The sequence below is a fragment of the Bacillus sp. UNC437CL72CviS29 genome (assembly GCF_000482345.1).
Taxonomy (GTDB): domain Bacteria; phylum Bacillota; class Bacilli; order Bacillales; family Bacillaceae_G; genus Bacillus_A; species Bacillus_A arachidis.
This window is the reverse complement of the sequence record NZ_AXVB01000009.1, coordinates 1-57,671: the sequence shown is the minus strand read 5'-3', so window position 1 is coordinate 57,671 and position 57,671 is coordinate 1. Positions and strand designations below refer to the sequence as shown.

The 57,671-nt window shown below is 34.4% G+C and carries 48 protein-coding genes and 10 pseudogenes (1 of these 58 running past the window's edge); 37 read left to right on the top strand and 21 right to left on the bottom strand.

Going from position 1 to position 57,671, the window contains the following annotated elements; translation table 11 throughout:
- Positions 1 to 32, top strand: partial view of a VOC family protein gene (locus tag M014_RS0109635; protein ID WP_026591533.1) — the 3' end only. The gene continues 427 nt to the left of window position 1, outside the view; only the last 32 of its 459 coding nucleotides appear in the window; its start codon lies beyond the left edge, outside the window; the stop codon is at positions 30 to 32.
- Between the two features lie 123 nt (positions 33 to 155).
- Here the strand turns inward: M014_RS0109635 and M014_RS0109630 are convergent, their stop codons facing one another.
- Positions 156 to 536, bottom strand: a complete 381-nt coding sequence (locus M014_RS0109630) for a BA_1872 family lipoprotein (RefSeq protein WP_026591532.1) — start codon at positions 534 to 536, stop codon at positions 156 to 158.
- Between the two features lie 195 nt (positions 537 to 731).
- On the opposite strand from M014_RS0109630, the gene M014_RS0109625 reads away from it, so the two are divergent.
- The 4 genes from M014_RS0109625 (at position 732) to M014_RS0109610 (ending at position 5,153) form a co-directional block, all read left to right on the top strand.
- Entirely contained in the window at positions 732 to 1,955 is a 1,224-nt protein-coding gene (locus M014_RS0109625; protein WP_026591531.1) for a PucR family transcriptional regulator, read from the top strand.
- 133 nt (positions 1,956 to 2,088) lie between these two features.
- A complete protein-coding gene (gene ald / locus M014_RS0109620) occupies positions 2,089 to 3,222 on the top strand; it encodes an alanine dehydrogenase (RefSeq protein WP_026591530.1) in 1,134 nt (377 codons plus the stop codon).
- An 857-nt stretch (positions 3,223 to 4,079) separates the two neighbouring features.
- A complete protein-coding gene (locus tag M014_RS0109615) occupies positions 4,080 to 4,745 on the top strand; it encodes a YkyA family protein (RefSeq protein ID WP_026591529.1) in 666 nt (221 codons plus the stop codon).
- Between the two features lie 81 nt (positions 4,746 to 4,826).
- Positions 4,827 to 5,153, top strand: a complete 327-nt coding sequence (locus M014_RS0109610; protein WP_026591528.1) for a hypothetical protein — start codon at positions 4,827 to 4,829, stop codon at positions 5,151 to 5,153.
- 295 nt (positions 5,154 to 5,448) lie between these two features.
- Here the strand turns inward: M014_RS0109610 and M014_RS30610 are convergent.
- Positions 5,449 to 5,586, bottom strand: a pseudogene (locus M014_RS30610) (Tn3 family transposase); the annotation flags it as partial.
- 287 nt (positions 5,587 to 5,873) lie between these two features.
- On the opposite strand from M014_RS30610, the gene M014_RS0109605 reads away from it, so the two are divergent.
- Both M014_RS0109605 and M014_RS29135 read left to right on the top strand, forming a co-directional pair.
- Positions 5,874 to 8,261 carry an immune inhibitor A domain-containing protein gene (locus M014_RS0109605; protein ID WP_026591527.1) on the top strand — a complete coding sequence of 796 codons (2,388 nt, stop codon included), beginning with the start codon at positions 5,874 to 5,876 and terminating at the stop codon, positions 8,259 to 8,261.
- Positions 8,262 to 9,271: 1,010 nt separating this feature from the next.
- Positions 9,272 to 9,442, top strand: a pseudogene (locus M014_RS29135) (phenolic acid decarboxylase); the annotation flags it as partial.
- Between the two features lie 49 nt (positions 9,443 to 9,491).
- Here M014_RS29135 and M014_RS0109595 read toward each other — a convergent pair.
- Positions 9,492 to 10,274, bottom strand: coding sequence for an IclR family transcriptional regulator (locus tag M014_RS0109595; protein WP_026591526.1), 783 nt, complete (start codon positions 10,272 to 10,274; stop codon positions 9,492 to 9,494).
- Positions 10,255 to 11,043 (bottom strand): IclR family transcriptional regulator, encoded by a 789-nt coding sequence (locus M014_RS0109590; RefSeq protein WP_026591525.1) that lies wholly within the window; start codon positions 11,041 to 11,043, stop codon positions 10,255 to 10,257. The genes M014_RS0109595 and M014_RS0109590 overlap by 20 nt, the downstream gene beginning before the upstream one ends.
- A gap of 235 nt (positions 11,044 to 11,278) precedes the next feature.
- On the opposite strand from M014_RS0109590, the gene M014_RS0109585 reads away from it, so the two are divergent.
- The 8 genes and pseudogenes from M014_RS0109585 to M014_RS30040 all read left to right on the top strand — a co-directional run.
- A complete protein-coding gene (locus M014_RS0109585) occupies positions 11,279 to 12,544 on the top strand; it encodes a phenylacetate--CoA ligase family protein (RefSeq protein WP_026591524.1) in 1,266 nt (421 codons plus the stop codon).
- A 182-nt stretch (positions 12,545 to 12,726) separates the two neighbouring features.
- Entirely contained in the window at positions 12,727 to 13,683 is a 957-nt protein-coding gene (locus tag M014_RS0109580; RefSeq protein WP_026591523.1) for a fumarylacetoacetate hydrolase family protein, read from the top strand.
- A 2-nt stretch (positions 13,684 to 13,685) separates the two neighbouring features.
- Positions 13,686 to 14,183, top strand: coding sequence for a DinB family protein (locus M014_RS0109575; RefSeq protein WP_026591522.1), 498 nt, complete (start codon positions 13,686 to 13,688; stop codon positions 14,181 to 14,183).
- Positions 14,184 to 14,202: 19 nt separating this feature from the next.
- A complete protein-coding gene (locus tag M014_RS0109570) occupies positions 14,203 to 15,318 on the top strand; it encodes a cupin domain-containing protein (RefSeq protein ID WP_026591521.1) in 1,116 nt (371 codons plus the stop codon).
- 50 nt (positions 15,319 to 15,368) lie between these two features.
- Positions 15,369 to 15,764, top strand: a complete 396-nt coding sequence (locus tag M014_RS0109565) for an acyl-CoA thioesterase (RefSeq protein ID WP_026591520.1) — start codon at positions 15,369 to 15,371, stop codon at positions 15,762 to 15,764.
- Positions 15,765 to 15,770: 6 nt separating this feature from the next.
- Entirely contained in the window at positions 15,771 to 16,982 is a 1,212-nt protein-coding gene (locus tag M014_RS0109560) for an FAD-dependent monooxygenase (protein WP_026591519.1), read from the top strand.
- Between the two features lie 383 nt (positions 16,983 to 17,365).
- Positions 17,366 to 18,247 (top strand): XylR N-terminal domain-containing protein, encoded by an 882-nt coding sequence (locus M014_RS0109555; protein ID WP_026591518.1) that lies wholly within the window; start codon positions 17,366 to 17,368, stop codon positions 18,245 to 18,247.
- 80 nt (positions 18,248 to 18,327) lie between these two features.
- Positions 18,328 to 18,570: pseudogene (locus M014_RS30040) on the top strand (TetR/AcrR family transcriptional regulator); the annotation flags it as partial.
- An 84-nt stretch (positions 18,571 to 18,654) separates the two neighbouring features.
- Here M014_RS30040 and M014_RS0109550 read toward each other — a convergent pair.
- A complete protein-coding gene (locus tag M014_RS0109550) occupies positions 18,655 to 19,887 on the bottom strand; it encodes a cytochrome P450 (RefSeq protein ID WP_026591517.1) in 1,233 nt (410 codons plus the stop codon).
- 222 nt (positions 19,888 to 20,109) lie between these two features.
- Here M014_RS0109550 and M014_RS0109545 point away from each other — a divergent pair, with 222 nt between their 5' ends.
- The 3 genes from M014_RS0109545 (at position 20,110) to M014_RS0109535 (ending at position 22,345) form a co-directional block, all read left to right on the top strand.
- On the top strand, positions 20,110 to 20,685 hold the full coding sequence (locus M014_RS0109545) for a TetR/AcrR family transcriptional regulator (protein ID WP_026591516.1): 576 nt from the start codon (positions 20,110 to 20,112) through the stop codon (positions 20,683 to 20,685).
- A 111-nt stretch (positions 20,686 to 20,796) separates the two neighbouring features.
- Positions 20,797 to 21,336, top strand: coding sequence for an STM3941 family protein (locus M014_RS0109540; protein WP_026591515.1), 540 nt, complete (start codon positions 20,797 to 20,799; stop codon positions 21,334 to 21,336).
- A 541-nt stretch (positions 21,337 to 21,877) separates the two neighbouring features.
- Positions 21,878 to 22,345: a DUF6985 domain-containing protein gene (locus M014_RS0109535; RefSeq protein ID WP_026591514.1), complete on the top strand. Its 468-nt coding sequence runs from the start codon at positions 21,878 to 21,880 to the stop codon at positions 22,343 to 22,345.
- Positions 22,346 to 22,641: 296 nt separating this feature from the next.
- On the opposite strand, the gene M014_RS28160 is transcribed toward M014_RS0109535, so the two are convergent.
- A complete protein-coding gene (locus M014_RS28160) occupies positions 22,642 to 22,983 on the bottom strand; it encodes an ATP-binding protein (protein ID WP_269321434.1) in 342 nt (113 codons plus the stop codon).
- Positions 22,984 to 23,009: 26 nt separating this feature from the next.
- Here M014_RS28160 and M014_RS29620 point away from each other — a divergent pair.
- Positions 23,010 to 23,228 (top strand): annotated as a pseudogene (locus tag M014_RS29620) (IS1595 family transposase); the annotation flags it as partial.
- A 173-nt stretch (positions 23,229 to 23,401) separates the two neighbouring features.
- Here M014_RS29620 and M014_RS26730 read toward each other — a convergent pair.
- Positions 23,402 to 23,809, bottom strand: coding sequence for a hypothetical protein (locus M014_RS26730; RefSeq protein WP_035414835.1), 408 nt, complete (start codon positions 23,807 to 23,809; stop codon positions 23,402 to 23,404).
- Positions 23,810 to 24,231: 422 nt separating this feature from the next.
- Here M014_RS26730 and M014_RS0109525 point away from each other — a divergent pair, with 422 nt between their 5' ends.
- Together M014_RS0109525 and M014_RS0109520 are read left to right on the top strand one after the other, a co-directional pair.
- The gene (locus tag M014_RS0109525; protein ID WP_026591513.1) at positions 24,232 to 25,050 is read left to right on the top strand and encodes an alpha/beta fold hydrolase; all 819 of its coding nucleotides are present in this window, start codon (positions 24,232 to 24,234) and stop codon (positions 25,048 to 25,050) included.
- Positions 25,051 to 25,954: 904 nt separating this feature from the next.
- Complete coding sequence (locus M014_RS0109520; RefSeq protein WP_026591512.1) at positions 25,955 to 26,713, top strand: SDR family NAD(P)-dependent oxidoreductase; 759 nt, start codon at positions 25,955 to 25,957, stop codon at positions 26,711 to 26,713.
- Positions 26,714 to 27,138: 425 nt separating this feature from the next.
- Here the strand turns inward: M014_RS0109520 and M014_RS0109515 are convergent, their stop codons facing one another.
- The gene (locus M014_RS0109515) at positions 27,139 to 28,170 is read right to left on the bottom strand and encodes a DUF4179 domain-containing protein (protein WP_026591511.1); all 1,032 of its coding nucleotides are present in this window, start codon (positions 28,168 to 28,170) and stop codon (positions 27,139 to 27,141) included.
- Complete coding sequence (locus tag M014_RS0109510) at positions 28,163 to 28,693, bottom strand: sigma-70 family RNA polymerase sigma factor (protein ID WP_026591510.1); 531 nt, start codon at positions 28,691 to 28,693, stop codon at positions 28,163 to 28,165. Before M014_RS0109510 ends, M014_RS0109515 begins: the two co-directional genes overlap by 8 nt.
- Before the next feature lie 428 nt (positions 28,694 to 29,121).
- Between M014_RS0109510 and M014_RS0109505 the strand changes: the two genes are divergently transcribed.
- From M014_RS0109505 to M014_RS30035, 3 genes and pseudogenes are all read left to right on the top strand, one after another.
- Complete coding sequence (locus M014_RS0109505) at positions 29,122 to 29,967, top strand: MBL fold metallo-hydrolase (RefSeq protein WP_442852735.1); 846 nt, start codon at positions 29,122 to 29,124, stop codon at positions 29,965 to 29,967.
- 263 nt (positions 29,968 to 30,230) lie between these two features.
- The gene (locus M014_RS0109500; RefSeq protein WP_026591508.1) at positions 30,231 to 31,364 is read left to right on the top strand and encodes a zinc-dependent alcohol dehydrogenase; all 1,134 of its coding nucleotides are present in this window, start codon (positions 30,231 to 30,233) and stop codon (positions 31,362 to 31,364) included.
- A 140-nt stretch (positions 31,365 to 31,504) separates the two neighbouring features.
- A pseudogene (locus M014_RS30035) lies at positions 31,505 to 31,893 on the top strand (IS200/IS605 family element RNA-guided endonuclease TnpB); the annotation flags it as partial.
- A 101-nt stretch (positions 31,894 to 31,994) separates the two neighbouring features.
- Here M014_RS30035 and M014_RS0109490 read toward each other — a convergent pair.
- From M014_RS0109490 to M014_RS28150, 3 genes and pseudogenes are all read right to left on the bottom strand, one after another.
- Positions 31,995 to 33,668 carry a ribonuclease J gene (locus tag M014_RS0109490; protein WP_026591506.1) on the bottom strand — a complete coding sequence of 558 codons (1,674 nt, stop codon included), beginning with the start codon at positions 33,666 to 33,668 and terminating at the stop codon, positions 31,995 to 31,997.
- Between the two features lie 108 nt (positions 33,669 to 33,776).
- Positions 33,777 to 34,632: pseudogene (locus M014_RS26725) on the bottom strand (manganese catalase family protein).
- 215 nt (positions 34,633 to 34,847) lie between these two features.
- The gene (locus M014_RS28150; protein ID WP_231503926.1) at positions 34,848 to 35,045 is read right to left on the bottom strand and encodes a spore coat protein; all 198 of its coding nucleotides are present in this window, start codon (positions 35,043 to 35,045) and stop codon (positions 34,848 to 34,850) included.
- A gap of 282 nt (positions 35,046 to 35,327) precedes the next feature.
- Here M014_RS28150 and M014_RS0109475 point away from each other — a divergent pair, with 282 nt between their 5' ends.
- Together M014_RS0109475 and M014_RS0109470 are read left to right on the top strand one after the other, a co-directional pair.
- Positions 35,328 to 35,540 (top strand): alpha/beta-type small acid-soluble spore protein, encoded by a 213-nt coding sequence (locus M014_RS0109475; protein ID WP_026591505.1) that lies wholly within the window; start codon positions 35,328 to 35,330, stop codon positions 35,538 to 35,540.
- A 350-nt stretch (positions 35,541 to 35,890) separates the two neighbouring features.
- Positions 35,891 to 36,406 carry a DUF3231 family protein gene (locus M014_RS0109470; RefSeq protein WP_026591504.1) on the top strand — a complete coding sequence of 172 codons (516 nt, stop codon included), beginning with the start codon at positions 35,891 to 35,893 and terminating at the stop codon, positions 36,404 to 36,406.
- 27 nt (positions 36,407 to 36,433) lie between these two features.
- Here M014_RS0109470 and M014_RS0109465 read toward each other — a convergent pair whose 3' ends face one another.
- Entirely contained in the window at positions 36,434 to 36,928 is a 495-nt protein-coding gene (locus tag M014_RS0109465; protein WP_026591503.1) for a YndM family protein, read from the bottom strand.
- Between the two features lie 289 nt (positions 36,929 to 37,217).
- On the opposite strand from M014_RS0109465, the gene M014_RS0109460 reads away from it, so the two are divergent.
- Positions 37,218 to 37,430: an alpha/beta-type small acid-soluble spore protein gene (locus M014_RS0109460; RefSeq protein ID WP_026591502.1), complete on the top strand. Its 213-nt coding sequence runs from the start codon at positions 37,218 to 37,220 to the stop codon at positions 37,428 to 37,430.
- 617 nt (positions 37,431 to 38,047) lie between these two features.
- On the opposite strand, the pseudogene M014_RS26720 reads toward M014_RS0109460, so the two are convergent.
- Positions 38,048 to 39,253: pseudogene (locus M014_RS26720) on the bottom strand (response regulator); the annotation flags it as partial.
- 39 nt (positions 39,254 to 39,292) lie between these two features.
- Here M014_RS26720 and M014_RS26715 point away from each other — a divergent pair.
- Positions 39,293 to 40,584: pseudogene (locus tag M014_RS26715) on the top strand (serine hydrolase domain-containing protein); the annotation flags it as partial.
- 333 nt (positions 40,585 to 40,917) lie between these two features.
- Here M014_RS26715 and blaI read toward each other — a convergent pair.
- A complete protein-coding gene (gene blaI / locus M014_RS0109440; protein ID WP_026591499.1) occupies positions 40,918 to 41,301 on the bottom strand; it encodes a penicillinase repressor BlaI in 384 nt (127 codons plus the stop codon).
- Positions 41,302 to 41,321: 20 nt separating this feature from the next.
- Positions 41,322 to 43,094, bottom strand: a complete 1,773-nt coding sequence (locus tag M014_RS0109435) for a BlaR1 family beta-lactam sensor/signal transducer (RefSeq protein WP_026591498.1) — start codon at positions 43,092 to 43,094, stop codon at positions 41,322 to 41,324.
- 347 nt (positions 43,095 to 43,441) lie between these two features.
- Here M014_RS0109435 and bla point away from each other — a divergent pair, with 347 nt between their 5' ends.
- Complete coding sequence (gene bla, locus M014_RS0109430) at positions 43,442 to 44,362, top strand: class A beta-lactamase (protein ID WP_442852734.1); 921 nt, start codon at positions 43,442 to 43,444, stop codon at positions 44,360 to 44,362.
- Between the two features lie 68 nt (positions 44,363 to 44,430).
- On the opposite strand, the gene M014_RS28145 is transcribed toward bla, so the two are convergent.
- Together M014_RS28145 and M014_RS0109420 are read right to left on the bottom strand one after the other, a co-directional pair.
- Entirely contained in the window at positions 44,431 to 44,610 is a 180-nt protein-coding gene (locus M014_RS28145) for a hypothetical protein (RefSeq protein ID WP_081811000.1), read from the bottom strand.
- 68 nt (positions 44,611 to 44,678) lie between these two features.
- On the bottom strand, positions 44,679 to 45,932 hold the full coding sequence (locus M014_RS0109420; protein WP_026591496.1) for an MDR family MFS transporter: 1,254 nt from the start codon (positions 45,930 to 45,932) through the stop codon (positions 44,679 to 44,681).
- Positions 45,933 to 46,034: 102 nt separating this feature from the next.
- On the opposite strand from M014_RS0109420, the gene M014_RS0109415 reads away from it, so the two are divergent.
- The 5 genes and pseudogenes from M014_RS0109415 (at position 46,035) to M014_RS0109395 (ending at position 52,311) form a co-directional block, all read left to right on the top strand.
- Positions 46,035 to 47,681, top strand: a complete 1,647-nt coding sequence (locus tag M014_RS0109415; protein WP_026591495.1) for an ABC transporter substrate-binding protein — start codon at positions 46,035 to 46,037, stop codon at positions 47,679 to 47,681.
- Between the two features lie 371 nt (positions 47,682 to 48,052).
- A complete protein-coding gene (locus M014_RS0109410; protein WP_026591494.1) occupies positions 48,053 to 49,555 on the top strand; it encodes a serine hydrolase domain-containing protein in 1,503 nt (500 codons plus the stop codon).
- A gap of 383 nt (positions 49,556 to 49,938) precedes the next feature.
- Positions 49,939 to 50,937: a S66 family peptidase gene (locus M014_RS0109405; RefSeq protein ID WP_026591493.1), complete on the top strand. Its 999-nt coding sequence runs from the start codon at positions 49,939 to 49,941 to the stop codon at positions 50,935 to 50,937.
- 482 nt (positions 50,938 to 51,419) lie between these two features.
- Positions 51,420 to 52,055 (top strand): annotated as a pseudogene (locus M014_RS26705) (recombinase family protein).
- 22 nt (positions 52,056 to 52,077) lie between these two features.
- Complete coding sequence (locus M014_RS0109395; protein ID WP_026591492.1) at positions 52,078 to 52,311, top strand: DUF2187 family protein; 234 nt, start codon at positions 52,078 to 52,080, stop codon at positions 52,309 to 52,311.
- A gap of 870 nt (positions 52,312 to 53,181) precedes the next feature.
- Here M014_RS0109395 and M014_RS0109390 read toward each other — a convergent pair.
- Both M014_RS0109390 and M014_RS0109385 read right to left on the bottom strand, forming a co-directional pair.
- Positions 53,182 to 53,382 carry a helix-turn-helix transcriptional regulator gene (locus M014_RS0109390; protein WP_026591491.1) on the bottom strand — a complete coding sequence of 67 codons (201 nt, stop codon included), beginning with the start codon at positions 53,380 to 53,382 and terminating at the stop codon, positions 53,182 to 53,184.
- A complete protein-coding gene (locus tag M014_RS0109385) occupies positions 53,372 to 53,731 on the bottom strand; it encodes a DUF3796 domain-containing protein (RefSeq protein ID WP_026591490.1) in 360 nt (119 codons plus the stop codon). Before M014_RS0109385 ends, M014_RS0109390 begins: the two co-directional genes overlap by 11 nt.
- Before the next feature lie 545 nt (positions 53,732 to 54,276).
- Here M014_RS0109385 and M014_RS0109380 point away from each other — a divergent pair.
- The gene (locus M014_RS0109380) at positions 54,277 to 54,642 is read left to right on the top strand and encodes a hypothetical protein (RefSeq protein WP_081810999.1); all 366 of its coding nucleotides are present in this window, start codon (positions 54,277 to 54,279) and stop codon (positions 54,640 to 54,642) included.
- Positions 54,643 to 54,740: 98 nt separating this feature from the next.
- Here M014_RS0109380 and M014_RS0109375 read toward each other — a convergent pair whose 3' ends face one another.
- Entirely contained in the window at positions 54,741 to 55,676 is a 936-nt protein-coding gene (locus M014_RS0109375) for a phosphotransferase enzyme family protein (RefSeq protein ID WP_026591488.1), read from the bottom strand.
- Between the two features lie 250 nt (positions 55,677 to 55,926).
- Here M014_RS0109375 and M014_RS0109370 point away from each other — a divergent pair, with 250 nt between their 5' ends.
- Together M014_RS0109370 and M014_RS28140 are read left to right on the top strand one after the other, a co-directional pair.
- Positions 55,927 to 56,760, top strand: coding sequence for a CPBP family intramembrane glutamic endopeptidase (locus M014_RS0109370; RefSeq protein ID WP_026591487.1), 834 nt, complete (start codon positions 55,927 to 55,929; stop codon positions 56,758 to 56,760).
- Positions 56,761 to 57,226: 466 nt separating this feature from the next.
- A pseudogene (locus tag M014_RS28140) lies at positions 57,227 to 57,671 on the top strand (transposase); the annotation flags it as partial.

The following is a 57,671-nucleotide window of genomic DNA, read 5'->3' as shown; positions in this document are numbered from 1 at the left end:
GTGAATGGGATGCGGAACACCAAGAAAAATAAACGAGATTGTATCTATAAAACGGAAAAAACGTTGATTTTATCACTCTAAGAGATAGTACCGATCTCAAAAACGTTGGTATTTAAATTGAAACGGCAAGCGGTTACACTCCGCTTGCCGATTTTTCATAGCTTCGTATGTATTTGAATTCCTTTTGCTTTTTCTTCTTTACCCTTCACACGTACAATTAAATCATATGATCCGGATTTTGGTGCTTCAAAAGAAAGTAAACCTTCTTTTTGGGAAGTGACTTCTTCTTCATAAATGACCTTGTCGTCTTTTGTGACTTGCAATAAAATCGTACCTTCTTCAACGGCCGCCTCAAAAGGAATTTCCACATTCCCTTTTTCAATTTTAATTGTTTGCACATCATGATACCCTTGCAGGGACCCAATTTTTAAAGTCGTTTCGCCGTTTTCTTGCACCTTTGTGACGTTTGTTGCTGTATTGCATGCGCTTAATAATACAACAAGAGTTAGAATGAGAAATGAACGTAGCAATTTCATAGAGATTCTCCTTTCTTTTTTATCATTATAAAATTTTTTCTTATAAAAAATAAAGCTTTAGCTTTTGTGAAAATCTATTTATTTCATAGAATAGAAGGTATTATGGTATTATTTTGTTAATTTACACAAAATATATTTTCATCTAGAGTAAATACGAAAATATATTTTAAATAGGAAGGATGAATTTTGCCATTTATGAAAAACGATCTTTTTAGAGTAAGCTTCGATAGTTTAGAAGAGTTTGCTGATGTAATCAGTGAGATTCTGCAATGCCCAATTACGATTGAAGATGTGAATCACCGCCTTCTCGCATATAGTACCCATGATGAAAGAACAGACTCCGCCAGAATTGCGACTATTATGGGGCGCCGCGTACCTGAAAAAATAATCAATAACTTGTGGAAAGAGGGCATTATTCCCGCTCTTCTAAAAAATTCTGAACCTATTCGTGTAAAAAAGATAGATGATATTGGTCTCGGTGACAGGGTTGCGATTTCTATTTGGAACAAAGAGGACGTCTTAGGATTCATTTGGGCTTTGGAAATCGAGAAAACTTTCAGTGAGCAAGATTACGCATTGCTGAGAAAAGCTGCGGAATCCGTGAAAAGCAAGTTATTACAGCTTCAAATCCACAAAAACAAAAAAAATGAACGATCGCAAGAGTTTTTGTGGAAGTTGCTTACCAATCATATGCAGGTAAACGAAGAAATCATTGAAAATTTTCACCTGCTTCATATTTCTCCCGCTTCCTTATTTACCGTTGCCGTATTCCATTTTGACCAAGAAATTACAAGTGAAAAAGAAAAACAAATTTCTTATTTGTTAAAAACAAGTCAACATTTGAAAGTTTTACTTTCTACAATTGATCGTAACCAGTTGATTCTTCTTACCTCATTGGATAATGTAAATCGACCTTTCCATGAAATCAGCGCTTTCATCGAAAAATTTATATACAAAATGGAAAAGAGATTTGGTATAAAATCTATCAAGCCGGCATTCAGCAGTATTTATAGTGATTACCAAAAGATTAGTAAAGCTTACAAAGAAACACTAAAGGTTCTAGCTATAAAGGAAAAGTTCCCTTCTGACACAACTGATATCCACAGTTATCAAGACATGGGGATTTATCAATTAATCGATATTCTACTGGAACAAAGGAAGCATGAAGAGTATGAAAACCAGGCGTTGCAAAAGCTATATGAGTATGACCATAAGCATAATAGCGATCTTGTTGAAACATTGGAAACCTTTCTGAATAAAGATAGCAATGTTGGCGAAGTGGCCCAAGCTTTGAACATTCATGCAAATACACTGAGTTATAGATTGAAACGTATTTGTGAAATCAGTGAAATTGATTTAAAAGATCCAAATCAAAAAATGATTTTGTATTTGGATCTCAAGTTACAAAAATTTATGTAACAGCATCCTTTTGTGGAATTCCACAAAAGGATGCTGTATTTTTCTTTGTTCTCAACGATGAAAAAACATATGTAATCCCCTATACTCGAATTACAACAAAATAACGCAAAGATTAGTTAAGGGAGGCAATCTAATGATTATCGGAGTTCCAAAGGAAATAAAAAATAATGAAAATCGTGTCGCACTTACGCCTGCAGGAGTTATTCCATTTGTGACAGCTGGCCATAAGGTATTGGTTGAAACAAATGCAGGTGTTGGCAGTGGATTTAGAAATGCAGACTATGTACATGCTGGTGCCGAAATTATTGAAAGTGCTGCTGAAGTATGGAACCGATCAGAAATGATTATGAAGGTAAAAGAACCTCTTGCTAGCGAGTATATGCACTTCCGCCCGGGCCTAATTTTGTTTACATACTTACATTTGGCTGCTGAACCCGCTTTAGCTCAAGCTCTTAAAGATAAAAGCGTAACCGCAATTGCCTACGAAACAGTAGAAGTGAACCATACACTTCCTCTCCTTACACCAATGAGTGAGGTAGCTGGACGTATGGCTGTGCAAATCGGGGCCCAATTCCTACAGAAGTCGAATGGTGGCCAAGGCATTCTCCTTGCAGGGGTTCCTGGTGTAAGCCGAGGTAAAATTGCCATTATCGGCGGTGGTGTTGTAGGAACAAATGCTGCGAAAATGGCGATTGGTCTTGGTGCCGATGTTACGATTATTGACTTAAACGCTGATCGCTTACGCCAACTGGATGATATTTTCGGTACTCAAATCAAAACATTGATGTCCAATCCGTTCAATATCGCGGAAACGGTAAAACAAGCAGATCTTTTGATTAGTGCAGTATTAATTCCTGGCGCCAAAGCCCCTAAGCTTGTTACGGAAGAAATGGTAAAAACAATGAAGCCTGGATCTGTAATCGTGGATGTAGCGATTGACCAAGGAGGCGCTGTGGAAACGTGTGACCATGTAACTACTCATGATAATCCAACATTTGAAAAGTATGGAGTTCTGCACTACTCCGTTGCAAACATGCCAGGTGCTGTTCCGAGAACATCTACTATTGCTTTAACGAATGTAACAACTCCGTATGCATTGCAAATTGCCAACAAGGGCGTGCAAAAAGCTATTTTTGAAAACGATGCGTTAAAACTTGGCGTAAACATGCTCAACGGTGAAATCACATGTGCAGTAATTGCAAAAGAACTTGGATACACTAGTGTGTCTTTAGAAGAGGCTCTCGAAAAGGGGATTATATGTAATTAAGTTTCCTTTCAATAGATTCCTTCATAATGGACTGTTATCGTAGGACATGGGTAGCAGTTTTAATAGACAACGTTTAGTACAATCATTTATTACCTAAAGAACATATAAAGAAACAACAATCATGGTTGCTGCCTATGCGGAAGGTTACGAACATGAGATAGTTAAATGTACGAAGGTTCTAATATAAGTAGCTTTAAATAAAGCACTGGTATTGTGGAATACAGCCCCTGCTTGTTTCTCCTCCAATCACTTGATTCAAGCAGTTACTGGGGGAGAAATTACACTATCGTATCTTCTTAAGTAGATAAGGTAGTGTAATTATTATCAAATTCTTGTATGTATAGAAAATTTCAATCCATTTGATAGTCAATACAAACAAATGTGGAATCGTTACCATATCTATTATAGAAGATTGAGGATTATACCAAAAAGAAAACGTCTTTTCTTCTGGATACCTTGAAAGTATGATTTGTATATTTTACAAGTGTATATCTATACTTTCATGTAGTTTCCATACTGCTAAGAGATAATTTAGTCTTTAGAAATACACGATTTTCATGCATCAATCAAACATTGTAGGAACAGTAACAACGCCTCTATGGTGAATTGCCTCAATATTCATGAAAATATTGTACAAATCCCCACCGAATTATATACAAAAGGAAGACGTATTATTAATTTAATACAAGAGGTATGGTAAACAATAATCAATGTAGCCGATAAAGGAATTGAATTTGATATTTTGAAGAAAATGGTTGAGGTACATTGAAGTACGATATGTATCGTCGGTAGAGAAAGGATTGGTACATTTTTTATAAGATAAATGAACGTATATAACACCATAGGAGGAAATGACATTGATTTATAGAAAAGTGGCATTTATAGCAATCTTATTAATTGCGTTGCTAGTAGGATGTTTGGGTGCAAAACCAGAAGAAGAATTATATGTTGCTTTTGAAAATGCAGCAAATCAAGAAAAAACATTATTTGATAATGTGAAAATATTTGAGCAGTTAGAAACAAAAGCGCAAGAATTGTACAATCAAATTATACAAGAAGGAAAAGAACAAAACAAAGCGGTGATACAACAAATAGAACAGGCTGTTATAAATGTAAATGAACGTGAAAAATTGTTGAAAACTGAACAAGATGTACTAGAAAAAGCGCAAAAAGAAGTAAAATCAGTTCATAGTTATATAAATAAAATCGAGGATAAAAAATTACAAAAACAAGCAAAAAAGGTAGCAGAAGTTTATACAAATCGTTATGAAGCTTTTCGGAAAATGAATGAAAGTTACAAAAAATCACTAATACTCGAAAAAGAACTTTATGAAAAGTTAAAAGACAAAGAAACAAAACTAAAAGAGATTAGTGAGAAAGTTAAAGCTATCAATATATTGAATGAAGAAACACTAAAAGAAAAAGAAAAGTTCAATCAATATACTAAAGAGTATAATGAAGGAAAATTAGCATTCTACAAAGCAGCAAAAATTAAAATAAAAGAGAAAAAGCAAGAAAAATAAATATCAATTAAGTATCTTGCCACCTCATTCCTAAAGACAAATCAAAGCTCTAAATAGCTTTTCACTTGAAGGAGGTTTTTTATGGGCTATGATACGGTTGCATCTTTAAAACGCATGCAACGACTACAGCAAGGTGAAGTAGCAACAGGACAAAAAAATGTTTTAAAACGAGTAAATTCAAGCTTGGAGATTATAATGTTTATTCCAGGATTATTCTTAGCTTTCTCGACTTTCACATTAACTTTCTGGATATATTTCTTTTATTTTTTAATAAAGGAATATACTGCTAAAACATATCTAGTAAAAAACATGGATACTGGTGAAAAATTTCGAGTTGATAAACAAGAATTTAAACAATACAAAAAAGCGTTCAGATCGAAAGAGGTCGCAAAGGAATTGATTAGTTAGTAGCTTTAATAAGTAAAATTAATAATAGCAGGGTTTTAAATGTAAGAATATTAGGAAAATAACTCTTTTATTGTAGTTATTTCTTGACTTAATTTATGACAATACATTTTGCACATCATATCAAAAAGGAGTCTCTTATGAAATATTTCTCAATAAGTTTAGTAATTTTATTTCTAATTGTGATATATAGTTGTATTATTTTTGGTTCACGTGCAAATAGCTGAAAAAAAGGGTTCTGATGTTCAACATGGCTGGAATCGTTGTAAGCATTGTCTTGTCTCCTAAAAAGTATAAATTTATTTAATCCTCGTTGAATTTGCCGGCGCATAGGTTTATTTGAAAGATAATCTAAGATAAAGATAGTTTTTTCGATTCTTCCTATCTCTCTTAAAGCTTTTGCTACTATATTTTGACGTGTATAAGAACTTAATTTCCCAACAATATTTACAAGTGTTCTGTAAACTAATCTTGTTACATTCATCACCAAAAGTTAACGGAACTTTAATTCTGTTAACTAAAATAATGAGTGACCCCCAAAAGTAGTGATCGCTGCTGTACCCCTAATATATTCCAAAAACATCTATTGATCAGAATATATGCCAATCTAAAACAAAGGATATTTTCAAAAATATTACAAATAAAGACAATATCTTGCAAATCGATAGAATTTTCTTTATTATCAAAATATTACTATATATTTAAGATTGGGGAGGAATAAGGATGAAGAAAAGGCCTTTTAAAGTGCTGTCTACGCTTGCGGCGGCAGCTGTGCTTAGTTGCACATTTGGGTTTGGTAGTCAATCTGTTTATGCGGCAACGCCGTCTAATGTAGAATCTTTAAGTCCAATTGATGAAAATTTAATTCCGGAGGATCGTCTAGCAGACGCGTTGAAGCAGCGTGGTGTAATTAGTAAATCTGCGTCGAAAGAAGACACATTAAAAGCTGTTGAAAAATATGTAGAGAAGAAAAAAGGCAAGAATGCTGGAAAAGAACCAGCAGCGGGGGACAGTGTCTCGAGAGAAGCTTCTGACTTTTTGAAAAAAGTGAAAGATGCAAAAGCAGATATGAAAGAAAAAGCTGATCAACCTATTGGTAGTCCGGTAGCTGGGCAAGAGCAGGTTAAAGGTGGATTAAACGGAAAAGTACCAACTTCTTCAGCGAAGCAAAAACAATATAATGGTGATGTTCGCAAAGATAAAGTACTTGTATTGCTAGTAGAATATGCTGATTTTAAGCATAACAATATTGATCAAGTACCAGGTTATATGTATTCAAACGATTTTACGCCAGAACATTATCAAAACATGTTGTTTGGTGATAAGCCGTTTACGTTATTTGATGGTTCGAAAATCTCGACATTTAAGCAATATTATGAAGAGCAATCAGGCGGTAGCTATACAGTTGATGGAACAGTAACAAAGTGGTTAACAGTTCCAGGTAAAGCAGCGGATTATGGTGCAGATGCTGGCGATGGCGGTCATGATAATAAAGGACCAAAAGGACCTCGTGATCTTGTAAAAGAGTCATTAGATGCAGCTGTAGCAAGCGGTATGGATTTATCTGAATTTGACCAGTATGATCAATATGACTTTGATGGAGACGGAAATAAAAATGAACCAGATGGACTGGTTGATCACTTAATGGTCATTCATGCTGGAGTTGGTCAAGATGGAGGCGGCGGTAGATTAGGTGATGACGCAATTTGGTCACACCGCTGGAATCTTGGAAAGCCATATCCAATTGAAGGAACAAAAGCAAAAGTGGATAACTGGGGCGGTAAAATGGCAGCATACGATTACACAATTGAGCCAGAAGACGGAGCAGTTGGTGTATTCGCACATGAGTTTGGTCATGATTTAGGTCTTCCAGATGAGTATGATACGCAATACTCTGGATCAGGTGAGCCGATTAACTCTTGGTCTGTTATGAGCGGCGGCAGCTGGGCAGGTAAAATTGCAGGTTCAACGCCACCAAGTTTCTCTCCGCAAAACAAAGAGTTCTTTCAAAAGAACATTGGCGGAAACTGGGCGAATATTGTAGAGACTGACTATGATAAATTAAATCGCGGTATCGGTTTTGCGACATACTTAGATCAAAGTGTAACGAAATCAGCTCGTCCTGGTCTGATTCGTGTTAACTTACCAGATAAAGATGTAAAAGGTATTGAGCCTGCATTTGGTAAGAAATATTACTTTAGTACAAAAGGCGATGATCTTCATACGACACTAGAAACGCCAGTGTTTGATTTAACAAATGCAACAAATGCGAAGTTTGATTACAAATCATTGTATGAAATTGAAACTGGTTGGGACTTCCTTGAAGTACATGCAGTGACAGAAGATGGTACGAAAACGTTAGTGGATCGAATTGGTGAAAAGAATGTTAAAAATGGTCTAGACACAACAGAAGGAAAATGGATAGATAAATCATATGACTTAAGCAAATTTAAAGGTCAAAAAGTAAAATTAGTATTCGAATACATTACAGATGGTGCTACGGCACCAAGTGGTTTTACTCTTGATAATGCAACATTAACTGTCGATGGAAAAGTTGTGTTCTCTGATGATGCAGAAGGTGAATCACAATTTAAATTAAACGGTTTCGTTGTATCAGACGGCTTTTATAAGAAGAAACATAACTACTATTTAGAGTGGAGAAACTATGCTGGTGCTGATGAAGCGTTAAAATATAGCAGCGGTGTAGCGTACAATACGGGTCTTGTTGTATGGTATGCAGACTCTAGCTTTACAGATAACTGGGTTGGTATTCATCCGGGCGAAGGTTTCTTAGGAGTTGTTGACTCTCACCCAGAGGCAATTGTTGGAACGTTAAACGGTAAACCAACTGTTAAAAATAGTACACGATATCAAATTGCAGATGCTGCGTTCTCCTTTAACCAAACACCAGCGTGGAAAGTTGTATCTCCATCGCGCGGAACATTTGAGTATAACGGATTACCAGGTGTAACGAAGTTTGATGATTCGAAATCTTATATGAACAACTTAATCCCAGATGCAGGGCGTAAAGTACCGAAACTTGGATTAAAATTCGAAGTCGTTGGACAAGCAGATGATAATTCTGCGGGTGCAGTTCGTTTATATCGTTAATAATGGAGAAGCTGTTGAAGGGGATTCCTTTCAACAGCTTTTTTCATAGAAACATATATTTCAAGTTATTAATAAAATAATAGTAACTACTCAGCTATACATTTCATTTAGAAGTTTGGTAAAGGGTATTATTCCAATTAAATTACGCTTACACCGTATTGTTGAGGATGTAGTTTAGCATTTATAGATGGAAACTGTACCATAAATAAAGGCATTTTTTTGAGGGAAATGACAATATACCAATGTCTTTGGGATGGTGATAGAAACCAGGACTTTTTTCTCTGTTTTTATATTTAGGATTATATCAGACCCACTTATGGGGTACGGCAACAATTCTTTTTTTTGGGGAGCCACTTACAAACGTAAAGCAAAAGAGAAGGTTATATGAATTGTCCTCCTCTCATGCTTAGATTAACCAGCTGCTTCAATTGGAATCGGTGATACAGGTATATCAAATTCAATATCTGGAGGACGCCGATTAAAATCTAGTCTATATTTTCCAAATCGGTTTACATGAAATGTTAAATAAGGGATATCACCACATTGCTATCAAGTTAAGAAATTATTTGTTCCCCAAAACGAAAAAAATGAGCAGGGATATTATAAATAACTGTGGAAAGATAAAAATTTCGTTTTGGGGTAATTTCAAAATAATAGCTTGATAGGCATGGGGTATCGCCTCATACCCATCAACTTAAGAATTTTATAACATCTCCAAGAGAAAATGTACATTTTTTCGTTTTGGGGTATTCGCTTTTCTTAGCTTGATGGCGATGGGGTGTCAATAACGAAAAAGTTATATCCCAAGCTCCTTATGAGGGTATGACCAATGATATCCGTTCAGGAAAAATAACTTTTTAATCGGAACGCTTTATTTGTATTTATCCATGGAAGTCAATCTACTAAAAATAAATCAAAAGGCTATCTTTGCAAGAATAGTCTTTTGGTTTATGGAACATGTTGAGGTATCTGGATTATAAAAAAAGCAAGATTGTGAAGATATGTACTGAATGGAAGAGTCTCGCATAAAATATGAAACCTATCCAAAGCATGTTGTTCCTGAGTTTGCTGATATCACATATTTCAAAAATGAGAGAGTCAATAATGAAAAAGTCATATTTCAGGCACCTTATGAGGGTATGACTAATGATATTCGTTTATTGAACAGATTGATTGTTTAAAGAATGCAAGAAGTGAAGGAATACACTTAAACAAACGGGGAGAGGGGTACTATAATTGGTCATAGTATCCCAACTGCTCTGAGATTTTTTTAGCACTCCTTTGTAACTCTTTAATTATTTCGTCGTATTCATTTGTCATAACATTTTTTGATTCTCCAATAAGGGCGAGAGAAGAAACGACCTCACCTGTATAATCTCGAATTGGCACAGCTAAACTGATAAACCCGATTGCATACATATCCTTTGTGACAGCGTATTGGTTGGAGCGGATTTTTAAAATTCTTTGTTTCAAAAGAACCGGGTCAGTATCTGTGTATTTTGTGTACTTTTTTAAATCCTGTGTGAGGACATTGTTTATAATGTCTTTACTTTTGAACGCTAAAATTACGAGTCCTTCTGCTGTACAGTGTATGTCGTTGTGCCGCCCGCTTTTCGTAATTAATTTCACGGGTTGATTGCCCATTTCACGTATTAAGTAGACAACACGATTGTGTTCCACTACGCAAATATGTGCTAGTAACTGAAAACGATTCGCAAGTTTGGTAAGTATTGGTATCGCATCTGTGTACATTTCTTTGTTCAATTGGACAATACCGCCTAATGCTAAATTTGATAGGCCAAGGCGATAATAACCATTTGATTTATTTTGGACTAAAAATCCTTCGTGTACTAGTTCTTTCACATAACGATGCACTGTGCTTTTAGATAAATCAAGCTTTTTCGCCATTTCTGTTATTCCTAATTCATTTTGCTTCGGTGTAAAAAGTCTTAAAATGCGCATGGCATTTTTTACAGAGGCAACTAAATATTTTTCATTGAATAAATGTTTCAATGTCAACATCCTTTATGTGGGCTTGAACGTATTTTGTAATATTTTCACTTGTGAAGAGTACGTTTTCGACGATCTTTTGTAAGTTTGGTAGGATTCGTTTCTTTGGACCAGCAACACTAATTGCAGCGAATGCTTGATTCTTTTTATTGTAAATGGGAGCTCCGACTGACACGATATTTTCAATGAATTCACCGTTACTAATAGAATAGCCTTGCTTTCGAATAGTCGCTAATTTTTCTTTTAACATAGGTAAACTTACAATTGAATATTGGGTCGTTTGTTCTAAACCATGTTCGAATAGTTTTTCAATCGTTAGAGGATTAATAAATGCTAAAATTGCTTGACCAGACGCCGTACAGTGTGCAGGGTTACGGCGTCCAATATGTGACAGTAATTGAACGCGGTGCTGGCTATCTTCTTTTTTTAAATATATGACATTAGTGTTTTCTAAAATAGCAATGTGTGAGGATTCACCTGTTTGTATAGTTAATTGTTTTAAAAAATGTGTAGTTTCCTTTAAGTTGGCTATTTGATCGATAACAGTATTCGATAGTGCGAGTATGGAAGATCCTAAACGATACGAATTAAACTTTATATTTCGATAAACAAATCCTTCGCTTTCTAATGTTTGAAGAAGTCTACAAGCTGTGCTTTTGGAAACACCAATATGATCTGCAATTTCGTATAATTTGAATTCTGGATGGTCAATAGAAAAGTTCTTTAAAATGCGAAGTGCATTTGTTAATGAGCTGTTTGTCGTACGAGACATAAATAAATATTCCCCCTATAAATAAACCATAACTCCAAAGAACAAAAGTTTTCTTTTATATATGAATACTACTTCAACCATAAGTAAACCTTCACAATTTATAAAAAAATTTGTTCTCCTTGTTCCACATAGCGGTATAAAAGCATTTTCATAGTGTTAATCTTGTTTTATTATTTTTACAAGGTTTATTGAATTTTTGTAAATTTCAATAAAATGAAAGTGAGGTGGATGTTTGGTGGATCATCAAGTCTACGAGACAAAAGTTGATCTTAAATCTTACCAAATGCAAAAGTTAAATGAGCTATTAGTTTTTGTTAAAGGCTTTAATGAGTTTTATAAGGAAAAACTTAAAGGTATAAACTTACCTATTACTTCACTGAAAGATTTAAGTCATCTACCATTTACAACGAAAAGCGAATTAGCTGAAGATCAAACCATAAATCCTCCATACGGTCGAAATCATTCATATCCAGAAGATAGCTATATTCGCTATCACCAGACATCAGGAACGACAGGACGACCTTTAAAGGTACTCGACACGACGGAAAGTTGGAATTGGTGGTCAGATTGTTGGTTGGTAGTTTTAAAATCTGCAGGTGTAACGAATAATGATCGTGCATATTTAGCATTTTCATTTGGACCTTTTATCGGGTTTTGGGCAGCACATGAAGCTGTTCAAAAACTTGGCAGCATGGCCATTCCAGGTGGGAGCATGTCTTCGGAGGAACGTTTAAACAGTATACTTCAAAACAAAGCAACAGTTCTTTTTTGCACACCAAGCTATGCACTTCATTTAGCAGAGGTGGCGGAAAAGTTGGGGCTAAATATTAAAGACTCAACTATTGAAAAAATCGTTACAGCTGGAGAACCAGGAGGATCGGTTCCTTCTACACGTTCTCAAATTGAACGATTATGGGGAGCTAAGCTATTTGATCATGTTGGAATGACTGAAATGGGTGCATACGGCTATTCTTGCAAAAAACAAAGTGGATTACATGTGAATGAAACACAATTCATTGCTGAGGTTATAAATCCAGATACCTTAGACCATGTGGCACCTGGTGAACGTGGAGAGCTCGTATTAACAAATCTTGGACGTTTCGGTTATCCGATGATTCGCTATCGTACTGGGGATGCTGTTGTATATAAACCGGATGCTTGTACATGTGGAAATCCATTTTTATTTTTACCAGGCGGTTTGTTAGGGCGTACAGATGATATGGTTGTCATACGTGGAGTTAATATTTACCCTTCATCTCTTGAAGCAATTGTTCGTGAATTCGACTCCATTAAGGAATTCCGAATTATTTATTATACAGAACAGGAAATGAATCAAGTAAAAATTCAAATTGAAGGCCCTGAAAAAGTTGTTCCGGCTTTAGCGCAATCGTTAAGAAAACGTGTGGGTCTCAGAATTGATGTTGAGCGAATGGAAGACAATTCCTTAATACGTTTCACGATGAAGGCTCGTCGTGTTATCGACAATCGTACTGCAAAATAGGGAGTGCATACCAAAGTACATTAAGGAGACATTTTCCACTGAAGGAATTGTATTATATTCAAGTTTATATTTAGAAAAATAAATCCATTTTAGTAGAGTAAAAGATTCTTTCATTAAATTATAGCTTAGGATAATTGAAACTTTTATAACACTAAAAAATAAATTTACCTGGAGGAACACTCATGAAATTAATTACATTTAGCCGTGAAGGAATTTCACATCGTACCGGGGCTATTCTTAATGATCAAGTTATTGATCTTCATATTGCATATAAGTCTTTACTAACATCAGAAGGAAAAATTCGTGCTCAACAAATTACAGATGCATATGTTCCAGCAGATATGACAGGGTTTTTACAAGGTGGAAATGAAAGCGCTAAACTTGCTAAAAAAGCAATTGAATTTGCTTTAGAAAATAAAACAGTAAATGGTTATAGACTTATATACGATTTAAGTGAAGTAAAAGTTGAAGCTCCGGTTCCAGCACCAGGAAAAATCATTTGTGTCGGTCATAACTATCGTGAACATATTTTGGAAATGAAGCGTGAACTTCCGCCATATCCGGTTGTATTCGCTAAGTTTGCGAATACTGTCGTTGGACCACAGGATGATATTCCATTCTTTCCAATTTCAGAACAGCTTGATTATGAAGCAGAGTTTGCTTTTGTAATTGGGAAACGTGCAAGAAATGTGTCACAAGCCGAAGCGCTTGATTATGTGGCCGGTTATACCATCGTGAATGACGTGACATACCGCGACTTGCAGCGCCGCACACTTCAATGGCTTCAAGGGAAAACGGTTGAAGGCAGTGCACCGATGGGGCCATGGCTGATTACTTCAGATGAACTTACAAATCCATCTGGTTTAGAAGTAGTACTAACCGTTAATGGTGAAGAACGCCAACGGTCCAATACAGCTAATCTAGTATTCTCTGTTCAGTATTTAATTGAATTTTTATCCAACTTGATGACGCTTGAGCCGGGAGATGTAATTTTAACAGGAACACCAGGAGGAGTCGGTGTTGCCCGTAATCCGCAGGTTTTCTTAAAGGATGGAGATATCGTAAGAATTGAAATTGATCAAATTGGCGTATTGGAAAATAAGGTTACAACTGTTAAAGAACCAGCAGAGGTGAAATAATCATGACGAGTTTAACGATAAATGACTCTATTGAAACTGTTAAGCAGTCACTGGATCAAATTCTTCTGAAAGCGAAAAGACTTTCAGAAGAAGTCATTCGCTGGAATCCTACAGAAGAAGAATGGTCCATTATGCAAATTCTTTGCCATCTTGTGGAAGCTGTCCCTTATTGGTTGGATGAAATTGAACTTCTTTTAGAGACTCCTGGTAAGGAATGGGGACGCGGTCTACAGCAAGAAGATCGTTTGGAGGCAGTAAATAAAGAAAAGGTTGATAGCACTTCAGTATCGGATGTTTTGAAACAACTTGAGGAACTTAAGTATCGCGTTGAGCAGACGTTAGGAAAATTAGATGAGGAGAAATTATCGCTTGAAGCACCAAGCCGAAATCCTCGCTTTGGAACAAAACCGATTTCCTTTATCGTCGATCATTTACTCGTAGAACACACAAGTAAGCATTTTGGCCAAATTGAGCGTAATTTATCCAAAGTCAATCAGTAATATTCGGGGGGGATATAGAATGGCAGAGCAAAACGAGTTTTTCAAAAGTAAAATTGTCCAAGACTTTACAAAAGATATTCGGCAATACAATCTCGGACCGCTTTGGGAGGCGATTCCGGCCTTAATGCATCACCAGCCTGAGCCGCATGCACAAGCATACCTTTGGAAATGGGAGCTGCTTGAGAAGAAATTAATGGAAGCGGCGCAAATCTTTACGCCAGATCGCGGCGGTGAACGAAGAGCTATTTATTTGCAAAATCCAGGTTTGGACTATCGTCAGCCATGGGGATGGGCTTCGACATCACAAACCCTTTATGCTGCAGTACAACTTCTCCAGCCGGGTGAAGTAGCTCCATCGCATCGTCATACGCAAAATGCATTACGTTTTATTACAAAAGGTGAAGGCGCTTACTCTATTGTAGAAGGCGAACGAATTTTTATGGAAGAAGGGGATTTTGTCATCACTCCCAAGAATCTATGGCATGGACATGGCCATGAGGGCACAGAGCCTATGATTTGGATGGATGTTCTTGATATCCCAACAATCTATATGATGGGCGGAACTTTCTTTGAGCCATATCCTGAAAGAATTGAACAGCCGAAAGTTCCTGATAATTATACAGCACAGCGCTATGAGGGTGGTATGGTTCGACCGATTTCTGATCGCAATTCTAAGGTAGCACCACTGGGCAATTATAAATGGAATAAAACATTACAAGCAATTGAAGGATTATCTCGCTTTGAGCCAGATCCATATGATGGATATGCGGTGGAATATATTAATCCATCAAACGGTGAAACAGCCAATCCAAACATTGGAGCTTGGATGCAAAAGCTTCCAAAAGGGTTCCACTCAAAGGCTCACCGTCATACACATTCAGCGATTTATCAAGTATTTAAAGGTTCTGGTTACAGCATTATTAATGGTGTTCGATTTGATTGGGCAAAAGGGGATTATTTTATCATTCCGAACTGGGCTGTACACGAGCATGTGGCATTAGAGGATACTTTCTTCTTCTCTGTAAATGATTTACCAATCATGGAAAAATTCGATCTTGAACAAGAAAAACCATTTGAGAGTAACAATGGCTATCAAGAAGTAACGGGAGAATTTGAACCTGCTATTTTAGTGTAAAAGTTTTAAAATCAACTGCTGGGGTTACTGGAAAAGAAGGAGATAAATAAATGGATTACAAAGTAAAAGTGCATTGGGGAGACACAGACGCTGCGGGAATAGTATTTTATCCGAATTATTATAAATGGATGGATGAAGCAACACATGAAATTTTCTCCTCAATAGGACATCCGACGGATACTTTATTTAAAGAGAATATTGTTTTACCTTTGATTGAAACACATTGTAATTTTAAACAACCAGTTCTATACAATACAGAACTGATAGTACGTTCGAAAATTGAATTTCTAAAAGAAAAAGTATTTAAATTATCACATCATTTTTATTGTGAAGGTCAACTTGTAGCGGAAGGCTATGAAGTCCGGGCTTGGGCTTCAACAGCAGAAGAGCGTACGAAGGCAGTCGCCATTCCAGAACATGTGAAAAAGAGACTATTAGAGGAGTAGATTAAAATGGCAAACATACGTGAAGTATTGGTGGTTGGTGCAGGTCCAGTTGGTATGACTGCTGCCCTTGCATTACATAATCAAGGTATTCGGGCAACCATTATTGAAGCCGAACCAGAAGGACGCGAGCGTGCAGGCAGTCGCGCCATTTATCTTCATAGAGAGACTTTAAAACTATTAGAAAGTATATCCTCAGGCTTAGGTTTCGAATTAGCGGATATTGGTATTGTTTGGCCAGTAAAGAAAACATACTATCGGGGAGAATCGGTTTACAAACGTGTGTATGAGCCACCGGCTCCAAACACAATTCCAGCGTTCTCAAGTTTACATCAGCACGAAATTGAAAAAGCGTTGTTTAAAGCCTGTCAAGCTGCCAATATTGAATTTATATGGGGAGAACCAGTGAAAGATGTAGTCACTTCAAATGATGGCGTTACGATTGAAACTGAAAAAGATGTTTGGAAAGCAAAATATGTTCTCGCAGCAGATGGTGCACATTCTGCAGTAAGAAAGTCAGTCGGAATCAAATTCGAAGGGCCGCGTACGAGTGATGCGTTTGTGGTAGTTGATGTAAAAGAGGATGAAGAAAATCCACTTCCAATAGAACGTACTTTCCATTATCAACATCCTGATGCTGGGGGACGCAATGTGATGTATGTCCCGTTTGCTGGAGGATGGCGAATCGATTTACAGTTATTTGATGAAGATGATAGGGCATATTACGGTTCAGAAGAGGGTGTACGCGAATGGCTTCCAAAAGTACTGGATCCAAAGTATACAGAACGTATTACATGGATATCAACCTATACCTTCTATCAAGTTGTTGCAGAAACCTACACTGATGAAAATTGTCGCATTATTTTAGCTGGTGAAGCTGCCCATTTATTCGCTCCTTTCGGTGCGCGCGGATTAAATTCAGGGGTACCGGATGCAATAGTTGGTGTGAAAGGTATTGTATCAGCATTAAAGGCTGATACAATTGAGGAAGCTCGTTCGGCCATTAAAGCTGCAGCAAATGAGCGTTTAAACGCTGGTCTATATAATCGTGAGTGTTCAAACTTAGCTCTTGAACATATTCAAGGTACGAATGAAGAGATTAAATTAAAACGGGAAATCAGCGCTTTCTTAGCACCTCATATTCCGAAATTAGGAAAATGGCTTGACGAAGGCCCATTTGGACCACGTTCTGGTCCACCAGCATTATCAACAAAGTACTAATATAAGTGAATGACCCCTCCTTAACACTCTTACGAGTTGTTTGAAGAAGGGGACTTCTGTTGGAAATACTGTTAAATTTGTTGAAGTAAAAAGCGGATGTTTTTGTTAATCAACATATTGGAAAAAAACATTTCTTATTTTGAGGCCATGGCTGTCTTGGATGAGATATTGATGAAAAATCCATTTCAGGGAAATATAGGCGTTATTTAAGGGTGAAATCGTAATGGTTTCATCCATTTTTATTTGAATTAATAGATTGGATAGATTTGATACGATTAACTATTATAATTGTATTGAAGAAAGTTCAAAACAATCTGTAAACTAGTAATAAAAGCAAGCTAGAATCTAACGTAAATATATCCAATCATAATTGAGGTGGAACTATGCAAGCAGAGGATTTATCGGTAGCAGATTTGGTCGCAGATTCATTGCTTTTCCAAAAGGATGAAGGAAAGGTATTTTTCAAGGATCGTAGAACTATTTTTACGGGAGCAGATTCATATGGAACCTTACGAAAAGACCTTATTTCTGTTTTGGGTCATGAACGGGCAAAGGTTTTTTTGCTTCGATATGGGTGGAATTGTGGCGTAAATGATGCAAAATATATAAAAGAAATGCTTCCATGGGAAGAGGAACTGGAATGGCTCCTTGCTGCCCAAAAGATTCACTCCATTGAGGGAACTGTTCTAGTTGATTCAATAGAACTTCGAGCTAACAAAGAGAAGGGTGAATTCTATTCAGAAGGATATTGGTATCATTCCTATGAAGCAGAACAGCATATTAAACATTTTGGTCACCACCATGAGCCCGTATGCTCCACGCTGATAGGATATGCTGGGGGCTATGGAAGTTACTATTTAGGACGGAGGGTTGTTTTTAAAGAAGTTGAGTGTGTTGATAAGGGGGACCCTTATTGTAGATATATTGGAAAACCAATTGAAGACTGGGGTACTGAAATAAATGATATTCTGCCTCTTTATGAGGAAGAGAATCTATCAATAGAATTAGATAGGGCTTATCGGAGTATTGAAAAACAAAAAGAGGATTTAAAGAAGGCTCTAAACATTAATGAGAAGCTGTCGAATGTCCTGATACAAGGAGGTGGGTTAGCAGAAATTGTGAGAAAGTTAGGTGAAAGCCTAAAAACACCTGTTGCCTTTGACGATCAAAATTTTAATAGAATCGAATCGTTTGGTGATTATCGAGAACAAAATGGGATTCACTTTGTAGGATCTGATTATGTTATTTGTGAAATAAAATACTAAGTTTGATTTACCGCATCTCATACTGTTAATCCATTTAATTAAGATACCCTCACAATGGAAACAACGGCTTATCCAGCAATTTTTTTAGCCGTGTACATTATCAAAATCGTGAAACAAAGAAACTGGAGAATCAAGAGCTAAATCGACTTTGTAAAAATCATACGATACCAAATGAGTTAATTATCGACTTCAATTCGGGTGTCACTGCAACGTTAATTGCATGGTGGTTACAAAATAGAAAAAGTATTTCAGCAGAGGAAATGGATAGATACTTTCATCAAATGATCAATCAAGATGTTTTTGGATTTGAAATAGAAGATTAGGGATCATTTTCAAAACGAAGAAAGGGCGTCCCTCCGTCATTTTTGACGACTTTTGGGACACCCAAATTTATCGGATAACTTGGCTTAGCGGTGAACCTTCAGCGGTAAGCTGGATAAGGCCCGGCCAGCAGCTGAGGTCTGTAAACTTGTCTCCAAATTGAAGCCTGGAACCGATTCAATACGAGAAAATGTTTCCATAAAAATTTTGAACGCTTTGTTAGCTTCCAATCTCGCCAGTGGCGCACCGAGACAGAAGTGCGGCCCATTGCCAAACGTTTGATGTCTGTTGTTATTTTTTCGGTGAATATTCACAGTAAATGGATCTTCGAATACATCCTCATCAAAGTTTGCCGCGCTATTCCAAGTGATCACCAAATCACCTTTCTTCAACTCAACGCCTAGAACATTGTTATCTACTTTCACTTCACGGTCCAATGCGATAACGTGGAAACGGTAACGAAGCATCTCCTCAACAAAATTAGGTACGAGGTTTATATTGCTTCTTAATTCTTCGTAAAGTTTAGGAGCATCATATAGCAATGAGTAGAATGAATTAGCCAACAATAGACTTGTTGTTTCAACACCCGCCGCAAGAAGAAACATAGTCACACGAACAACTTCTTCATCCGTAAACTTTTCTCCTTCGCTTTCAACTTGAATTAAATCAGAAAGAATGTCGTCTGAAAGCTGCTTTCTTTTTTCCACAACGATTGGATACAGATAATTAAAGTAATCCATCGCTGCCTTCGCCTTTTGTTGAGCCACTTCCTCGGCATTTTCACTATTGAACGGCATGAACAAGATATCGACCCATTTCTTAAACAGTAGTTTGTCTTTATGCGGAACCCCAAGCAAATCGGCCATTACTATGATCGGAAGGGGGGTTGTAAAATCTTTGACAATGTCGATCTCCGACTTATCCCCCATTTCGGCAATCAAATCGTTAATAATCTGTTCAATACGCGGCTCCCAAACTTTGAGACTTCTAGGGGTGAAAGCAGCTGAAAGTAGAGAACGTGACTTGCGATGTTCTGGTGGATCCGTTTCATTAATCTTTAAGCGATCTGGGACGCTGCCTTCCTCTGTGTCTGCCCCAATCTGGGAAATGGAACGGTGGCGTTTACTTGAAAATAGTTCATAGTCTGTAAGAACTCGCTTAACGTCTTCATATTTGAAAACATTCCAAGTGTCCGTACCTGCATGATAGTAAATCGGATGCTCCGTCAGCATTTTTTTATACCAAGAAAATGGAGCAAATTCTTCGGATTTAGTTTTGAAACCCTTAATTTCAGAAGTTGAAAGAACTGTATTTTCCATACAAACCCTCCATGTCTAATTAGAGTACAATAGAACAAAATTTGACTACCTAATCCGTCTAGCCCAGAAATATACTCTCCTTAGATCACCTCCTGCATTGATTATTTTTAATACGTTTCTATACTAAGGAGTATGTGTAATATAATATACATATGTAGATTAAAAAGGGAGGGTCAAATTTCGAAAGTTGTATAATTAATCTACAGAAAAGGAGAAGTGTAGATGAAAAGTAATGAGGAACAGCTGGATTTACGTATTAGACGTACACATAAATTTTTATGGGAGTCTTTATTTGAATTAATGACACAATCAAAACAGAAATATAGTTCTATTACCATTAACCAAATCTGCGATCGTGCGATGGTGCATCGAACAACATTTTATAAACATTTTGAAGATAAAAACGCGTTATTGGTTTTTGGATTTAAGCAATATCTAGAGGGGAATTTTACCACAACACTTTTAGATCGATTAACTAAACCATTTCAAGTGATGGAACAATTTTTACATCATAAAGAAATTGGTAAAATATTAGAGTCACAAATGGATGATGAACAATTTATTAGCTTTATGCATTATCAAACTCGTGAAATGAAAAAGCAGGAGAATCAAGAATTAAATCGACTTTGTAAAAATCATACAGTACCAATTGAGTTAATTATCGAATTCCATTCTGGTGTAATTACAACATTAAGTGCATGGTGGTTACAAAATAGAAAAAGTGTTTCAGCAGAAGAAATGGACAGATACTTCCGTCAAATGATCAATCAAGATATTTTTCAATTTGAAAGGGAATGAATAAAGGCGTTTTTGGTGTAAGAAATTTATCGTTATATTGGATTTAGAAAAATTGCAGCGAACAAACAAGTTGAAAAATCAAAGTGGATTTATATTAATGGGGAGAATCGAATGGGGAAATATTATATTTATGAATCAAAGGTAAAAGTAATCGGATTATTGTTTTTGATTTTGGCAATTGAAGCGATGTTTCTTTTTATTGCTACGTATGCATTTTTATCTGAGGAGCCTAATTTTGTAATTGGGTTTTTATTTGGAGTTTTTGCGTTAGTTGTCCTAATTGCTCTTTGGAAAGTTATTCAAAAAATTATTGCAAAAAATCCAGCCGTCATTTTAGAGCCGAAATATATTACAATTATTAACACCCCAAAATATCCTGTGAAAATTGCTTTGGAGGATGTATACGGTTTGTTACCTTATACAATCGGAGGGCAAAGGTATTTAGGAATTGTGATGGAAGATGATATTGAAGAGCGCTATATCACCTCTATACCATCAAAAGGACAACGGCTGTATCAAGTTAATAAACGTTCTGGATTTACACCATTTTATATTCATTTGAATTTATTGAAAATCAATACAGATTCATTACTTGAAAAGTTAGGAGAGTATGATATAAGCTTTTTAATTTCTGAAGATGAAGCGAAATAATATAACAGATGAATTGATTTAGGTATTATGAAAAAACATCTCGATAAAAAGAGATGTTTTTTTATTTTGTCCTGACGCTCGCAATTCTTCCGTTTTCGCCCTTTTCACTTCTACGGATTTCTTAAATCGTATGGCACTTGTGAATTTGAAATAAAGTCACAATGTTTGTAAGAAAGATGCAAAGTTTTAAATAAATTCGTGAAGTTTCTAATAATAGATGAGATTTTTTGTCTCTTCAATCAAAGAATTCCAATTCTCTATCATCAGTTTACTGTTGGTTACCTTAATTCATGGTCTTGTAAATTTGAAATAAAGTTACTACGTTAAAAAAAAAAGATGCGATGTTTTGAACAAAGTCACGATGTTTCTAAAAAAGGTACGATGTTATTGTTAAATGACAATACAGTCTTTAAAAAAATAATAAAGTTGTTTATTTCTTATTGGACTGAAGGAGTAGTTATAGTTAATAACCTTAAAAAATAGGGACTACTTATGTGGTAAAATAATATAAAAATTCAATTTAAAGGAGGTATTAAAGGAAGTGGCTATTAAAAACCTTAAAACCAATGAATATTCCGAATTAGAAGGAGAGGCCTATTTCAAATTATTCGATCAAAATATTCTGGTATACATAGACCAAAATGCAGATATTGAATACGCAGAACTATGTATAACATACTTAAATGCTTTAAGTGAGGAACTGATAAATAAACTTTGTAAAGCATCTATTAGATACTGTAATGAATTTCTTGATGATATAGGTGAAGATATTATAGAATTTTCTAAACCGACAGATGTTCTACTTTATATTACACCAAATACTATATGTATCCCGAATCCTAAAAATAAATTTGAACCTGTCATTGATTTAGAATTAAATTGCACATGGGAAGAAGAACATGGTATGGAATGGGTCATTCGCAGTGGAAAAGTTATGTATGTCGGAGCATTTAATGGAATAAATCCATATGGGGATTGTGATATCGGAAAAGATTGGAATTATGTTTAATGTATGATTTCATAGAAATGTAATCAAAAAATATACTAATTTTCTTATTAAACTAAAAGATGTTTTTGTTTAATAAATTTAAACATCTTCAATATCTTTTAATGTTATTATATTCATATAGTTAAATGTATTATTTAAAAACTTTATTATTTCTACACAGTTTTTATTTGTTGTAGATTTGAAATAAAGTCGTACTGTTTATAAAAAAGATGTACCGTTTTGTTTTTTGCAATATCAAAGTGCAGACAAATGAAGAGAAACATACACAGGCTTGCCAACATTTATATTCAATTTTATTAAATAGTAGAAAGTGCGTTCTTTAAACGATAACTTTCTCCAGTAAAAGCTAATATGTGTGCGTGATGGACAAGTCTGTCTACTAAGGCTGCTGTTAATATATTGTCACCAAATACTTTATTCCACTGTCCGAACTTTAAATTCGAGGTCACAATTACACTTTTTTGTTCATAACAGTCTGCAATTATATGAAACAATAATTCTGAACCATCTTTTTGAAATGGTACATATCCTAATTCATCTAAAATTAATACATCACAGGTTTCAATGCTTCTTTTAATTTTTTGAAGTGTTCCTTTTTCAAATCCATTCTCTAAATGATAAAAAAGGGGAATCTCTATGAAATTGCTACGTTCATTTACTGAGTGTTAAGAAAGGGATATTCCATATACAACACGTTAATAACTTCCACAATCGCTTAAAAGGTTGGTTGTGGGAACTCAGTATTTGGACAACTTACCTCTATTGGTTCCGTTGGCTCGAATTAGGCAAGGATTTAGCATTTGATAAACGAGTAGAGAAAATGCTCATTTCAGCGTGTCAAAAATATAATCGTATAACAGTCGGTATGCTTAGAAGTGCATAATGGGTCCCACCACATGCTCATCAAGCTAATATTTTGAAGAATCCCCAAAACAAAATTTTTATCTCTCTAGTGAAAAAACCCGTATCTTTTAATAGAAAATTAAGGATGTTATTAACCACTGTAATAATTTAAAAAAGCCTATTATTCTCTCTTTCGTCATGTCCACTTATTTTTCAAGTTTCGAAATTATATTCTAACGTTTTAGTTGCATACTCAAATTTCATTAATATTGAAACTTCAGTATTACCTTTCCATGAAATTTTATAGCGATTTGGATGATTAGACTCTAAATAATTAGATATTCTTACCTTTTCTGTTTTTACTACCTTTCTTTTTTCCGTAAAGTAAATTTTCACTTCTGTATCACCTAAAATATGCCCGTGTGCAATCCCTCTAATGTCTAATTGATTTAATTGGTTTGGTGATGCACCCTTTAAAAGGGGTGTCTCAACTTCTTCAAAAAACACCCAATAAACAGCGTATATAATTGATGCAATAACAATGCCTATACTCAATAAGAATGTTAAGAAGCAACCGATACTATTCTTTTTTCTTTCATCATTAATTATCCATTGACTCATATTAATTTCACCACTTCAATTTAATATAATTAAATAGAAAGCTTAAAAATAGATAATAATAGTTTTTATTAAGTAATTTCATTTCTATTCGCATTTTTCAGTCTAATATTTTATTTTAATGAAGGCAAGCTTTAATAGTTCATAAATAAAAACAGATCAAAACAATCAAACTTTATTTCAAAGGTACAGTAGAATCATAGGAAAGGATGGCATATTTTTTTCATTTTAAGGGAATTTCATTTTGTTAGCTTGCTAACGATGGGGTGAGCTCCCGTTAACCAGTTTAATTTATTAAAGGGCAATTTTGTGGAATAAGGATTCCGTTCCAAATAACTGGAATCTTCAATTATCTTTTTGTATATTTAAATTTGGAGGCAATAAACGCTCCAATATTTGAAAATTTCAAGAAAGAAGGATTCAATATGCCATATTGCAAGGTTGGGCAAGCCGACATTTACTATGAAGATATAGGGAAAGGAAAACCAATTTTAATGATACATGGCTATACACCTGATCATCGATTAATGAGTGGTTGTATGGAACCTATATTTACTAAGAGAGAGGGATGGCGACGTATTTATATTGATCTACCTGGAATGGGAGTAACAAAAAACTATGACGAAATAAGTTGCTCTGATGAAATGTTGAATGCTGTTTTAGATTTTATTCAAGCAGTTCTCCCTGATCAAGAATACATAATTGCTGGCGAATCTTACGGCGGCTATATAGCTAGAGGACTTATCGAAAAACAAAAAGAGCGAATACTCGGAGCGGCATTTATATGTCCTGTTATTATTCCTCTGAACGAAAATAGAGCAGTTGAGAAACATAGAATCTTGAAAGCAGATGATAAATTTATTGAAAGTTTATCGAAAGAGGAATTAGAACATTTCAAAAGCAATCAAGTTGTACTTGATGAGTATAATTGGTTGCGTTACAAAAATGAAATTGTTGAAGGTTGTAAAATTGCAGATGAAAAGTTTTTAAATAGAGTAAGGAATAAATGTGAGTTTTCATTTAAAGTCGATCAGTCTAATTTTGATAAACCAAGTGTATTTCTTTTAGGAAGACAAGACTCTTCTGTTGGATATAAAGATGCACTTAACATTTTACATAAATATCCGAGAGGAACATTTGCCGTATTGGATACGGCTGGTCATAATTTACAAATAGAGCAACCACAACTTTTTAACAATCTAGTAAATGAATGGTTGGATAGAATTGAAGAATTTCAAAATTGATATTCTTTTATTTTAAAAGCTTTGTCATTTATTTCCTGATAATAAAGGGAATTATTCAATTAATTCCAATTTCTTATTTAAATTAGGGGTCTCGCCCTATCGCCATCAACTTAAGAAATTAATTGATCCCAAAAAAAGTGAGCCGAATTCTCATAAATAACTGTAAAATGGTAAATTTTTTGTTTTGGGGGTGATATAAAATTCTTAAGTTGATGGGTGTGTGGCGGTATCCCATATATAGATACAAGATCTTAAGTTTTATTTGTGGGCAATAATTTATTATTTGCCATCTGAAATTTAAACAACTTTATTAACCCTAATAATTGTAGAATGAAAGAATCTGTTAGTTTTTAAAACAATTTTAATAACCATCTATCTGTTATAAGATAGATGGTTACTATATTTCTAAGCAGAGAATTAAACAACTTTTTTAACTTTATACAACACCCAAAAACAAGGGAGAAACCACTAGTCAACATAAGCAATGTTTTCGGCAATGAAAGAGGATCTTTAGTTCATATAATTTGGGAAACGTGATATAAAGTCTTAAAAACATAGGACATAAAAATTTTTAATATTGTAGTCTTTTTTTTATAATTATTATTTCTTATAGTTAACGTTATAAAGTCTAAAAGTAGTATCTTTTTGTTAGTTAAAATCTCAAAAGAACAGCAAGTATCCTCTATTAAGGAAGAAATTTTGTCCTTGAAACGACCAATCAAATGTTGAATGTTTGTGAGAATGAAAGAAGATATATTTAACTCTCTTTTTTATTATGTCGCATTTCAAGTCATAAGGGACATACTATGTTTGGATTTAAAATGAACTTTGATCGTACCCTAAGATATGTCTATTAATTACGTTAGTAGCTTACATGGCCAATTAATATAAGGAGGAATGAAACATGGAATTAACAAATAAAGTTGCTGTTATTACTGGAGCAGGAAGTGGAATTGGACGGGCTAGCAGTATTAAATTGGCAAATAATGGTGCAAAAGTAGTTTTGGTTGATTTCAATAAAAAAACAGGGGAAGAAACTTTAAATCTGGTTAAACAACAAGGTGGAGAAGGAATTTTCATTCAAGCAGATGTATCGAAGAGTGTGGATGTACAAAACTATGTAAATACAGCTATTGAAGAGTATGGACGTATTGATATATTTTTTAACAATGCGGGTATTATTCAACAATTCGCTCCTTTCACCACGGTTGAAGAATCAGAATTTGATCGTATTATGTCCGTCAATGTGAAGGGGATATTCCTTGGAATGAAATATGTATTGAAAGTTATGGATGAGCAAGGATCCGGCTCCATTATAAATACTGCTTCTACTGCAGGAATTCGTGCAGAACATAGCGTAGCTGTATACTCTGCAAGTAAGCATGCGGTTATAGGTTTAACAAAGGGTGCTGCATTAGAATATACCAAAAAAGGAATACGGATTAATGCACTTTGCCCAGGGGGTGTACAGACACCTTTAACAGCTAGTGTTGCTGATCAGTTTAAAAAATCTGGTTATGTCCCAGAAGAGATACCAAATATGAGAATGGGCCGTTATGCTGCTCCGGAAGAACTTGCGGAAATGGTCGCTTATTTAGCATCAGAAAAAGCTAGTTACATGACTGGCTCAATTGTTGTTGTCGATGGTGGCTTAACCTTATAAATACCTGTTTATTGAAGGAGCTAGAGACAGTATATATAAATTAATGTTCAGTATAAAGAGGATCTTTGGTCAAATGAAGATCCTCACTTTGTAAATATGAAATGTCTTATCAGTTGAATTAGTTGTAACAAAATACTGTATCAGAAGAACAACGGTTAAAAAAAGAATTCATGAAGTCTATAGCACCCATCTATTTTTGATTAATTGATAGAGGGCATTTTCCTGTCTTTGTACAAAAATCCATTACAAACATATGGAAGTATTTACTTACTTTTCGTTAGTTCACATAATCTTTATTATCGGGATTCAATGTATTTAGAAGACTATTAAAAATCCTCCAGATTGTTTAACTGGGGGACTTTCGTGTTCACATAACTTCACTTATTGGCAGTCAATAGACATAGAAACCTAGCAAAATCCTTCAATTATTGTAGCAAAACGGTCATTTTTAAATCTTCAGCACCTCCATTTTTTAATGTATCATTTGGACCACTAAGATACGTAGGTTCAATTGTTAAGGATTTTGGAGGATTATCCATTGGTGGAAGAGCTAAAACAATATGGTGTCCGTAAAGTCCCGTGCTACCAACTTGCAAGCTGCCTCCTTCGTAGATTTTTCCTTTATCATCAGTCACAGTATAATCAAACGCTGGCCAACTGTCGTTAATTTTCATTTCTTTTGGGTAATCAAAGGTCAAATCAATCCTCGTTGAAAGTGAAGAAAACGTCACTTGGTCTACTGTTAATGCATACAGATTATCTTTCGTTAATGTTTTTATATTAGGAGTGAATTTACGAATCTCACCTTCAACTTTTGCAAGAGGAAATGCTACGTTCCATGTTCCTGTTTTTCCAAATAAATCTTTCCCATGGACAGCAACATCAATTTTATCACCAAATTCACCGTAATTAGCCAGAGTGAATTCATGCTGCTCAATAACAGTGTTTCGTCCTGTTGACTTCTGTGAAGTAGAACCAATTGCAGGTCTGACTTCTTCTTTCCCATTAATGGTTACATAACTAAATCCAGCTTTCTCTTCATTGCTATTGGAAGCAATATTTTCTCCTTTGTATTCCACCGTAACAACTAAACGTCCACCATCGTAAACAGCTTCTTTTACATTCATCGTTAAACCACTATGGTTATCTTGTCTCTCAATTGATGCAGCAAGCTCGTCCTTTTCAATTTTATCAGAAGCAATATCATTAAATTGTGCATAAATGGGGCCTATAACTGGAACACTGGATAATGTCTTTGCCATAGCAGGAGAAATGAATCCAAAACCTAAAAGCGAAACACATATTCCACAAGCAACAAGACTAGAATACTTGATTGTTTTTTTTCTACGGTATTGATTTTTCTTAGCTTGAAGCATGGCTGTTTTTTCTCTTTGAATTAACCGATCTTCTGGTATAGGAATATCATTGATATGGTGATTAAATTCTTCTTTATTCATAACTATATCCCTCCTTTAAAATGGGGCGTAAGGACTGCTTTGCTCGATGTAATTGAGATTTTACCGTTCCTTCTGGAGAATTAAGAACCTCAGCAATTTCTTTAATAGATAAATCGTGATAATACCTTAATAAAATAATAGTTTTGTAAGTAGGATCTAAGAAATTAAATGCCTCAGTTAAATCCAATGATTGTTCTAATTTATTCATGCTCTCTTCTGTACATAAATTGGCGAATATTTCATCATTTGCAACGAATTGTCTAGAGGATTTTCTTACAAAATCAATGGATTTAAAAACAAGAATTTTGGTAATCCAACTTTGAAATTTCTCCGGTTTTTTTAATTTTCTCAATGAAAGATATGCTTCATAAATTGTTTCTTGGTATATATCCAATGCATCTTGTTCATTTCTTACATACGAATAAGCTGTTCGATATAATTTTTGGCGAACAAAAGTAATAAGTTGTTCAAATGCTTGATCATTTCCTCTTTTTGCTTGTTTTACTAGATAGGCTATGTCCATTTTTATTTCTTCCTCCCTTTACTAATATAGTCGAATGAGAGAATAAAAAGGTTGCAAAAATAAGTGAATATATAAAAATCTCCTACAGCTTATTGCAATGATTAATATCCAGCATTAAAAACACCAGAAATCCAGATAGAAATAAGAGCCAAATATACAGCTTGTTCATACCCAATTTAAAGTAAAGAAGATCTCCCAAAACGAAAGAATGAGCTGATTTCTCAAACTGACTAACTGGGGAAAATTTTTTTCATTTAGGGGGTACATCAAGCTAAGATAAATCTGTATTCTTATAACGAAAAAAACGTTATTCTTTTTGTAGAAATACAGAGAAAGGATGATGTTGAGATTGAAGGTAATATTATTTCAGTAATTCTACATACTAAAGAGCATAATGGAAAAAGGAGTTTGCTCTTATGGATGAAAAATTGAATCAAGAATTGAGAAGTAATTTAGATGAAACAATTTTACCTTTAACTTCTCTTGGCAATGGAGAGAGCATCAAAGTTGCATCCAATATCTATTGTTTATGTATAAAAATTGTTAATGTATGCTTTGTTGGTGATTCTACAGAGCCAAACGAATGGGTTCTAATTGATACGGGAATGCCAAAATCGATGAATCTCATCATAGATTTTGCAGAAGAAAAATTTGGAAAACATAGTAAACCAAAAGCAATTATATTAACTCATGGTCATTTTGATCATGTTGGTTCTGTAATTGAATTAGTAAAAAAATGGGATGTTCCAGTTTATGCACACAAGTTAGAAATCCCCTATTTAAATGGTGAAAAAGACTATCCAGATCCAGATGGATCTGTGGAAGGTGGATTTGTAGCGAAAATTTCTCCTTTGTTTCCGAATAAGGGCATAAATTTAGGTAACTATATACATGAGTTGCCTCCGGATGGTAGTGTACCCCATATGCCTGGATGGAGCTGGATATATACTCCAGGGCATACTCCTGGACATATCTCTCTATTTCGAAATACGGACGATTTTTTAATCGCTGGAGATGCTTTTGTTACCGTAAGACAAGATTCATTGTATAAAGTATTGATTCAACAAAAAGAATTAAATGGTCCACCAAGATATCTTACTACCGATTGGAAGAACGCCTGGGAGTCTGTAAAAATACTTGAGAAGTTAAATCCTAAATTTGTAGTGACAGGGCACGGTTTACCTATGTTTGGTGAAGAATTAAGAAATGAATTGCGTCGTTTAGTAGAGAATTTTGATAAATTAGCTATTCCTGATTACGGAAAATATATTTAACAATACTCTTTATATGAAACATAAAAAGCCTAAATTTCTTACTTAATTTATAATAAAAATGTTTTATACATATTGATTTTCTTCTTAAAATATAGCTAGAAGACATAGGGAAAAGAAGGTAATATGAAAACTTCTCATAACAAGGTTATGGATTTCTCTGATTCAATTCAGGTCTATCTTTAATAACTAAAAGAATGACTTCTATATTATAAATAAATGCAAAAGATGTTTTGAGAAAATGTTAAAAAGGGAGGTATGTGAATATGAAAGCTGTAACCTATCAAGGGCCAAATCAAGTACAGGTTAAACAAGTTGATGATGCAAGATTAGAAAAAAAGGATGATATTCTTGTAAAAATTACTTCAACTGCTATTTGCGGATCCGATTTACATTTATACCAAGGTAATATGCCTTTACCCCCAGGATACATTATCGGTCATGAACCAATGGGGATTGTTGAAGAGGTGGGTCCTGATGTCACTAAAGTAAAAAAAGGAGATCGTGTTGTCATCCCTTTTAATGTTGCTTGCGGGCATTGTTTTTATTGCCAACATGAAATGGAAAGTCAATGTGACAACTCAAATCCTCATTATGATTCCGGGGGATACTTTGGTTATACAGAGAAATTCGGTAACCATCCAGGCGGTCAAGCTGAGTATTTAAAAGTTCCTTTTGGTAATTTCACTCCCTTTGTTATACCAGAATCATGCGAGCTTGAGGATGAATCATTACTTTTTTTATCTGATGTTTTACCGACGGCCTATTGGAGTGTAATAAATGCAGGTGTAAAATCAGGCGATACTGTTATCGTGCTTGGGTGTGGACCTGTTGGATTAATGACACAAAAATTTGCTTGGATGAAAGGTGCCAAGCGTGTAATTGCAGTTGATTATTTGGATTATCGAATGAATTTTGCAAAAAAAATTAACAATGTTGAGGTATTTGAGTTTACAAAATACCCGGATATGGGAGAACATCTAAAAGAAATTACGCAAGGTGGGGCGGATGTCGTCATCGATTGTGTAGGCATGGATGGAAAGAAATCTCCTTTGGAGTTTCTTGAACAAAAGTTAAAATTACAAGGGGGAACTCTCGGTCCTATACAAATTGCTACAAAAGCCGTACGAAAATATGGAACGGTCCAATTGACAGGTGTTTATGGTGGCAACTATAATGCATTTCCACTAGGTGCATTTTGGGTTAGGAATATTAACCTTAGAATGGGACAAGCCCCCGTCATTCATTTTATGCCCGAATTGTTTGAAAAAATAACAAAAAATGAATTTGATCCAAAGGAGATTATTACCCACAAACTCCCTCTTGGAGAGGCGAGTTATGGTTATCAAATTTTTAATAATCGTGAGGATAATTGTATAAAAGTTATTCTAAAACCTTAAAAATCCGTCCTTTCTCATTCATCCTTTTTAATTATTCTTTATGCTAAAGATAAGATCAAATTCCAAGATCTTATCTTTTTACTTTGAAAAATAAATACTGAATTCATTTTAAATATATATATATAGTTTAAATCAGTAATACATGTCCTACCAGGCTAGCTCAATTAAAGAAGCAACCGGATATAATTTACTTAAAAGAAGTCGATAGTATTGCTCTTCAATTAATATTGAAAAAACTTGCAGATGCTATTCCACGATTCAAGTCTAAAAAGAATAAAGTTTAATCCTACACAACCAAGAAAAAGAACGCAAATATTGCTATTATAGACAACAAAATGAAATTACTTAAACTTGTCTTGCTCCGCTTTGCCCAAAGTCGTGAAGTAAAAGGGCGTATTTGGCATGCAACGATTCGATGTAACCGAATGGTAAATATTTTGTATGTATCCTTATTGGAACAAAAGTACAACAAATGCCTAAAACTGAATCCGCTTGTAGAACTGACGTTGGACTAAAAGATTTTGCGATACAGAAAAGCCCCTGCATGACTTTAATCCACCTTTAGGCATGGGATGAAAGTATCGCAAAATCTGTGATCCCCTTACTTAATCGATACAGAAAATCATCATTTTAAACTTCAATTATGATGGGAAGAATCATTGGTTTTCTTTTTGTATGTGAATATATAAATTGGCCTAGTGTTTCCTTTAACTCTCTTTTTAAAGCATTCCATTGGCTAATATTAGCCTTTTTTAAATCATTAATAGTTCCAACAGTTAGTTTATTGATTTTCTCTAAGAAATCTTCTGAATCGCGAACATATATAAATCCACGAGAAATGATGTCTGGACCAGAAATTATGTTCTCCTCTGTTTTACTAAGAGTAATAACTATTACAAGCATACCATCCTCAGAAAGTTGCTTACGGTCACGTAATATAACATTTCCTACATCACCAATTCCTAATCCATCTACATATATATTACCCGCAGGTATTCTTCTGGTTTGATGAGCAATCTGATTCTTAATATCGACAACTTCACCATTGCTAATGATATAGATGTTCTCTTTCTTAACACCTACGGACTCTGCTAATAGACTATGATGATGTAACATTCTAAATTCGCCATGAATAGGAATAAAATATTTAGGCTTCATTAAAGTAAGCATTAATTTTAATTCTTCTTGATAGGCATGCCCAGAAACATGCATTCCTGTTGAACTTCCTACTCCATAAATGACATTAGCCCCCAAGCGAAATAAATTATCTATAATTCTTGAAACATTACGTTCATTTCCTGGTATAGGAGTTGCAGATAATATGACAGTATCATCAGGTAGGATATCTACCTGTCGATAGTTTCCACTGGCTAAACGAGCTAGGGCTGCCATAGGTTCACCTTGACTACCAGTACAAAGAATAGCTACTCTTTTTGGATCCATTCGATTGATTTCATTTGCTTCAATTAACATCCCATCAGGAATATCTAAGTAACCTTGTTCTAAGGCAACAGAAACTACATTTACCATGCTTCTCCCCAGTAAAGCAAGCTTTCTATCTGTTTTTAAAGCGGCATCTACTATTTGTTGTACACGATTCACGTTGGATGCAAAGGTAGAGATAATAACTTTTCTACGTGCCTTGGTAAACGCTTCTTCAATTCGTTCACCTACTGATTGTTCTGAAGGAGTAAATCCAGGACGTTCAGCATTCGTGCTTTCCGAGAGTAGAGCTAAAACACCATTACATCCGATTTTAGCCATTTTATGAATATCGGGATATTGATTATTAATAGGGGTTAAATCAAATTTGAAGTCGCCTGTATGAACTACTGTACCTTCTGGGGTATGAAAAGCGATTCCAAGACAATCAGGAATACTATGATTGGTTTTGAAAAATGTTAGATTTATCTGTCCAAAATCAATTAATGACTCAGAATCAATAATAAATAACTGTGTTAGATTTTGAAGTTTATGTTCTTTTAATTTGATTTCGATTAATCCTAGGGTTAATTTCGTTGCATAAATTGGGACATTCAATTGTTTTAATAGATACGGAATACCTCCAATGTGGTCTTCGTGTCCATGTGTAACGACTAAACCTCGAATTTTATCCTTATTTTCTTGCAAATATGTAATATCAGGTATTATCAAATCTATTCCTAATAAACTTTCATCTGGAAACTTAGAACCGCAGTCAATAATCACAATATCGTTTGAATATTGTATGGCATACATATTTTTTCCTATTTCATTAACCCCACCTAAAGCAAAAATGGATAGTGTATTTTCTACTTTACTCAAAATGAATATCCTCCTTTTTGAAAAGATCCAAGCTTATTTGAATCCATATAGAGATTGTCTAATTTAGATTTATGACCAACCATTTATAAATGGTTGGTCATAATAATCTCAAAGCTCCATATCTTTTAATCCCGGACTATGCTCATTTGGCATTTCAGGAAGTTCTGGTACAGGAAAACCTTTTGGTGGCTCCGTTACACTTAACATTTCTTTGTTTCTACTTGGTGATTCACCTTGGAAGATCTCTCCGATTCTTGTGTCATCCAACCTGAAATTAAATTGAGCATTATGAAATCCCATTTCTACGTATTTTCTACACTCAGGATATTTATTGATATCGTAGTTTGGTACAGGGAAGAGTTTTCCCCATTCAACGCCTAAAGTTTCTAATGCTTTCGCAAATGCATTTTGATGTGCATTATCACGCACAATTAAAAAGGCAAGTGTTTCACGAAAAGTTTGATTTGAGCTCATTTCATAAATCCTTGTCTTTTGAAGTACCCCAGTTGATTCAAGAACTAGGTTATCCATTAAATCACTAATTAGATTTCCATGGCTGTATACCCACGATCCGTTCCATGGGTTACCGGCTGCATCTACTGGCAATGAGCTTTGAGCACCTACAATAAAATGGTGAGGATTTGCATGTTTAACCGCCTCATCAAGCGGTGCTTTATCCCATACCAGCATTACCTGGCGTAGGCTCACCAGATCCATTTAATAATTGATTAATTGTATTCTGAACGAGCTCTACATGACTAATTTCCTCAAGAAAAACCCCTCGAAGTAAATCACGATATTGCTTCGCTTTTCCTCTAAAATTTGAACTTTGAAAGAAATATTGCATCATCGTACGCATTTCACCAAAATGGCCGCCAAGTATTTCTTGTAAGACCTTCGCAGCGGCGGGATCTGGTTTGTCTGGTTTAATAATATTAATCAATTCTTCTTTGTAATAATACAGAGAAAATACCTCTCCTTTTTAAGATAAGCAACAATTGTAAAATGCCCCGAATTAAGGTAATTTATTCCTGTATCTTTTTTATATTCTAATGCTGTATTTAAAAAAAGATAGTTAATAAAGGACATACCCTGCTTCCTGTAGAAAGCAGGGTATGTCCTTATGTATCAGATAGAATTCCGTATATTTTTTAGTTCTTAAAGAGGATGTTGTTGATTTTATGCTACGTTTAAAGCTGTTTGTATAGTCATTAAATCTACTTGCAGTTGTTCTTGTACATTAGTTGGATGATAATATCCTTTATCAATCATATATTGACTTACTTGCTTATGTGCATCAATTGCATCCTGTAAATGTTGATGTAATACTTCACGAGTTTGATTAGATGTAACTTCTGTACTTACATATTTAGAAATTCACTCATTTATTTCATGAACACCTTTTGTATAAACTCCCCCTTACATACCGTTCTTTTTACATATGAATTCAAGTAGAGAAAAGAAGAGGATTAGGAGGATAACATAATCGTTCCAAACAAACCTTGTTATGAAGATAGTTCCTCTTCTTGTTTCTCTCAATCATATTTTAAGAAGGAAAGAAAAACTTATACTCAAATTCCAAAACAATTAAATACCATAAAATGGAATATATATTTTTTTATGTTTCTTAGCATATTAAAAACATAGGAGGTGATACATATGGCAAACAATAAGAGTGGAAATCGCAACGAATTATTAGTTCAAGGTGCTGAAAGTGCACTTGATCAAATGAAATATGAAATTGCGCAAGAATTTGGTGTACAACTTGGTGCTGACACAACAGCTCGTGCAAACGGTTCTGTTGGTGGTGAAATCACTAAACGTTTAGTAGCAATGGCTGAACAACAACTTGGTGGCGGATTTACTCGTTAACTTCACCCCAAAATAGAAAAGATTAGGGCAAGTAGTATTGTTGATTATTGGAAACATAGCAGATTACAGTAGTTAACAAACACATCTTTTCATGTTGTCTGTATTTAATTTATAAATAAACTCTCATAATGAATGCATTTGTACTCGAAGATTATTGAGAATTTTAAATAATAATCTTTGAGTATTTTATTTGAAAGACTCTTTTCTAGATTACAAACACATATCTTATGGGGAAGGTGTTTCCCATGAATATTAAAAAGTCTTTTACAGGAACAAATATACTTAAAAATTTATTTTCAATACTGAAAAGCATATTAACTATGATATTTACAAAAGGGAGGCATCTTAAAATGGGTGTATTAAGTGGAAATCCTCAAAACGAGCCTTTACATTATGGAGAAGTTTTTGATATTTGGAGTTATCTTCTCGCAGCACAAGGAGCAGTTGCAGGTCATCAAGTATTCATTAACCATACAGGTGATGAAGAATTAAAGAAATTCTTAGAAAACCTAATTGAAAATGATATGACCTCTGAAATAGAAGAGCTAAAAACACTTCTAAAAGTAAACGGTGTAGCTTTACCACCAGCACCTCCAGAAAGACCAGTTGCATCTATTGAAGATATTCCTCCTGGAGCACGCATCAATGATGCTGAAATTGCAGCAGCAGTTTCTACAGGTTTAGCGGCAGGATTAGTAACTTGTAGTCAAGTAATGGGAAAATGTCTTCGAGAAGATGTAGGAATGCTTTTTGGACAATTCCATATGAAAAAAGCACAAGCTGGTGCAACTTTACTACGTCTAAGTAAGAAAAAAGGCTGGGTAGTTCCTCCGCCATTACATGTTAAAAATACTGATCAAGCTTAATAAAAAAGTGGCTGAAAGCCACTTTTTTTATTTCATTTTATTTTTTGTATCATTTTCCTTTTGAATGAATCTTACTTTTTCTATTTCAGAGCGGTTTAAATATTCATGTGAGATCTCCATAGCATATCTATCGTGATGCATATTAGTTGATTCCCTTGAATCTTTACCTTCATGTAATACAACTTTTTTCATATAAATGTGAAAGAATATTTCTACGGCACTAATAAGCAAAGCAGACCAAAATGAAGAAAAACCAATATTAGGAGTTAAATCTATATCTGTTAAGAAATAAGTTAATACCCAAATCCCTAAAAAACTCAATCCAAAATCAGCAATTGTAGCAATCATGTTCCCATACCTAGGTAGAACAAATAAATCTCCTATTAAGTAGGCTGTCCCTGTAATTAGTAATGAAATCAGTAATATTCTAGGAATTGAAACGTCTTGAAATATACCTAATATCATCAATAATACGGCACTAATAGCGGTATATTTAATTAATAAGGCAACAATATGTTTCATAAATGATTCTCCTATCTTTTAACTTTCATGTAGGAATAGTAATTTTCAATAAAAACGGGTTGCACTTTCATAAAGCACAACCCGTTTCATCGTGTTCAGGAGGTTTACTCATTACATGATATCCATATGGCAAGAAGTTTTTTCGCTCTCCTACACAATACTATTTTGTGAAATATGAGCATGAATTATGTATTAAAACAATAAAAACAATAAAAACTAATACCAAAAAAAGGACTATATATTTTCGAATGCTTTTTTACATATTAAAGAGTGAAGGAGGTGATATAACATGTCAAACAATAACAGTGGAAGCCGTAATCAATTATTAGTAAATGGTGCTGAACAAGCTCTTGATCAAATGAAATATGAAATCGCACAAGAATTCGGCGTACAACTTGGCGCAGACGCAACAGCTCGTTCAAATGGATCTGTTGGTGGAGAAATCACAAAACGTCTAGTAGCATTAGCTGAACAACAACTTGGTGGTGGAGTTACTCGCTAACTTAATATAGCAAATGGATATTAGGGAGAGATAAATCATCTCTCCCTATTTGTATATAATTAGGATATGCGAATAATGAAAAGAATTGAAACTATAATTTAGAATATATTATGTGATAAACACTATGTCTAAAAGGAGCGTATATGAAGATTTTTATATACACATTATTGATAATTAGATGGAGTGTTCTATTAGGGATAGCACCACATCGCTATCAAGCTAAGGTTTTACACTACCCATAAAGCAAAAAAGGCGTTATCCTTTCTGTATATTCCTACAAAAAGAATAACGTTTTCTATGAATTATTGGTATAAATTCATCTTAGATTGATAGTAATTTGGCGGTACCCAAACGAAAGTTTTATCTCTTCATAGTTGTCCATGAAAATTTAGTTCATTTTTTTATTTAGGGGAATAATTAATTTCTTAAGTTGATGGACATATGGCGATACCCCACATCCATCAACTTAAGGCGTCTATTTCCTTGTTCTTTTATGAATAAAAGCTTTTTCAAGGCACTGTTCCAGTTTCTATTACTTGATTCATTGTTTGGATTAGCAGATATAAATGTATCGGAATGATTTATATCGTGAGTACTATCGGAAAGTTCTACAGCGTCTACAAGATATTCTCTGTTCGCGCCATTTTAATTGCTTCTTCGCGATTGTTGACGCCGAGCTTCGAGTAAAGGTTCGAGCAGTAATTGCGTATAGTTCCCTCCGATAAAAACAATTTAGTGGCAATTGACTTGTAGCGAAGCCCGTTCGACAGATGTGTCAGAATTTCCATCTCACGTTTCGTAAGTCCGTATGGGGAATTTTCCTTACTTGAGCCGATCTTCTCTAGCTGCTCGCGCTGACGTTTCATCTCTCCGAAAACTCGCGTAGCGACCGATTGATCAATCCAAGTTCCTCCGTTATAAATAAGTTTCAAGGCTTCTTTCATTTCACGTGGATGAATTGACTTCAGCATGTAGCCTTCCGCTCCATGCTCCAATGCAGTTGCTGCCTGCAAGAAATCCTCAAACGTTGTCATGAGCACAATCTTCATATCAGGCCATCGCTGTTTCATCTCAAGTAAAGCTTCAAGTCCGCCCATTCCCGGCATGCGAATATCCATTAGCACGATATCAGGATGCGAATGCTCACAATGCTCTAATGCTTCGCGCCCGTCCTTCGCCTTACCAACGACGGTAAAATCAACATGCTGATCTAAAACTTGCTCCAAACTGTCGGTAATAGGCGCCTGATCATCAACGATCAACAGGCGGATTGTGTTATGTACAAGCTCTGTTTGCAATGGAATATTACATATAACGAATGTTCCTTGCTTAGCCCCAGAGTGAACCGACAATGTGCCGTGATATAGTTCAAGCCGTTCTTTCATTCCATTGAGCCCAAATCCGAATTGGATTTCTTCCATCCCGATGCCGTTATCTTCAATTTGTAACCGGAGTTGTTGCTTATCGAAATGCAGTTGAACGGATATCGCACTTGCCTTGCCATGTCGAACCGCGTTTGTTAGCGACTCTTGAAGGCAGCCATATAGGCAAAAGTTTATTTTTTGCGTTGAGAGAGCCTCATTGCCAATTACACGGAATATAACCGTTGTACCTGTCGATCTCATAAACTCTTTTGTTAATTGTCTCAGCGATTCACTTAACGAATGGTTTAATGAATTATGAGAGAGCTGGTGAAGGTACTTTCGGATATCATCTAGACTGTGCTGGGCAATGCCGACAAGTGAGTCAATTCTCTCAAACTGTGAATCTGGCACTGACGATCGCAGTGATTCGACACCGACGATGAGAGAGGTAAGGGAGTGAGGTAACATAAAATTTCAAAATAATAGGAGAGATGTGTTATGAAATCATTCATCATGAAAAAAGGAACTGCACTAACCTTAACAGTGACTATACTGGCTGGGACACTAGTATTACCTACTTATGGAAATGTGCACGCGGTGTATAAAAAGAAGTCAATCCAACAGGCTATTGATAAAGCTGCTAATACTGAAAATATTCCAGGGGTTATTGTTACCGTGAAAAAAGGAGACGCAGGCTGTTCATATGCTTCTGGTGAAGCAAACATCGAAAGAAATCATAAAGTGGGCGCTGATTCTACTTTCAGGATTGGAAGTACAACGAAGACATTTGTTGCTACAGTTGCATTACAACTTGCTGGAGAGAAGAAGCTAAGTCTCGATGATACGATAGAGAAATGGTTGCCGGGGCTCATAAAGGGTAAAGGCTATGATGGAAACAAAATTACAATTCGTCAATTATTAAATCATACAAGCGGAATTCCAGATTTCTTGACTTCAGAGCTTAAGACGAAATTACTTGGAAATCCAAGTGAAAATTATACACCGGAACAGTTAATTGCTCGTGCTTTGGAGCTAAAGCCAGTAACGGGGTGGGCATACTCGAGTACAAATACGGTTATTGTAGGGCTTATTATCCAGAAGGTTACTGGGAAGACATATGCCGAACAAATTAAGAAACGAATTATTGAGCCACTCGCACTTAAAGAAACGTTCCTTCCTGGAAGCTCGATGGATATTCCGAAAAAAATGCTCGTGGCTACTTGAATACGGGAGATAAATTAGTAGACATTACTGTGCTTAACCTATCGTTTGCTAACGCTGGCGGTGAAATGATTTCGACAGGAGAAGACTTGACGACGTTTTTCCGTGCCTTATTAGGTGGAAAGTTGTTGACACCGGAGATGCAGAAGGAAATGATGACTAGTACAGTTGATTCTCCGTTAGGAAAGTATGGTCTTGGCATACACACAACAAAATTGCCGGACGGTACCGAAGTATGGGGGCATGGCGGTGGTATTCCCGGATTTACTAACTTTGCAGGAGGAACGAAAGATGGTCAACATGTCATCTCGATAAATATCAATGTACTAGGAGCAGAAAAACATATCAACAATATTCTAGCCTCAGAATTTGCAGCAAAATCAAAAAAGGAACTCACGGACAAGGGAAAGAAAAGTAAACATCGAGAAGAAGTCAAGTACGTAATGGATCAGGTGGTAACTAATAAAAAAATTCCAAGTGTCATAGCAGGTGGATTAAAGGACGGAAAGCGTTGGTCTTACGCTACAGGGACAGCGAGTTATGAGGTACCGCGCCCGGTAGAGCCAAACCAGTGAGTAGGTGGGGGCTGAATTGGTTTCGGACAAGGGATGGCATTAAGCCATCTGGATTGTCCGACATATGTAAAATGTTGTTGGATAAGTTGTCAGCCAACAAATCGTCTATAGAATAAAACACATCATATCTAATTAAGGTAGTTATATGATTATTTTATGTTGGTTCTTATTTTTCACGTAAATCAATACTTACATGAAACATGAGAATGAAAGCTTAGCATTGCTTTACAAAAAAGATTGATAAAATTATATAAGTAATATGTCTCCGCTATTTAGAGTTCGACCGAAAAAAGCGATTTGGAAAAATTCCAAATCGCTTTTTTTATATTATTGCTTTTTAGGTTTCTTATCTAAAATAAGGCGTAGTTCGTTAATATCATCATCAGATAGGGTATCTTCCTGAATAAATTGGGCAAGCATGGATTTTAAAGTACCTCCATAGATACGCTTAATAAATGATTCGGCTTCGGCACGCTGGCACTCTTCCTGTATATAAAGCGGGTAAAAGGTGTAAACTCTTAGATCTTTATTGACACCTACTACATCTTTTTGAACCAACCGATCGAGAAGAGTACGTATAGTTGTCGGCTTCCAATCAGTACGCTCCTGTAAGGAGAGTATGATGTCATTTGCTGTTTGAGGAGCTTCATCCCAAAGCACGTTCATGATTTCCCACTCTGATTCTGATATACTAGGAATATTTTTCTCCATATTTATCTCCTCCATTTTCTTTAATAGATTCCTAAATCTTTTAAAATTGATAAAGTAATTTCTACAGCCTTGCTTCCAGATGCATCATCTTCATTTTGTATATTGGTAGCGAAGAAATAAGTATTGTTCTTCGTCTCAACATATCCGATAAACCAACCATTGATGTTTTTTCCATTCACTGTTCCTGTACCTGTTTTTCCTGATAGGCGAGCCTCTTCATTCTTTTCTAAGAGCAGTGCTTCCTTTAAATCTTGGATATGAGTTTCCTTATATCCTAATTGATTGTTATAAAAAGCCTGCAACAGTTGCACTTGCTCAACTGGGGAAATTTTTAATGAGGATTCGTGCCAAAATTCACCTAATCCCCCAGATACATCTGAGTTTCCATAGTGTATATCTTGTAGATTGGCTTGGATTGTTTCAAACCCTGTTCTACGATCTAGTTCTTGGAAATACCAGTTTACAGATTTTTTTAAAGCAGATGAGACATCTTGATCCATATTCCAAGCGTCATAGGATTGCACTATCCCATTCCATGGAATAGTGGATTCTTCTGATGATATCACATTTGATTCTAGTGCAAATAAGGCACTATAGATTTTGTATGTGGAATCAGGTGATACCCGCAACGTACTTTTCTCTTCATTATAAATGCGATATTGTTTTGCACTCTGATCATATAAAACAAAACTTCCTTCATACCCTTTAAAGAATTGTTGTAAATCCTCATAAACTGTTCCGTCATTATTAAAATAGTATCGGTCGTTCTCCGTCGCAAATACGGAAATGACAGGTAATTGGACTGTCAAAATAATACTAGCCAATACATAAATAAAGACGCTTTTTCTTATTGATTTCTTTGCGCCAGGCTTATAGGTAGCAATTTGTTCAATTCGTTTTTTGATTTGACTCTTCGAACCGTTTATTTGTGTTACTAATGGTAGCTTACTTGATCGTTTTGAAAGATCCACAAAATTAATGATTGTATGTCCATACTCACTAAATGAATTATCATCTAGCAAATGTAAAACAGATGTATCACATACGATTTCCCGATCTAATCTCATTTCTCTAAAAGCAAGCCAGACAAGGGGATTAAACCAATAAATGATTTGATAGAACAATATCACGTAATTTGTCAGCAGATCCTTGTTTTTATAGTGATTCAGTTCATGAAGAAAGATGTACTCGTAATGTTTTAAGCTGAGCCAGTTTTCATGCTGAGAAGGTAAGACGATATATGTTTGAAAAAGTCCGAATATCATTGGAGATTGGACTCTTTTGGAAATAACAATTTTTATTGATTTTTTAATCTGTAGTCTTTTCTTGCATTCTTCGAAAAGCACGAGAACTTCTTGATTAGAAAACATAGAAGAATAATTCTTTATCCTTCTAAGTTTTATCCATCCACGAACCGTGGTAAAAGTAAATAATAGCACCCCTGACATCCATACTCCCATTACTCCCACATTAAGTAAGGATAGATCTGGCCGATTGACAGATACAGAAAAGTCTTGTATTAGGTTTAATCCCTGTATCATATTAGTTCCATTTATCCCCATATCAGTACTGAGCACATTAGTCTGATATGTATCCCCATCGCTAAAGAGAAAACTAAAATTATATAAATGAGTAGGTATGAATGGAAGTGCTAAAGCGATAAAAAGAAACATCCATAAATGATAATGCCATTTTTCTGTCAGTTGTCTGCCAAACCATTTTCTTATAAGTAGAATAACAGTAATGGAAAATGAAGACACCAATAAACCAATTATAAAATGCGTTAAAAACATGTCCTTCAACACCAACTCTCTTGGATTTTAAAATTTTTTAAACAGGTATATAGCATATTTATAGTAGCTTGATGGGGGAAAATAAAAAGTTGACTCAATCCAATTACATATGTAATACTATACTACAGATGTGGCTGTACTACAAATGTAGTAAAGAACTACATTTGTAGTATTGATACATCTGTAATCTTTTGAAACGCCTTAAATACGGTTGTTTTTTCAATTCGTACATAAGAGTCTAATCAAGAAATGGGGGGATTTACATGTAATGGTAAAAAACTGTTATTCGAATTGTGTACATTGTATCTAATTTAACATTTGTTTTAAGTATTAAAAGTCTGAAAGGAATGATCATTTTGAAAAGTACAAGGTTGCTAAAAATAGGGATGTGTGTTGGTATACTAAGTTTAAGTCTTGCAAGTGTAAAACTCTTTACAGGTGAACCATTGCAAGTGGAAGCAAAAGAAAAAACAAAGCATATAAATCATGCGACTCATCAAAAGTACGCTCAACTTGAGAAAAAGTTCGATGCTCGACTAGGTATCTATGCAATTGATACTGGTACAAATCGAACAGTTTCTTATAAACAAAATGAACGCTTTGCTTTCGCATCAACATATAAGGCATTAGCTGCAGGAGCATTGCTAATGCAAAATCCAATTGACAAATTAAACGAAGTTATCATTTATACAAAAGATGATTTAGTTGAATATTCACCCATTACAGAGAAATATGTAGATACTGGTATGACACTTGGAGAGATTGCAGAAGCTGCCGTTCGTTACAGTGATAATACCGCAGGGAACCTTTTATTTAAGGAACTAGGCGGGCCTGAAGGATTTGAAACAGCGCTCAAACAGATTGGTGATAGAGTCACCCAGGCAGATCGCTTTGAGACAGATTTAAATGAAGCTATTCCTGGTGACATCCGTGATACAAGTACAGCTAAAGCACTTGCTACCGATCTTAAGGCTTTCACAGCTGGAAATGCACTCCCAGCTGACAAACGTAAAATTCTTACGGATTGGATGCACGGAAACGCTACAGGAGACAAACTCATCCGCGCTGGCGTACCAAAAGACTGGGAAGTCGCTGATAAATCAGGAGCCGGAAGCTACGGAACACGAAATGATATTGCAATCGTTTGGCCACCGAATAGAGAACCCATTATCATTGCAATTCTGTCCAGTCGTGATACAAAGGATGCTACCTATGATAATGAACTGATCGCGCAGGCTGCCACGATTACAATTAATGCTCTCAAGTAATAATATCCCAGTTTCCGCATTCATTAGTCCAATATTATCTAGAGGATAAAACTAGAAACCGATTCTTTTTATTGTAAAGAGAATCGGTTTTTTGCATGATTATCATTCCCATTATAAAAATAATAATCCATTATATTAGATAGGGGTCTCGCCACATCGCTATTAAGATCTCGTAAGATATTTGGAGATAAAAAGCTTTGAATCTCTTGAGCAAATAGTTGTAATTCATCAGATACAGAAATAGGCATACAAAAACCCCATCCTTTCCTATGATTCTACAGAAAGAATAGCGTGTTTTTTCATTAAAAGTATTATATTATGATGACATTTTATTCAATTTTTCCTGAGACTGAATATTAGTTCTAAAGAACAGTCCATTATATAAGAGAAATGTCCCCATTATTACAATGATACCAATGTAAACAGACATCATCGTAGGAACCAAGAATGCACCAACGATAATAGTCATTCTTGCAATTAGATCCGCGCCAATATCTGATAGACCTGCAAAAGCTGAATACGATCCTCTTTTATCGGCCGGAATCATATTAGCTTGTTCTGTATTTCTGATTGGGGAGTAGACAAGTTCACCAACAGTGGCAATAAAATTAAAAATAATCAGTACGTACCAAGTGTTTGCAGATGTTACTGTCACATAGCCTACACCATAGAGCACAAGGCCTAAAAGTAACGCTTTTTTTCCACTTAGGCGATCTGTAAATTTATTTACAATAAACGTTAAACATACTACTAAAAGCATATTTTGTATGTTAAGAATACTTAGCATCCTCACTCCTACTATTTCAAAGTTCCCAATGCTTATTGGATTGAATGTTTCTGAAAGTCGTACACCAATATAGCTGTTTAAAGAAAACTCTGCCGCAAATATGCAGGTAGACCCTATTACAACTCTTAAAAATGCTCTATCTTGAATAGCAACTTTATAGTTTTGAATTAGATCAAGTACTATATTTCCATGCCTTTTTTCTAGGCACTCTTTAACTTCTGCAACTAGCCAAATTTTATAAGCAATCGGTAATGTAGCAGAAACAAAAGTCAGTAATATAAACAACTCTTTTTGGTGATTAATGTATAAAAAACCACCTAATGCTGCACCAATTGCCATAGAAAGATTCATAAGCCAATAGTCAATTGTATAAATAGCCTTTCGATTTTCTGGTGTAGTTGAGTCTATGATGATAGCTTGCATGGATGGGCGCCCAAGACTGCTAGATATTATAAAACCTACATAAGCAATAGCAAATAACCAAAGCATCTTATCTGTAGGATATAAGCTTAAAGTCATGAATAAAAACATTAAAGTACTAGAAAATGAAGTTAACAATAAGATTTTCTTTCGTTGAAAGCGATCTGACATGTAACCTCCAATTAAATTTGAAACAAAACTTAATATAACCGTTAAGATTAAAAATGATCCGGCCCATACTTTATTTATTTCGTGAGCAAAAAACAATGCCATAAAGGGCATTACTGCTGATGTAACAGCACGATTAAAAAACGATGTAATTAAGCGTACTTTTATATTTTGCTCAAATTCTTTCCAATTCATCGTATCTCCTCCTTTTGTCTAATGTTATATTAAACTAGACTTATCAAACTAAAAATGGACACATTCAGAAAAACATGTCCACTTATAAAAGGAGATAGGAAAATGGATAAAAATTTACTGAATCTATGGCAATCATTTTCTTCAGGAAATATAAAAATACAAGACCTAGCAGATTTTTTAAATTTAAGTACAAAGCAAACAGTACGTTACTTACATAAATGGATGGATGAAGGTTGGCTGACTTTCACTTCTGGAAAAGGCAGAGGAAATTCCTCCTCTCTTCAATGGTTAAAAAATATAGAAAAAATCTATGAGTCACAAGTAATGGAAATTATGGATCAACAGCCTGTTGAAAAAAGCAGTAAATATTTACTATATAATTGGTCTCCAAACAGTAAACTACGCTTGATGACTAAGTTTCATTCAAAATTTGGCTATATACATAATTCGGATGATAAATTAATTATTCCTAGAAGAAAGCCCTTTTTAACAACACACCCGCTCGAGGCTGCCGATGTACATAGTGCACATATTGTCGCGAACGTTTTCAATCGACTTGTTTATATGGATGAAAAGGGGAACATATTCCCTGAAATAGCTCACAGTTGGGATTTAACTCAATCTAAGCTTAGACTATATTTAAAAAAGTCTATAAAATTTCATGATGGATCCATCTTAACAGCGGCTGACGTGAAACTATGTCTCTCAAAACTACGTAGTCATAAATATTATAAAGACTTATGGTTACCCATAGAAAAAATAGAGATTGTATCACCATTAATTATTGATATACATTATCCAGATAGTTGTAGTTATTGTTTACAAATGTTATGCATGATAAATACAAGCATTTATAAGGAAAATAACGGCCAAATCATAGGAACCGGTGGTTTTTATATAGGAGAGAATAACCTGGAGAAAACATCATTGATAGCATTTCATGATTATTTTCAAGAAAGACCTTTGCTAGATACAGTAGAATTCATTCAGGTCCCTCTAGAATTTGATACTATTTATCAATCTTCCAGATATCATAAAAGTAATTCTACATTTCAAGTAGAAAAGAATTCAGGTTTCGGCGTTATAATTATGAATGCTTGGCGTAATTCGTCAATTCAACACATAGATGTTCGTAATTATTTACATTCTATTATCGTTAACAATATGAATCATATTCATAAATATGATACTCAAAAAATTTCAAATATCAAAAGCTGTTTAAAAGACATAGATCATCAAATCGATATTCCAAAAAGAAAACGTCCCGAATTTAAAGAACCACTTATTATAAAAGCGACTCAGTATACAGAAGCGACAACAAAATGGTTAATGAATATCTTAGAAAAAGAAAATATACCTTTTCAAGTTAAATGGGTTCCATTTGAAAACTATCTTAGGGATGAAAAACTTAATGAACAAGTTGATCTCTTTATTCATGGTGAAGTATTCGAGATGAATCAAGAGATATCATTTTATTATTTTTTAACAGCTAGATATTCACCATTGGCTAAAGTTTTAAAAACAAACAAATCACTAAAAAAACACCTTTCTAAATACAAACATACAAATTTTGAAAAGTGGGCTTCATTAAATGCGAATCTTGAAAAAGAACTGATAGAATCCTCTATTATGGTTCCCTTATACTATGATACACGTCAAATTCCTTTTTCATCAGATTTAACGAATATTAAGATGAAATATTTTGGATATGTGGATTTTTCTCAACTTTGGGTGAAACCTTTAATTTGAAATTCACAAGAAACCTAATCCACTTGTAATAATTATCAACCCATTTAATTTTCCTTATGTCAAAGGTAAAATCGTATTCCACGATTTTACCTTTTTTATTATAAATTTTTTAAGGGTACGGAAATATAGATATCAGGTCTACTAAACTAGTATCTTAGGGGCATTAACTTAAACAATAAATAACCCCATGTCTATTTTGTGGATTAAATTCATTGCCCGTGGATAAAGGACAGTAAAGTCACTGATTAATATGTTTTGTTGATTTTTATTACAATTTTGTAAGGTTAGGTAATGAAAATCGATAGAAATGGATATTCGAATGAGGTACCCTGAATAATGGAGAGAATATTCTGAAAAAAGGGGTAGAGTAAATGAAGAATAGGAAAAAAGCATCGATAATTTTCAAAAGCATTTTATGTTTAATTATTTTCATATTAATTACGAATGAAGCGTGGTTTACGAAAGTGGTGAGGGCAGAATCGGGCGCATTGACTGCTAGGAGTATAGAAAACTTCAAGAAAAAGATGGATGAACAGGTACCAAAATGGCAGGAAGACTATGATGTACCAGGGGTTGCAATAGGAATTGTACATGAGGGGCGTATTGCTTATACACTTAACTACGGTTATGTAGATAAAAAGACAAAAAAAGCGGTGAGTGATGATACTTTGTTTCAGGCTGGTTCCATATCTAAAAGCCTTACAGCGTGGGGAATCCTACATCTTGTAGATGAAGGTCGTTTATCACTAGATGATTCCGTTGGAAAATTTCTAACCAAATGGAAATTACCTAATTCAGAGTTCAATAATAATGAAGTCACGATAAGAAGATTATTAAGCCATACAGCGGGGCTGTCTGCACATAAAGGATACCTTGGGGTTGCACCAGGGAAACATCTTGATTCTATCGAGGAGTCTCTGTCTGGAAAAGGGTGGCTTAATGAACCAGTGGAGGTTACCAATAAACCAGGTTCAGAAGCAATTTACTCTGGTGGCGGATATACAATTTTACAACTTGTAATTGAAGAGGTTACCGGAATATCTTTTGATCGTTATATGGAAGAACAAATTATGAAACCTTTAGGAATGAAATCTAGTTCATTCATACAACGTCCTGAAAATCCTAATCTTTCGAAAGCCTATGGATATTTTGGAGAGGAACTTCCTAGTTACCAATTTACCGAACAGGCTGCTGCAGGCCTCAAGACAAATGTTACCGATATGATGACATTGATACTTGCAAGCATGGATGCAAATAATAAAGGTAATGCTGTCATTAAAAATGAACGTGTCGATGAAATGCAAAAGCTGGTATTAGGTGAGAATGGTTTAGGTGTATTTGAAAAAAAGTTATCTAATCAATGGAAATTAATTTATCATTCTGGTGACAATCGAGGCTGGCATTCTTTTTATGGTTTCATTCCTAATACAAAGGATGGATTGGTAATTCTTACGAATAGTGAAGGTGGTATAGACTTACGACAGGATATTTACCACGCATGGATTGAATATGAAACTGGAAAATTACCTGAAAGTTACTTCTCTCTAGCTGAGCAAAGAAAAAACAACTCAATTATATCAATTGTTATTGGAGGCACACTTGGTGTATATTTGCTGCTGTTTGTGATTAGATTGTACAAAGGTAAAAGAACTTTTATTATTAGGTATGAGAAGAAATCTTACATCGGATTAGTAGTTAGGACATTTTTACTTATTATTACTGCTATGCTCATATTTTGTGCTGCCTATTTGTGGAAGGTTTTAAGTTTAAATTCCGGAAATACAATAACTTTTATTCTAATAATGACGTGGATTGTGGCATTATTAATTAGTGGTTTTTTCCCGAAAATTCGAAGTAATATAAAAAACCAATAATCAGACAATGATATAATCAAAAACATATATTTGATTATAAATACTTAAGGGTTTATAAGGGGGACGACTCCACATGTCCATCAAGTTAGTAAAAATAAATACCCTAAATATAGTGAAATTGACATCCCTAGAGTAAAAGTATACAAAATTATTGTTTTTGGGGCAGTATAAAACCTTAGCTTGATAGCGATGGGGTATCGCCAGCATTTTGGAAAAAAACCACGTTAAGAGTTTTTGAGTTATTTTAACCTTGTTTTAAATTGTGTTGTATTAATTCTACATACATGCGCGGTAATAATTAATATAAGGTACAATTAATTGTAAGACTATTCGCATTAGTTCTTCGTTTCAATGCAGATACCATTTAAGGGGGAGATAAAGCAATGAAACTCAGTAAATTACAAAAAGGTGATCTAATTGGAATCTATTCCCCTTCATCACCAGCAACTTATACAGCACCTAAAAGATTTGATCGAGCAAAAAAATTTCTGATGAGCAAGGGATTTAATATAATAGAAGGAAATTTAACTGGTAAATATGATAACTACCGAGCTGGAAGCATTAAAGAGAGAGCAGAAGAACTTAATGAATTAATAAGAAACCCTAGCATCAAATGTATAATGTCAACCATTGGTGGAATGAATTCAAATTCAATATTGCCTTATATTGATTATGAGGCATTTATAAAAAATCCTAAAATAATGATAGGTTATTCAGATGTTACTGCGATATTACTAGGAATATACGCAAAAACTGGGATAAATACATTTTATGGACCTGCATTAATCCCTTCATTTGGTGAATTTGAGCCATTTGTTAATTTTACATACGAATATTTCAGCGACATGCTGGAAGAAAAACAAAAACTACCATACTATATTAAAAAGCCACCTTATTGGACAGATGAATTTATCAATTGGGAAGAAAAAACTAAGGAAAAACAACCTATAAAAAATGATTGGGTTTGTGTAAATACCGGAAAAGCAACAGGAAGGTTAATTGGAGGAAATTTAGACACTTTAACTGGTATTTTGGGTAGCGAGTATATGCCAGAGATAAAAAAAGGGGATATCCTTCTTATCGAGGATACAACAAAAGATGCTGCTACTATTGAAAGAAGTTTTTCATTACTTAAGGTTAATGGAATATTTGATAAAATTTCTGGTTTAATCCTCGGAAAACATGAACAGTTTAACGATAATGGTACAAATAAAAAACCATATGAAATTCTATTAGAGGTTTTAAATGGTATTAGCCTGCCCTTTATTGCAGAATTTGATTGTTGCCATACTCACCCGATGTTAACTGTCCCAATTGGTATACAAATAGAGATGGATGCAGCAAATAAAACATTAACAATTCTTGAAGATTGGATAAATTAACTCCATTAAATATTAAAAGACTGATTAACCTAAACATGGATTAATCAGTCCTTTTAATATCCCAATTTGCTCTTAACGTGGGTTTTTTCCAAAATGCTGGCGGTACCCCTTATAGGGGCAGTGAAAAATCTTAAGTTGATGGGCATGGCCTCACCGTATCAAAAAAAGAAAATTGTACGTTTAGACACGATTTGGACATAAGTTAAGATATTTGGTGTACGCTAAGGCTATTTTTCGGCTAAATAGAGACTATCTAGCACTGGAAATTCCATGTTTTCTAAAATATCAACTGGAATATTACTTTCTCTAATGGGAAAAGCGACCATCCATTTGTAAAGGTATACTTTTACAGATATATATAAAACTATATAAAACTATAAAAAACTACATCCGTAAATGCCCTCTTCTTATTTTACAGATGTCTGTATATTAATTGCACATTTACAGATGTTTTTGCTATAATTTTTGATGAGGTGCATCACATGAAACATAAAAAATTTGGATATGTACGAGTTTCAAGTAAAGATCAAAATGAAGAACGGCAAATTCAGAATATGAAGGATTTAGGGATAGAGGATCGAGATATTTTCATTGATAAACAATCCGGAAAAACATGAAACGTGAAAATTATCAAATGTTAAAACGTTTAGTTCGTACAGGAGATACTATTGTATTTGATTCTTTAACTAGACTGGGAAGAAGTATGAACGATGTCTTAGAAGAATTCAGATACTACGAAAGGCATGAGATTAACTTACAATTTATAAAAGAACCGTTCATTAATGTAAATTACAAAGGTGAGACTACGAATGATGTCATTCAAAGTGCTATTCAAAAAGCAACTCTTACAATCTTATCTGCTTTTGCAGAAAAAGAGCGTTATGCTATTAAACAACGGCAAGCGGAGGGAATCGCCCTGACCGAGAAGCAAGGGAGACGTTTAGGACGTCCTCCAGTAGAAATTACAGCAGAATTCATTACAGCCTATAAAGAATGGAAATCTGGTGCCATTACAGCAGTAGGGGCTATGGAGAAATATGGTATCAAACGTTCTTCATTTTACAAACTTGCGAAGCAGTATGCAGAAACAAAAAGATAAAAATCTACTGAATAATTAATGTTGATTTAGGAGGTTACTATATGAAACTTACAACAAAAGTAGAAGTTGGGGATTACGTTCGATTCCCTTATCGAGAGAATCCTTCCTTACAATTAACTGGATATGTGGTAAGTATTTTAACGAATACAATTGTTGTAGACATTTCAGACATGGTGGAAACTGAAAAAAATGAATCAATTGATGTTAGACAAGTAGTAAAACATGGTTGTTATCATAAGGTAGCTGATAAACAAGCGAAAAATGAAGTTTTATGAAAGATGTTCTTGGAGAAATCCAGGAGCATCTTTTTAAATACAGTGAGAAATATAAAACCAGCTGATAATAGCGGTGCTGACTCCTATCTAGGCTATAAAGTGGGGAATTACCAGATGGGGCCGAAGTTAAAATTGTTGTGAAATAAGCATAATTATAGGATATGATTTATTTTCTGGAAGGGGGCACCATACATACCCATCAAGCTAAGAAAAGCAAATACCAACCCATAAAAAAAGAATCTGCTCGAATGCAGATTCTTTCCGATAATGATTTATGTAAGTAAGACATGAAAATATAATACAATGCATCAGAAATGAATTCAAGTAGAAAAAGAACCCGTTGAAGTTCGGGTCCTTTCAGAAGTGATGAAGTTTTCTCTGTTTCAGATAGAGAAAAATACAAAAATATAATACATCTAAGTATAGAAAATTTCAATACTTAAATTGTGCCTCAACGACAATTTTTAATCGCACGATAAAAAATATTCTCTTGAATTTGGTATAAGTTTCATCTAGATTCCAAAGAGGTTAACTGTGCAGTTTTGTCGTTCATTTCCCTACTTTTTCCTTGTTATATAAAATCTATCTAATAAATATAGAGTTAAACAAATTAGACGTAATATCCATTTAGAACCAAGCCTTCAACAAACTTGAGAATAAAGGCATTAGTATTAAGGGTCAGTTTGATACAAATACACCTCGAGGAAAACAAATTTTATTTTTTATCTGTCTACCTAATGGGGAGCATATCAAGATTAATCAAAATGGATTCCCATGTTAAAAGTCTGGATGTAGATTTTATAAAAAAGATTGATCAAAACTCATGAACATATCAATTAGAAAAGTTCACTTACTTGTACTAGAATTAATCTATTCTTCAAACCAAAACAGAGCCTCGATAGGCGCTTCCAAAACCTTTGCAATATCATAAGTAAGTTTGAATGAAGGGTTATATTTTCCGTTTTCGAGATTGCCAATTGTTTCTCTTCTAACCCCAACCTTATTAGCTAAATCTTCCTGAGACATATTTAACTTTATTCTATATTCTTTCATTCGAGTCTTAAGTGGCATCTTGCATTCCTTTCTTTTCTCTACGCTCAAATATTTCTAAATTAACTAAGAAGGTACCTAATGGTGCAAAAACTGAAATAATAACAAGGAAACGAATTATATGTAGATTTTCAAAAATAAAAATACTCAAAACTAGTATGATACCTAGTACCAATGCTACGAAAAAAGCTCTTGTAGCAGAGATGCGAACATGTAGTATAAAAAGCTCATCTGGTACTACTTTTGCATATGCGAAGAAGAAAAAGAAACTGAATAAGAGACCTACCCACGTAATATCACCTAAAAATGTGAAAGGACCCAAAAAACCTAAAAAACCGATAAATCCTAAATAAGCTATTTTATTTTTCATACAATCCCCCTATGTGATATATTTCGCTCTTTATGTTAAAAATATATCACATAAATTTGCAAATAAAAAGGACTTAATGTCACTTTACCCATAAGTCGATTGTATTTGGAAGCATTAGTTGGCTGGAAAACACTTACTTTTATAGGTGATTATCTAATTATCTAACGGAATTGGAAACATAAATTGGCCTTGAGTTAATGATTATCCCATAAGCTAGCCGTTAGTTTATGAGGAATTTTATGCATATGGAGGAAAAAAAATAAAGACAATGTTTGCTTTTAACCACTAATATAATGGGATGAAAAAGAAACTACATACGTAGGTGAAGAGGATGTTTCACAGAATGTTGATAGGCCGGGGATTCTTTGTGAGAGTAGGGATCCATCTTATCCTTGCTACCGATATTGAGACGTTATGTTAATCGGGTATGTATAGGATATACATAATAAAAGGATGTATTTATTTTATATAAATTCCCTTTTGAGCAGGGTTATATTATAAAAAAAAGAAATAGTGTTTAAAGTAGAAAGGAATGGGGAGATTTGATGAAATTAAGGTTATCTTTCATTGTCTTATCTATAATACTTAGTGTTGCATGCGTATTCTTTGTACAAAAAAAGGATGTCATTTTTCAAGAAGGAAATCCGATACCATTGGCAATTGCTATGTCAAAGATGGTACTTGCAGATAAAAATATAATGGAAGTGCAAACAGATGATATTACCCACCCTTATTTAGTAAAACGAGGAGAACTAGATCCTTATATTGAAATGAAAGAGAAAAACGGATGGGAATTTATAAGTAGAGATATATACGGAAATTCTTTAACTTTTCAAAAAGGAAATACAACAGAAAGTATTCCTTACAGATATTTCACACGATACTATACAATCATTAATTTCCAATATTAGTAGGTGCAATTACTTCCAATAACGAAAATTATGTAAATGAGCGGTCCATATGGACTGCTCATTTACATAATTTTCGAACTCGGAATTCAATCAATTTACTAACCTATTGATACAGCCCATACACATTCTTCAATGATTTTCTTATTTTCATAAATCCAAAGGAACATGTCTTGATTTATCTTTAATAATTCTGGTGAACTTATGAAATAAGTCATAAAGATTACTTGTATTCCTAACATGACATGCCATAGTGCGCTTCTTTCCTCTTGTGTAAGAGGATTTTGATTATTGTATCCTTCGATGATTGGTTTAATTAAGCTAAACCATTGGCTTTTTAACTTTTCATCAGTAAACAGTTCACTCAATATGCTTGTTAGACAATAACAAATATCAAAAATCTTTATGTTTACTTCCGCAATCTCAAAGTCTAAAAATCCCGTAAATGAGTTCTTTTCAAAAATTAAATTGGATAGATGTGTATCCCTATGAATAATTTGTTTTGGTAAAGATGGCAATATCTTTTCCATGTTTGATTTCAACTGTTTCATGAGTTGTATAACTTTAGAATTAGAATTAGCAATTTGATTTTTCTCAATAGTAGGTATAGCCCATTTATAAATATCCATGTATAAGTTACGTTCTATAAATTGTACTTCAGTATGTAACTTACTTAGACCTTGATGTAGTTTAGCGATTTCTTTTCCTATATCGTTTGCTAATACTTTGAGTTGATCTATGTCTTTGACCCCTGGAGCACTACCAGTTAAGTATTCGTACATACAGTAATATGTATCTTCGTACGAAATGAAATACTCTCCTTCAAAAGTCTTTAGTGGTTGTTGAACCTTGATGTTATATTTTGGAAGAATGGTCAATAGTTTAACTTCAGCGATAATTTGATCAAGATCTCCTTTTTGTTTTAAAACGTAGTTTTGCTCTCCCGTAGTTATCAGAGTAACTTTGGGATTGATTTGTGTGCTTGTTAAATCAGATTCTTTAATCCAGAACTTCGAAATCTCTAATACTTGTTCCATTTTCTTCTCCCCCTTAGCTAAAAAGTCGTTAATACATTAATAATATCAAAATTAAGCATTGTATATCCTATACATGTTCAGTTAACATAACGTCTCATTATAAGCAGTTAAAAATTTGTTTTATTAATTGACTGGTAATATTTCGAAAGAAAATATAGCTATAATAGAAAGAAAATTCGGTGTATTATAATGATGCACTGAATAGGTACATTATTGTACTTTAAAAATTTAGCTTAAGGTGGGATTGTATGTGAATGGAGATAAAAGACTGAAAAAACCGGTGGTAAGTTTTATATTATTAACCAACATTATTTTTTGGCCACTTTTTCTTCTTGTAGGAGTCACCAAGTTATTAGATTTTCCAACGTGGATTTTTGATGTAATGCTTTGTATATCAGCTTGGTCTTCCACTTTTGCTTTTGTGTTGCTATTTAAAAAACTCTATCCTGGACAGAGTTTTATTCGATTCGTAAAAGATAGATTTAAAAATAAACTTAGTTTCCCTATAGTTCTTACTGTAAGTATGATTCAAATAATTATATTTTTGATGATGTTGTTTCTCGTGTCGATTAACAGTGAAGCAAACTCGATTTTTAATAAAACTACATGGGGCGTGTTAATTTATTACTTTGTTAAAACTATTGTGGCTGGACCACTAGGAGAAGAATTAGGGTGGAGAGGTTTTGCATTAATGGAGCTTCAAAAAAAATATTCGCCATTAAAATCTTCAATAATTATTGGTTTTTGGTGGGGAATGTGGCATTTACCTATATGGTTTACTACAGGTTTTACAGGCAGTAATTTAATCAAATATATTTTGTTTTTTATGATTGCAATTATATCTACTACAATTATCATGACAGCATTTTATAATTTAAATCGAAATTTAATTATTCCAATGATCATCCACTTTTTCTTTAATTTATTTATTGGCATAATAAATGGAAAATTAATTGAATTAATTATGTATAATGCAATTTTTTATTTGATAGTTGCGATTTTAATTATAATTATAAATCCAAAGAAGATATTATACGGGAATAAAATTACAAAATTTATTAATGAAGAACAGGATTTGATTTAGTAATAGTTTTTACAATTTTTTTATGTATGTTTTATACGAGGTACCGCCAGCATTTTGGAAAAAAACACGCTAAGCAAAAAATACAGAAAGCCGTCCAACTGATACTGATGTACACCTCCAATTGTTATTCGTGTCTAACAATTGGGGTGCACATCAAACAGGATGGCTTTACTTTTTACATAATTCTTGTTGTCGGTAGTTAGGTTTCTTTAGTTGAATGGGAATGTTTTAATCCAGTAGAAGAATGCAAAACCTCCAGCTACAAATAAAGCAGCTAAAATGAATGTTATTAGAGGTATTTTATTTTTCATATTTTTTCCTCCAATGATTTAATCTTAAGCTAATTTAGTTAATATAACATGCGTTATTGGAAGTTAATGTAATACCTTTATTCTGGAGTTAGTATAGTCATATGGACACAACTTAGTTAAGTCCTTACAATGGATTTCAAGGAGGAAGTGTCCGTATGACAAACAAGAAATTTAATGAAGAGTTTAAAAAAATGGTTGTTGAATTATATCATTCGGGACAACCTGTCAAACAGTTAAGTAGCGAGTATGGCGTATCAGAAGTAACCGTTTATAAATGGATTAAAATATATTCTCCTATCACATCAGTTGATGAGGATGAAATGACGCTCGAAGATCTAAAACGAATGAAAAAAGAAATGGTTCGTCTAAAAGAAGAGAATGAAATTTTAAAAAAGGCTATGGCCATATTCGCGAGAAAATAAAAGATGCAGAATTACACCAATTTATCGATTGTCAAAAAGAAACACACCCTGTTCATATGATGTGCCAAACTCTTGGGATAGCGAGAAGTTCTTACTACCAATCTCAGCACAAAACAGAGTCAAAGCGTCGTCGTGAAAATGAAGAATTAACCCAAAAAATTATACAAATTCATCAAGA

Excerpts from the sequence above, each read along its gene's own strand:
- M014_RS0109565 (WP_026591520.1), top strand. The coding sequence starts at position 15,369 with ATGGATTACAAAGTAAAAGTGCATTGGGGAGACACAGACGCTGCGGGA.
- M014_RS0109390 (WP_026591491.1), bottom strand. The coding sequence starts at position 53,382 with ATGCCACTTAAGACTCGAATGAAAGAATATAGAATAAAGTTAAATATG.
- M014_RS0109520 (WP_026591512.1), top strand. The coding sequence starts at position 25,955 with ATGGAATTAACAAATAAAGTTGCTGTTATTACTGGAGCAGGAAGTGGA.
- M014_RS0109500 (WP_026591508.1), top strand. The coding sequence starts at position 30,231 with ATGAAAGCTGTAACCTATCAAGGGCCAAATCAAGTACAGGTTAAACAA.
- M014_RS0109555 (WP_026591518.1), top strand. The coding sequence starts at position 17,366 with ATGCAAGCAGAGGATTTATCGGTAGCAGATTTGGTCGCAGATTCATTG.
- M014_RS0109465 (WP_026591503.1), bottom strand. The coding sequence starts at position 36,928 with ATGAAACATATTGTTGCCTTATTAATTAAATATACCGCTATTAGTGCC.
- M014_RS0109510 (WP_026591510.1), bottom strand. The coding sequence starts at position 28,693 with ATGGACATAGCCTATCTAGTAAAACAAGCAAAAAGAGGAAATGATCAA.
- M014_RS0109540 (WP_026591515.1), top strand. The coding sequence starts at position 20,797 with ATGGGGAAATATTATATTTATGAATCAAAGGTAAAAGTAATCGGATTA.
- M014_RS26730 (WP_035414835.1), bottom strand. The coding sequence starts at position 23,809 with ATGAGTCAATGGATAATTAATGATGAAAGAAAAAAGAATAGTATCGGT.
- M014_RS0109470 (WP_026591504.1), top strand. The coding sequence starts at position 35,891 with ATGGGTGTATTAAGTGGAAATCCTCAAAACGAGCCTTTACATTATGGA.
- M014_RS0109625 (WP_026591531.1), top strand. The coding sequence starts at position 732 with ATGAAAAACGATCTTTTTAGAGTAAGCTTCGATAGTTTAGAAGAGTTT.
- M014_RS0109545 (WP_026591516.1), top strand. The coding sequence starts at position 20,110 with ATGAAAAGTAATGAGGAACAGCTGGATTTACGTATTAGACGTACACAT.
- M014_RS28145 (WP_081811000.1), bottom strand. The coding sequence starts at position 44,610 with ATGCCTATTTCTGTATCTGATGAATTACAACTATTTGCTCAAGAGATT.
- M014_RS0109375 (WP_026591488.1), bottom strand. The coding sequence starts at position 55,676 with ATGGAACAAGTATTAGAGATTTCGAAGTTCTGGATTAAAGAATCTGAT.
- M014_RS0109630 (WP_026591532.1), bottom strand. The coding sequence starts at position 536 with ATGAAATTGCTACGTTCATTTCTCATTCTAACTCTTGTTGTATTATTA.
- M014_RS0109405 (WP_026591493.1), top strand. The coding sequence starts at position 49,939 with ATGAAACTCAGTAAATTACAAAAAGGTGATCTAATTGGAATCTATTCC.
- M014_RS0109380 (WP_081810999.1), top strand. The coding sequence starts at position 54,277 with ATGAAATTAAGGTTATCTTTCATTGTCTTATCTATAATACTTAGTGTT.
- M014_RS0109415 (WP_026591495.1), top strand. The coding sequence starts at position 46,035 with ATGGATAAAAATTTACTGAATCTATGGCAATCATTTTCTTCAGGAAAT.
- M014_RS0109515 (WP_026591511.1), bottom strand. The coding sequence starts at position 28,170 with ATGAATAAAGAAGAATTTAATCACCATATCAATGATATTCCTATACCA.
- M014_RS0109385 (WP_026591490.1), bottom strand. The coding sequence starts at position 53,731 with ATGAAAAATAAAATAGCTTATTTAGGATTTATCGGTTTTTTAGGTTTT.
- M014_RS0109550 (WP_026591517.1), bottom strand. The coding sequence starts at position 19,887 with ATGGAAAATACAGTTCTTTCAACTTCTGAAATTAAGGGTTTCAAAACT.
- M014_RS0109435 (WP_026591498.1), bottom strand. The coding sequence starts at position 43,094 with ATGTTTTTAACGCATTTTATAATTGGTTTATTGGTGTCTTCATTTTCC.
- M014_RS0109590 (WP_026591525.1), bottom strand. The coding sequence starts at position 11,043 with ATGTCTCGTACGACAAACAGCTCATTAACAAATGCACTTCGCATTTTA.
- M014_RS0109460 (WP_026591502.1), top strand. The coding sequence starts at position 37,218 with ATGTCAAACAATAACAGTGGAAGCCGTAATCAATTATTAGTAAATGGT.
- M014_RS0109525 (WP_026591513.1), top strand. The coding sequence starts at position 24,232 with ATGCCATATTGCAAGGTTGGGCAAGCCGACATTTACTATGAAGATATA.
- M014_RS0109475 (WP_026591505.1), top strand. The coding sequence starts at position 35,328 with ATGGCAAACAATAAGAGTGGAAATCGCAACGAATTATTAGTTCAAGGT.
- M014_RS0109410 (WP_026591494.1), top strand. The coding sequence starts at position 48,053 with ATGAAGAATAGGAAAAAAGCATCGATAATTTTCAAAAGCATTTTATGT.
- M014_RS0109570 (WP_026591521.1), top strand. The coding sequence starts at position 14,203 with ATGGCAGAGCAAAACGAGTTTTTCAAAAGTAAAATTGTCCAAGACTTT.
- M014_RS0109420 (WP_026591496.1), bottom strand. The coding sequence starts at position 45,932 with ATGAATTGGAAAGAATTTGAGCAAAATATAAAAGTACGCTTAATTACA.
- M014_RS0109395 (WP_026591492.1), top strand. The coding sequence starts at position 52,078 with ATGAAACTTACAACAAAAGTAGAAGTTGGGGATTACGTTCGATTCCCT.
- blaI (WP_026591499.1), bottom strand. The coding sequence starts at position 41,301 with ATGGAGAAAAATATTCCTAGTATATCAGAATCAGAGTGGGAAATCATG.
- ald (WP_026591530.1), top strand. The coding sequence starts at position 2,089 with ATGATTATCGGAGTTCCAAAGGAAATAAAAAATAATGAAAATCGTGTC.
- M014_RS0109605 (WP_026591527.1), top strand. The coding sequence starts at position 5,874 with ATGAAGAAAAGGCCTTTTAAAGTGCTGTCTACGCTTGCGGCGGCAGCT.
- M014_RS0109575 (WP_026591522.1), top strand. The coding sequence starts at position 13,686 with ATGACGAGTTTAACGATAAATGACTCTATTGAAACTGTTAAGCAGTCA.
- M014_RS0109560 (WP_026591519.1), top strand. The coding sequence starts at position 15,771 with ATGGCAAACATACGTGAAGTATTGGTGGTTGGTGCAGGTCCAGTTGGT.
- bla (WP_442852734.1), top strand. The coding sequence starts at position 43,442 with ATGATCATTTTGAAAAGTACAAGGTTGCTAAAAATAGGGATGTGTGTT.
- M014_RS0109580 (WP_026591523.1), top strand. The coding sequence starts at position 12,727 with ATGAAATTAATTACATTTAGCCGTGAAGGAATTTCACATCGTACCGGG.
- M014_RS0109610 (WP_026591528.1), top strand. The coding sequence starts at position 4,827 with ATGGGCTATGATACGGTTGCATCTTTAAAACGCATGCAACGACTACAG.